This window comes from Ferrovibrio xuzhouensis, from assembly GCF_042648965.1.
In the GTDB taxonomy this organism is placed as follows: Bacteria; Pseudomonadota; Alphaproteobacteria; order Ferrovibrionales; family Ferrovibrionaceae; genus Ferrovibrio; species Ferrovibrio xuzhouensis.
In genome coordinates this window covers 724,266-780,311 of the sequence record NZ_JBHRYJ010000001.1, presented here as the reverse complement: position 1 = coordinate 780,311, position 56,046 = coordinate 724,266, and the positions used below count along the sequence as shown (strand labels likewise).

General features: G+C 67.4%; 52 protein-coding genes (1 of these 52 cut by a window edge). 28 read left to right on the top strand and 24 right to left on the bottom strand.

The genetic code is table 11. The annotated features are described in order from the left end of the window. Positions 1–90 precede the first annotated feature (90 nt). Together ACFOOQ_RS03710 and ACFOOQ_RS03705 are read left to right on the top strand one after the other, a co-directional pair. Positions 91–1,311: an aminotransferase class I/II-fold pyridoxal phosphate-dependent enzyme gene (locus ACFOOQ_RS03710; protein ID WP_379721943.1), complete on the top strand. Its 1,221-nt coding sequence runs from the start codon at positions 91–93 to the stop codon at positions 1,309–1,311. A gap of 98 nt (positions 1,312–1,409) precedes the next feature. Continuing rightward, positions 1,410–3,926, top strand: coding sequence for a DNA translocase FtsK (locus tag ACFOOQ_RS03705; protein WP_379721941.1), 2,517 nt, complete (start codon positions 1,410–1,412; stop codon positions 3,924–3,926). A 385-nt stretch (positions 3,927–4,311) separates the two neighbouring features. Here ACFOOQ_RS03705 and ACFOOQ_RS03700 read toward each other — a convergent pair whose 3' ends face one another. Continuing rightward, positions 4,312–4,911, bottom strand: coding sequence for a TetR/AcrR family transcriptional regulator (locus tag ACFOOQ_RS03700; RefSeq protein WP_379721939.1), 600 nt, complete (start codon positions 4,909–4,911; stop codon positions 4,312–4,314). Between the two features lie 103 nt (positions 4,912–5,014). Between ACFOOQ_RS03700 and ACFOOQ_RS03695 the strand changes: the two genes are divergently transcribed. The 3 genes from ACFOOQ_RS03695 (at position 5,015) to fghA (ending at position 8,281) form a co-directional block, all read left to right on the top strand. Continuing rightward, complete coding sequence (locus ACFOOQ_RS03695) at positions 5,015–6,217, top strand: acetyl-CoA C-acyltransferase (RefSeq protein WP_379721937.1); 1,203 nt, start codon at positions 5,015–5,017, stop codon at positions 6,215–6,217. Positions 6,218–6,323: 106 nt separating this feature from the next. After that, positions 6,324–7,436, top strand: coding sequence for an S-(hydroxymethyl)glutathione dehydrogenase/class III alcohol dehydrogenase (locus ACFOOQ_RS03690; protein WP_379721935.1), 1,113 nt, complete (start codon positions 6,324–6,326; stop codon positions 7,434–7,436). Further along, complete coding sequence (gene fghA, locus ACFOOQ_RS03685) at positions 7,436–8,281, top strand: S-formylglutathione hydrolase (RefSeq protein WP_379721933.1); 846 nt, start codon at positions 7,436–7,438, stop codon at positions 8,279–8,281. The genes ACFOOQ_RS03690 and fghA overlap by 1 nt, the downstream gene beginning before the upstream one ends. A 9-nt stretch (positions 8,282–8,290) precedes the next feature. Here the strand turns inward: fghA and ACFOOQ_RS03680 are convergent, their stop codons facing one another. Beyond that, positions 8,291–9,034 (bottom strand): alpha/beta fold hydrolase, encoded by a 744-nt coding sequence (locus ACFOOQ_RS03680; RefSeq protein ID WP_379721931.1) that lies wholly within the window; start codon positions 9,032–9,034, stop codon positions 8,291–8,293. A gap of 358 nt (positions 9,035–9,392) precedes the next feature. Continuing rightward, positions 9,393–9,716 carry a YbjQ family protein gene (locus tag ACFOOQ_RS03675; protein WP_379721929.1) on the bottom strand — a complete coding sequence of 108 codons (324 nt, stop codon included), beginning with the start codon at positions 9,714–9,716 and terminating at the stop codon, positions 9,393–9,395. Between the two features lie 92 nt (positions 9,717–9,808). On the opposite strand from ACFOOQ_RS03675, the gene ACFOOQ_RS03670 reads away from it, so the two are divergent. From ACFOOQ_RS03670 to ACFOOQ_RS03635, 8 genes are all read left to right on the top strand, one after another. Beyond that, positions 9,809–10,528 (top strand): LolA family protein, encoded by a 720-nt coding sequence (locus tag ACFOOQ_RS03670; protein ID WP_379721927.1) that lies wholly within the window; start codon positions 9,809–9,811, stop codon positions 10,526–10,528. A gap of 365 nt (positions 10,529–10,893) precedes the next feature. Beyond that, positions 10,894–12,063 carry an ADP-forming succinate--CoA ligase subunit beta gene (sucC, locus tag ACFOOQ_RS03665; protein ID WP_379721925.1) on the top strand — a complete coding sequence of 390 codons (1,170 nt, stop codon included), beginning with the start codon at positions 10,894–10,896 and terminating at the stop codon, positions 12,061–12,063. After that, positions 12,064–12,942, top strand: coding sequence for a succinate--CoA ligase subunit alpha (sucD, locus tag ACFOOQ_RS03660; RefSeq protein ID WP_379721923.1), 879 nt, complete (start codon positions 12,064–12,066; stop codon positions 12,940–12,942). Positions 12,943–12,992: 50 nt separating this feature from the next. Continuing rightward, the gene (locus tag ACFOOQ_RS03655; protein ID WP_379721921.1) at positions 12,993–15,872 is read left to right on the top strand and encodes a 2-oxoglutarate dehydrogenase E1 component; all 2,880 of its coding nucleotides are present in this window, start codon (positions 12,993–12,995) and stop codon (positions 15,870–15,872) included. Between the two features lie 111 nt (positions 15,873–15,983). After that, entirely contained in the window at positions 15,984–17,210 is a 1,227-nt protein-coding gene (gene odhB / locus ACFOOQ_RS03650; RefSeq protein ID WP_379721919.1) for a 2-oxoglutarate dehydrogenase complex dihydrolipoyllysine-residue succinyltransferase, read from the top strand. Between the two features lie 15 nt (positions 17,211–17,225). Beyond that, positions 17,226–17,540, top strand: coding sequence for a putative quinol monooxygenase (locus ACFOOQ_RS03645; RefSeq protein WP_379721917.1), 315 nt, complete (start codon positions 17,226–17,228; stop codon positions 17,538–17,540). 19 nt (positions 17,541–17,559) lie between these two features. After that, positions 17,560–18,963: a dihydrolipoyl dehydrogenase gene (lpdA, locus tag ACFOOQ_RS03640; protein WP_379721915.1), complete on the top strand. Its 1,404-nt coding sequence runs from the start codon at positions 17,560–17,562 to the stop codon at positions 18,961–18,963. A gap of 66 nt (positions 18,964–19,029) precedes the next feature. After that, positions 19,030–19,914 (top strand): DMT family transporter, encoded by an 885-nt coding sequence (locus ACFOOQ_RS03635; RefSeq protein WP_379721913.1) that lies wholly within the window; start codon positions 19,030–19,032, stop codon positions 19,912–19,914. On the opposite strand, the gene ACFOOQ_RS03630 is transcribed toward ACFOOQ_RS03635, so the two are convergent. Beyond that, positions 19,911–20,378, bottom strand: a complete 468-nt coding sequence (locus ACFOOQ_RS03630; RefSeq protein WP_379721911.1) for a GNAT family N-acetyltransferase — start codon at positions 20,376–20,378, stop codon at positions 19,911–19,913. The genes ACFOOQ_RS03635 and ACFOOQ_RS03630 overlap by 4 nt on opposite strands. Positions 20,379–20,391: 13 nt before the next feature. Then, positions 20,392–21,765, bottom strand: a complete 1,374-nt coding sequence (locus tag ACFOOQ_RS03625) for an alpha/beta fold hydrolase (protein WP_379721909.1) — start codon at positions 21,763–21,765, stop codon at positions 20,392–20,394. Positions 21,766–21,928: 163 nt separating this feature from the next. Here ACFOOQ_RS03625 and ACFOOQ_RS03620 point away from each other — a divergent pair, with 163 nt between their 5' ends. The 3 genes from ACFOOQ_RS03620 (at position 21,929) to ACFOOQ_RS03610 (ending at position 24,774) form a co-directional block, all read left to right on the top strand. After that, positions 21,929–23,152, top strand: coding sequence for an MFS transporter (locus tag ACFOOQ_RS03620; RefSeq protein WP_379721908.1), 1,224 nt, complete (start codon positions 21,929–21,931; stop codon positions 23,150–23,152). 66 nt (positions 23,153–23,218) lie between these two features. Beyond that, positions 23,219–23,479: a hypothetical protein gene (locus ACFOOQ_RS03615; RefSeq protein ID WP_379721906.1), complete on the top strand. Its 261-nt coding sequence runs from the start codon at positions 23,219–23,221 to the stop codon at positions 23,477–23,479. Between the two features lie 26 nt (positions 23,480–23,505). Next, a complete protein-coding gene (locus tag ACFOOQ_RS03610; RefSeq protein WP_379721904.1) occupies positions 23,506–24,774 on the top strand; it encodes an amidohydrolase in 1,269 nt (422 codons plus the stop codon). A 22-nt stretch (positions 24,775–24,796) separates the two neighbouring features. Here the strand turns inward: ACFOOQ_RS03610 and ACFOOQ_RS03605 are convergent, their stop codons facing one another. The 6 genes from ACFOOQ_RS03605 to ACFOOQ_RS03580 form a co-directional block, all read right to left on the bottom strand. Further along, entirely contained in the window at positions 24,797–25,162 is a 366-nt protein-coding gene (locus tag ACFOOQ_RS03605; protein WP_379721902.1) for a hypothetical protein, read from the bottom strand. Between the two features lie 32 nt (positions 25,163–25,194). Continuing rightward, complete coding sequence (locus ACFOOQ_RS03600; RefSeq protein ID WP_379721900.1) at positions 25,195–25,677, bottom strand: DoxX family protein; 483 nt, start codon at positions 25,675–25,677, stop codon at positions 25,195–25,197. Positions 25,678–25,699: 22 nt separating this feature from the next. Further along, positions 25,700–26,476 carry an HvfC/BufC N-terminal domain-containing protein gene (locus tag ACFOOQ_RS03595; RefSeq protein WP_379721898.1) on the bottom strand — a complete coding sequence of 259 codons (777 nt, stop codon included), beginning with the start codon at positions 26,474–26,476 and terminating at the stop codon, positions 25,700–25,702. Beyond that, positions 26,460–27,416, bottom strand: coding sequence for an MNIO family bufferin maturase (bufB, locus tag ACFOOQ_RS03590; protein ID WP_379721896.1), 957 nt, complete (start codon positions 27,414–27,416; stop codon positions 26,460–26,462). Before bufB ends, ACFOOQ_RS03595 begins: the two co-directional genes overlap by 17 nt. Before the next feature lie 22 nt (positions 27,417–27,438). Further along, positions 27,439–27,702, bottom strand: a complete 264-nt coding sequence (locus ACFOOQ_RS03585; RefSeq protein WP_379721894.1) for a BufA1 family periplasmic bufferin-type metallophore — start codon at positions 27,700–27,702, stop codon at positions 27,439–27,441. 146 nt (positions 27,703–27,848) lie between these two features. Beyond that, complete coding sequence (locus tag ACFOOQ_RS03580; protein WP_379721892.1) at positions 27,849–28,616, bottom strand: DUF3750 domain-containing protein; 768 nt, start codon at positions 28,614–28,616, stop codon at positions 27,849–27,851. Between the two features lie 162 nt (positions 28,617–28,778). Here ACFOOQ_RS03580 and ACFOOQ_RS03575 point away from each other — a divergent pair, with 162 nt between their 5' ends. Beyond that, positions 28,779–30,764, top strand: coding sequence for a PhoX family protein (locus tag ACFOOQ_RS03575; RefSeq protein ID WP_379721891.1), 1,986 nt, complete (start codon positions 28,779–28,781; stop codon positions 30,762–30,764). A gap of 10 nt (positions 30,765–30,774) precedes the next feature. On the opposite strand, the gene ACFOOQ_RS03570 is transcribed toward ACFOOQ_RS03575, so the two are convergent. Genes ACFOOQ_RS03570 through fsa form a run of 3 tightly spaced genes read right to left on the bottom strand, consistent with a single transcriptional unit; the run spans position 30,775 to position 33,130 of the window. Then, positions 30,775–31,767: a tyrosine recombinase XerC gene (locus tag ACFOOQ_RS03570; protein WP_379721889.1), complete on the bottom strand. Its 993-nt coding sequence runs from the start codon at positions 31,765–31,767 to the stop codon at positions 30,775–30,777. After that, the gene (locus tag ACFOOQ_RS03565) at positions 31,743–32,465 is read right to left on the bottom strand and encodes a DUF484 family protein (RefSeq protein WP_379721888.1); all 723 of its coding nucleotides are present in this window, start codon (positions 32,463–32,465) and stop codon (positions 31,743–31,745) included. The genes ACFOOQ_RS03570 and ACFOOQ_RS03565 overlap by 25 nt, the downstream gene beginning before the upstream one ends. Beyond that, entirely contained in the window at positions 32,465–33,130 is a 666-nt protein-coding gene (gene fsa / locus ACFOOQ_RS03560) for a fructose-6-phosphate aldolase (RefSeq protein ID WP_379721886.1), read from the bottom strand. The genes ACFOOQ_RS03565 and fsa overlap by 1 nt, the downstream gene beginning before the upstream one ends. A gap of 25 nt (positions 33,131–33,155) precedes the next feature. On the opposite strand from fsa, the gene ACFOOQ_RS03555 reads away from it, so the two are divergent. Both ACFOOQ_RS03555 and ACFOOQ_RS03550 read left to right on the top strand, forming a co-directional pair. Beyond that, positions 33,156–35,468: a primosomal protein N' gene (locus ACFOOQ_RS03555; protein WP_379721884.1), complete on the top strand. Its 2,313-nt coding sequence runs from the start codon at positions 33,156–33,158 to the stop codon at positions 35,466–35,468. A 72-nt stretch (positions 35,469–35,540) separates the two neighbouring features. Then, on the top strand, positions 35,541–35,942 hold the full coding sequence (locus ACFOOQ_RS03550) for a hypothetical protein (RefSeq protein ID WP_379721881.1): 402 nt from the start codon (positions 35,541–35,543) through the stop codon (positions 35,940–35,942). 22 nt (positions 35,943–35,964) lie between these two features. Here ACFOOQ_RS03550 and ACFOOQ_RS03545 read toward each other — a convergent pair whose 3' ends face one another. From ACFOOQ_RS03545 to ACFOOQ_RS03505, 9 genes are all read right to left on the bottom strand, one after another. Continuing rightward, positions 35,965–36,894, bottom strand: coding sequence for a 2-hydroxyacid dehydrogenase (locus ACFOOQ_RS03545; protein ID WP_379721878.1), 930 nt, complete (start codon positions 36,892–36,894; stop codon positions 35,965–35,967). A gap of 21 nt (positions 36,895–36,915) precedes the next feature. Then, complete coding sequence (locus tag ACFOOQ_RS03540; RefSeq protein ID WP_379721875.1) at positions 36,916–38,550, bottom strand: ABC transporter ATP-binding protein; 1,635 nt, start codon at positions 38,548–38,550, stop codon at positions 36,916–36,918. Positions 38,551–38,555: 5 nt separating this feature from the next. After that, positions 38,556–39,584 (bottom strand): ABC transporter permease, encoded by a 1,029-nt coding sequence (locus tag ACFOOQ_RS03535; RefSeq protein ID WP_379721872.1) that lies wholly within the window; start codon positions 39,582–39,584, stop codon positions 38,556–38,558. A gap of 144 nt (positions 39,585–39,728) precedes the next feature. Then, the gene (locus tag ACFOOQ_RS03530) at positions 39,729–40,838 is read right to left on the bottom strand and encodes a microcin C ABC transporter permease YejB (RefSeq protein WP_379721869.1); all 1,110 of its coding nucleotides are present in this window, start codon (positions 40,836–40,838) and stop codon (positions 39,729–39,731) included. Positions 40,839–40,849: 11 nt separating this feature from the next. Then, on the bottom strand, positions 40,850–42,694 hold the full coding sequence (locus ACFOOQ_RS03525) for an extracellular solute-binding protein (protein WP_379721867.1): 1,845 nt from the start codon (positions 42,692–42,694) through the stop codon (positions 40,850–40,852). Beyond that, positions 42,691–43,296 carry a GNAT family N-acetyltransferase gene (locus tag ACFOOQ_RS03520; protein ID WP_379721864.1) on the bottom strand — a complete coding sequence of 202 codons (606 nt, stop codon included), beginning with the start codon at positions 43,294–43,296 and terminating at the stop codon, positions 42,691–42,693. The genes ACFOOQ_RS03525 and ACFOOQ_RS03520 overlap by 4 nt, the downstream gene beginning before the upstream one ends. A gap of 19 nt (positions 43,297–43,315) precedes the next feature. Then, positions 43,316–45,127 carry an extracellular solute-binding protein gene (locus tag ACFOOQ_RS03515; protein ID WP_379721861.1) on the bottom strand — a complete coding sequence of 604 codons (1,812 nt, stop codon included), beginning with the start codon at positions 45,125–45,127 and terminating at the stop codon, positions 43,316–43,318. 33 nt (positions 45,128–45,160) lie between these two features. Next, the gene (gene hisN / locus ACFOOQ_RS03510; RefSeq protein ID WP_379721858.1) at positions 45,161–45,973 is read right to left on the bottom strand and encodes a histidinol-phosphatase; all 813 of its coding nucleotides are present in this window, start codon (positions 45,971–45,973) and stop codon (positions 45,161–45,163) included. Between the two features lie 35 nt (positions 45,974–46,008). Beyond that, complete coding sequence (locus ACFOOQ_RS03505; RefSeq protein WP_379721855.1) at positions 46,009–46,557, bottom strand: c-type cytochrome; 549 nt, start codon at positions 46,555–46,557, stop codon at positions 46,009–46,011. A gap of 278 nt (positions 46,558–46,835) precedes the next feature. On the opposite strand from ACFOOQ_RS03505, the gene ACFOOQ_RS03500 reads away from it, so the two are divergent. From ACFOOQ_RS03500 to ACFOOQ_RS03490, 3 genes are all read left to right on the top strand, one after another. Further along, positions 46,836–47,588 (top strand): 3-deoxy-manno-octulosonate cytidylyltransferase, encoded by a 753-nt coding sequence (locus ACFOOQ_RS03500; RefSeq protein WP_379721852.1) that lies wholly within the window; start codon positions 46,836–46,838, stop codon positions 47,586–47,588. Between the two features lie 18 nt (positions 47,589–47,606). Next, positions 47,607–48,485, top strand: a complete 879-nt coding sequence (locus ACFOOQ_RS03495; RefSeq protein WP_379721849.1) for a prephenate dehydratase — start codon at positions 47,607–47,609, stop codon at positions 48,483–48,485. An 86-nt stretch (positions 48,486–48,571) separates the two neighbouring features. Continuing rightward, a complete protein-coding gene (locus tag ACFOOQ_RS03490) occupies positions 48,572–49,183 on the top strand; it encodes a LysE family translocator (protein ID WP_379721846.1) in 612 nt (203 codons plus the stop codon). Here ACFOOQ_RS03490 and ACFOOQ_RS03485 read toward each other — a convergent pair. After that, on the bottom strand, positions 49,180–49,659 hold the full coding sequence (locus ACFOOQ_RS03485; protein ID WP_379721843.1) for a MarR family winged helix-turn-helix transcriptional regulator: 480 nt from the start codon (positions 49,657–49,659) through the stop codon (positions 49,180–49,182). The genes ACFOOQ_RS03490 and ACFOOQ_RS03485 overlap by 4 nt on opposite strands. 140 nt (positions 49,660–49,799) lie before the next feature. On the opposite strand from ACFOOQ_RS03485, the gene ACFOOQ_RS03480 reads away from it, so the two are divergent. The 6 genes from ACFOOQ_RS03480 to ACFOOQ_RS03455 form a co-directional block, all read left to right on the top strand. Continuing rightward, positions 49,800–51,248: a flavin monoamine oxidase family protein gene (locus ACFOOQ_RS03480; RefSeq protein WP_379721839.1), complete on the top strand. Its 1,449-nt coding sequence runs from the start codon at positions 49,800–49,802 to the stop codon at positions 51,246–51,248. A 43-nt stretch (positions 51,249–51,291) separates the two neighbouring features. Continuing rightward, positions 51,292–52,230 (top strand): aldo/keto reductase, encoded by a 939-nt coding sequence (locus ACFOOQ_RS03475; RefSeq protein WP_379721836.1) that lies wholly within the window; start codon positions 51,292–51,294, stop codon positions 52,228–52,230. Positions 52,231–52,405: 175 nt separating this feature from the next. Next, positions 52,406–53,809 (top strand): bifunctional enoyl-CoA hydratase/phosphate acetyltransferase, encoded by a 1,404-nt coding sequence (locus ACFOOQ_RS03470; RefSeq protein ID WP_379721833.1) that lies wholly within the window; start codon positions 52,406–52,408, stop codon positions 53,807–53,809. Continuing rightward, positions 53,806–54,999, top strand: coding sequence for an acetate/propionate family kinase (locus tag ACFOOQ_RS03465; protein WP_379721830.1), 1,194 nt, complete (start codon positions 53,806–53,808; stop codon positions 54,997–54,999). Before ACFOOQ_RS03470 ends, ACFOOQ_RS03465 begins: the two co-directional genes overlap by 4 nt. A gap of 124 nt (positions 55,000–55,123) precedes the next feature. Continuing rightward, entirely contained in the window at positions 55,124–55,642 is a 519-nt protein-coding gene (locus ACFOOQ_RS03460) for a winged helix-turn-helix transcriptional regulator (protein WP_379721827.1), read from the top strand. A gap of 1 nt (position 55,643) precedes the next feature. Next, a protein-coding gene (locus ACFOOQ_RS03455; RefSeq protein ID WP_379721824.1) for an HlyD family secretion protein crosses the window boundary here: on the top strand, positions 55,644–56,046 show its 5' portion. The gene runs 719 nt beyond the window's last position; 403 of the gene's 1,122 nt are visible here — the first part of the coding sequence; its start codon is at positions 55,644–55,646; its stop codon lies beyond the right edge, outside the window.

Below are 56,046 nucleotides of genomic sequence, written 5' to 3'. Positions count from 1 at the left end.
GGCCGGGTTCCGGCCCGATTCGCCGCCCCGCTTGTCATGCCCGCCGGCGAACCTTCGTCAAACCCCTGACCCTGCAGACAGATTATCGCCATGCTGAACCCCCGGCTCGACCTGCTGTCCGATTATCCTTTCGCCCGCCTGCGCGCGCTGCTCGACCACGAGCCGACGCCGGCCGGCCTCGATGTCGTCAACCTGTCGATCGGCGAGCCGCAGCATGCCATGCCGGCCTTCGTCGGCGAGCACCTCAGCCGCGACCTCGGCAGCCTCAGCCGCTACCCGACGCCGAACGGCAGCCCGGATTACCGCATCGCCTGTGCCGCCTGGCTGACCCGGCGCTACAATCTGCCTGAAGGCCTGATCGAGCCGGACAGGCAGATCGTCGCGCTGAGCGGCACCCGTGAAGGCCTCTACATGATCGCGCAGGTCGTGGTGCCGGAGAAAAAAGGTCCGAAGGGGGAGCGGCCGCTGGTGCTGATGCCGAACCCCTTCTACCAGACCTATGTCGGTGCCGCCGTCACCGCCGGCGCCGATCCCTATTTCGTTGCCGCGACGCCGGACAACGGTTTCCTGCCCGATTTCGCCGGCCTGCCGCGCGACGTGCTGGCGCGCACCGCGCTGGTCTATCTGTGCTCGCCGGCCAACCCGCAGGGCACGGTGGCCAGCATCGACTACATGGCGAAGCTGATCGAGCTGGCGCGCGAGCATGACTTCGTCATCGCCTTCGACGAATGCTATGCCGAGATCTATGGCGACGTGCCGCCGACCGGCGGCATGGAAGCCGCGATGCACCTCAGCGGCGGCCGCATCACGCCGGACTGCCTGAAGAACGTGATCGTCTTCCACTCGCTGTCGAAACGCTCCAGCGTGCCGGGCCTGCGCTCGGGCTTCTGCTCGGGCGATCCGGCGATCACCCAGGCCTTCATCAAGCTGCGCAACTACGGCTGCGCCGGCGTGCCGATGCCGGTGATCGCCGCCTCGGCCGCCCTGTGGCGCGAGGAAAGCCATGTTGAGCAGAACCGGGCGCTGTATCGCGAGAAATTCGACATCGCCCAGAGTATCATCGGCAACCGCTTCGGCTTTTTCCGGCCGGCCGGCGGTTTCTACCTCTGGCTCGATGTCGGCGACCCCGAGGCCGCGGCGCTGAAGCTGTGGCGCGAGGCCGGCCTGCGCACCCTGCCGGGCAATTACCTGACCCGGCCGGAAAACGGCGGCGAAAAGGCCGGAAAATCCTTCCTGCGGCTGGCTTTGGTCGCCGATGTGCCCACCACCCGGGCGGCGCTTCAACGATTCAGTAATACTCTCGGGTCTTAACTGGCGAGGCTGGGGTGGATTCGTCCGCTCCGGCCACGATTTCTGTCCGGTTTTTTATGGTTAATGGGGCTATGGCAAAGACGGCGAGGAAGAAGGGCATGGCTTCCAGGTCGAGGAAAAAGGCGCGGTTCTTCCCGGAAGGCTTCGATGACTTCCTGCGCCAGCGCGCGGCCGAAGGCGGCGGCATCCTGCTGCTCGGCCTCGGTTTCCTGCTGGCGCTCGCGCTGGCGACCTTCGATCCGGCCGACCCCAACTTCAACCATGCCACGCCGCTGAAGCCGCAGAACTGGCTCGGCATGCCGGGCGCCTATCTCTCCGACGTGCTGCTGCAGACACTCGGCCTGTCGGCCTGGCTGCTGGTGCTGGTGCTGGCAAGCTGGGGGTTCCGCATCGTCTCGCATCGCGGCCTGCCGCGCTGGTGGCTGAATGTCGCCGTGGTGCCGGTCGCCCTGCTGCTGTTCGCCAGTTTCGCCGCCGCCCTGCCGGTGCCGCAGCTGTGGAGCCTGCGGACCGGCCTCGGCGGCATCCTCGGTGATTTCTTCCTCTACCAGGAACTGCTGCCGCTCGGCGTAAGCCTCGGCCTGCCGGTATCTGCCGTGCTGCCCGGCGCGCTCTGCCTGATCCTGTCGCTCGGCGCCTTCTATTTCGCTTCCGGTCTGTCGGTGCAGGAAGTCCGCCGCATGGGCGCCGGCCTCGGCTTCGGCGCTGCCGCGGCCACCGGCCTGGCCGCCCAGGGTCTCTATCACGGCAGCCGCGCCATGGCCCGCACCGGCGCCGAGGCGCCCGATGCCGCGGTCGGATTTTTCGGCCGCATCCGCGCCTTTTTTACCCGCGACAGCGACGACGCGGACGGTCCGACCCTGCATGACCGCGAACCGAGCCTGCGTCGTGGCAAGGCCAGCGCGGTCGGCGAGGATGCTTACGTCGACCCCGAGGATCTCGACGACGAGATCGATGAGGATGACGAAGACGACCTGCCGCGCCTGCCAGCCGCGATCCGCGCCGACGAGAGCCGCGTGGCGCGCCGCATCGAAAAGCCGAAGGCCGGCGGCCGCGCCGCCCGCGAGGCGCAGACGACGTTGCGGCTCGGCGACGGCGGCGATTTCGAGCTGCCGGAACTGTCGCTCTTGAAGCCGCCGCCGGCGGACAGCGCGCGCGAGAAGATCAACGAGGATGCGCTGGAGCAGAACGCCCGCATGCTCGAATCGGTGCTCAACGAATTCGGCGTGCAGGGCGAGATCACCAAGGTGCGTCCCGGTCCGGTGGTCACGCTGTATGAACTGGAACCGGCGCCCGGCACCAAGTCGAGCCGCGTCATCGGCCTGTCGGATGACATCGCCCGCTCGATGAGCGCGCTGTCGGCCCGCGTCGCCGTGATCCCCGGCCGCAATGCCATCGGCATCGAACTGCCGAACGCCAGGCGCGAGACGGTTTACCTGCGCGAGCTGCTGGCCTCGGCCGAATTCGAGGCCGCCGGCAACAAGCTCGGTCTCGCGCTCGGCAAGGATATCGGCGGCGGCGCCATCATCGCCGACCTCGCCCGCATGCCGCATCTGCTCGTGGCCGGCACCACCGGCTCGGGCAAGTCGGTGGCGATCAACACCATGATCCTGTCGCTGCTTTACCGGCTGACCCCGGACCAGTGCCGCTTCATCATGGTCGACCCCAAGATGCTGGAACTGTCTGTCTATGACGGCATCCCGCACCTGCTCGCGCCCGTCGTCACCGAACCGGGCAAGGCGGTGGTCGCGATGAAATGGACCGTGCGCGAGATGGAGGACCGCTATCGCAAGATGTCGGAACTCGGCGTGCGCAACATCGCCAGCTACAACGAGCGGCTGGCGCAGGCCAAGGCCAAGGGCGAGAAGCTCGGCCGCACCGTGCAGACCGGCTTCGACCCCGAGAGCGGCGAGCCGATGTACGAGGAACGGCCGATCGACCTCAATCCGCTGCCCTTCATCGTCGTCATCGTCGACGAGCTGGCCGACCTGATGCTGGTTGCCGGCAAGGACATCGAGGCGGCGATCCAGCGGCTGGCGCAGATGGCACGTGCCGCCGGCATCCATCTGATCATGGCGACCCAGCGCCCCTCGGTCGACGTCATCACCGGCACCATCAAGGCGAATTTCCCGACCCGCATTTCCTTCCAGGTCACGTCGAAGATCGACAGCCGCACGATCCTGGGCGAGCAGGGCGCCGAACAGCTGCTCGGCATGGGCGACATGCTGTTCATGCCCGGCGCCGGCCGCATCAGCCGCGTGCACGGCCCCTTCGTCTCGGACGAGGAAGTCGAGCGCGTGGTGGCCGAACTCAAGGCCCAGGCCGAGCCGGTCTATGTGGAAGCCGTCACGGCCGATGCCGAGGGCAAATACGGCGCGCCGGGCACGGGCGGCGGCGAGGGCGGCAGCGAGGAAGACACTCTCTACGACCAGGCCGTGGCCCTGGTGTGCCGCGAGCGCAAGGCCAGCACGTCCTTCATCCAGCGTCACCTGCAGATCGGCTACAACCGCGCCGCCCGCATCATGGAACGCATGGAAAAGGAAGGCGTCGTCGGCGGCGCCAACCATGTCGGCAAGCGCGAAGTCCTCGCCCGCAACATCGACGCGGCGGAATAAGCCAGCTTCGTCATCAATTTCATTGTCATGCCCGGGCTTGACCCGGGCATCTCATTTAATGGGGCCCGCGGATCAAGTCCGCGGGTGACGTCAGTAATTGGTGAGGATAAAATGTGCCAATGACGCCAGTTCAATACATTTTGATGGTTGTGTTCCTTGCTGCGCTTATTCTCTGCGTAATCATGAGCTCTTATCACTCGGTTAAGATGGCGAGTGAAACCAAACATGGTGTCGCTCTAACCGATTGGCGAATCTTCTTCGGAGACCCACAGGTGCTTACGGATGCTGGGCGGCGACATCTACGTTTAGCAAGGCGGTTCATGTTTATGTTTCTTCTTGCCGGGTTGGCAGCCGCCGTTTTCGTAATCGTTTCGCTACCTTCCAGCTAAAGTGATCTATCTTTCTCAGTTCCGGCCGCCGCCAGCGCTGCCCTGCGCGCCGTCTGCAGGGCGCGTTTCGACTCCGCCGGGTCCGTGAGCGCGCGGGCGACCAGCAGGCCGCCGACCAGTTGCGCCAGCAGGGCCTGGGCGCGGTCTTCCGCCTGCCGCTTCGTCGGCGCCTCGATCAGGCCGGTATAGATCGTCAGCAGGTCGGCGATGCCCCTGCGATAGGCTTCCTGCATAGCGCCGCCGGCGCGCGGCGCTTCCATGCCGAGCGCCGCCATCACGCAGCCCCGATCGGGCCGGTCGCGATGCGCCTCGGTCAGATACAGGTCGATCACCGTCTCCAGCACCCGGCCGGGCGGTGCAGCGGCAGCGGCGCTCTGCAACTGCCCGCGCATCTCGGCGAAGGCGGCTTCGATGGCGGCGGCGGCGAGGTCTTCCTTGGAGGCGAAATGCCGGTAGAAGCCGCCATGGGTCAGGCCGGCCTCGGCCATCACCTCGGCGACGCCGGTCTCGGCCAGTCCGTGGCCGCGGAACATGCGGCCGGCGGTGCGGACGATCCGCTGGCGGGTTTCCGCCTTGTCCTCGGCCGTGCGGCGCATGCCGGATTTTTCTCCTGAAAATAGCGCTTGACGCTTAGATGATAACGATCATCTTTATCCTCCGGCAAGAGAAAACACCCAGAGCCACGAGGAGAGAGCCGCCATGTCCGCCATCGCCACCCGCAGCAACCCTGATCCCATCGTCATCGCTTCCGCCATCCGCACGCCGCTCGGTCGCTTTACCGGCGCGCTGGCCGGCATGCCCGCCAACGAGCTTGGCGCCGCCGCGATCCGCGCCGCGCTGACGCAGGCCGGGGTCGAGGGCGGGGACGTCTCGGAAGTGCTGATGGGCTGCGTGCTGCCGGCCGGCCAGGGCCAGGCACCGGCGCGCCAGGCGGCGCGCAAGGCCGGCCTGCCCGACCATGTCGGCGCGGTCACCATCAACAAGGTCTGCGGCTCGGGCATGCGGGCGGCGATGCTGGCGCATGACATGCTGCTGGCCGGTTCGGCCGACATCATGGTCGCCGGCGGCATGGAAAGCATGTCGGGCGCGCCCTTCCTGCTGCCGCAGATGCGGGCGGGCCGCAAGGCCGGCCATGGCGTGGTCTACGACCACATGATGCTGGACGGCCTGGAGGATGCCTACGAGCGCGACCGCGCCATGGGCACCTTCGGCGAGCAATGCGCCGAGAAATACGGCTTCACCCGCGCCGAGCAGGATGCCTATGCCATCGAGACCTTGACCCGCGCGCAGAAGGCCGTCTCGAACGGCTGGTTCGATGCCGAGATCGTCGCCGTCACGCCGGATGCCAGGACCGGCGAAGTGGCGCGCGACGAGAATCCGCTGAAGGTGAACCCCGAGAAGATCCCGCTGCTGAAGGCCGCCTTCAAGGCCAACGGCACGGTCACCCCGGCCTCGTCGAGCGCCAATGCCGATGGCGCCGCCGCCCTGGTGCTGACCCGCCGCTCGGAAGCCGAGACGCGCGGCCTGCCGGTGATCGCCACCATCCTCGGCCATGCCGTGCATGCGCAAGCGCCCGAATGGTTCACCACCGCGCCGATCCCGGCGATCCGCAAGCTGCTCGACAGGGTCGGCTGGAGCATCGGCGATGTCGACCTGTTCGAGATCAACGAGGCCTTTGCCGTCGTGCCGATGGCGGCGATGCGCGAGCTCAACATCGGCCATGACCGGGTCAACGTGCTGGGCGGTGCCTGCGCGCTCGGCCACCCGATCGGTGCCACCGGGGCCCGGATCATCGTTACGCTGCTGAACGCGCTCGATCGTGCCGGGGCCAAGCGCGGCGTGGCGTCCTTGTGCATCGGCGGCGGCGAGGCGACCGCCATCGCGCTGGAGCGCGCCGCCTGACCGCAGCTCCCGGCGCACGGCCCCGGTTTCACTTCGGTGTCCGGGGGTTCCATGCCGGGGGATCGGCCTCTATTCTGCCCGCCAGCAGAAACAGAGGAGTTGCCCCATGGATGTGCGCGCCGCCGTTGCCTTCGAGGCCGGGAAGCCGCTGAGCATCGAGACCGTCCAGCTCGACGGGCCGCGCGGCGGCGAGGTGCTGGTCGAGATCAAGGCCACCGGCGTCTGCCACACCGATGCCTATACCCTGTCGGGCATGGACAGCGAGGGCAAGTTCCCCTGCATCCTCGGCCATGAGGGCGCCGGCGTGGTGGTCGATGTCGGCCCCGGCGTCACCACGCTGAAGAAGGGCGACCACGTCATTCCGCTCTACACGCCGGAATGCCGCAATTGCGACTACTGCCTCAGCCGCAAGACCAACCTGTGCCAGGCGATCCGCGTCACCCAGGGGCAGGGCGTGATGCCCGATGGCACCAGCCGCTTCCGCTGCGACGGTGCGCCGGTCTGGCATTACATGGGCACGTCCACCTTCGCCAATTACACCGTGCTGCCCGAGATCGCGGTCGCCAAGATCCGCGAGGACGCGCCGTTCGACAAGGTTTGCTACATCGGCTGCGGCGTCACCACCGGGCTCGGCGCGGTGATCTACACGGCCAAGGTTACGCCCGGTGCCAATGTGGTGGTGTTCGGGCTCGGCGGCATCGGGCTGAACGTGATCCAGGGCGCCCGCATGGTTGGCGCCAACATGATCATCGGCGTCGACCTCAACCCCGAGCGCAAGGCGATGGCCGAGAAGTTCGGCATGACCCATTTCGTCAACCCGAAGGACATGAAGGAAGACGAGCTGGTGCCGTATCTGGTCAACCTGACCAAAGGCGGCGCCGATTACAGCTTCGAATGCATCGGCAATGTGAAGACGATGCGGCAGGCGCTGGAATGCTGTCACAAGGGCTGGGGTGAATCGATCATCATCGGCGTCGCGCCGTCGGGCGCCGAGATCGCCACGCGGCCGTTCCAGCTGGTCACCGGCCGGGTCTGGAAGGGTTCGGCCTTCGGCGGCGCGCGCGGCCGCAGCGACGTGCCGCAGATCGTCGACTGGTACATGGACGGCAAGATCAACATCGACGACCTGATCACCCATGTGATGCCGCTGGACAAGATCAACGACGCCTTCGACCTGATGCACGCGGGCAAGTCGATCCGGTCCGTGGTGACGTTTTAATGGAGCGGATCAGGAGCTGGGCCTGCTTCGGCGGCCGGCAGGAGGTCTGGCGGCATAACTCGCCGACGCTCGGCTGCGCCATGGAGTTCGCCGTCTACCTGCCGCCGCAGGTCGCCGCCGACAACGCGGCGCGGCTGCCGGTGCTGTATTACCTGTCGGGCCTGACCTGCACCTGGGAGAATGTCACCGCCAAGGCCGGCGCCCAGCGTTATGCCGCCGAGCATGGCCTGATCCTTGTCACCCCCGACACCAGCCCGCGCGGCCTCGGCCTGCCCGGCGAGGACGAGGCTTACGATTTCGGCACCGGCGCCGGCTTCTATGTCGATGCGACCGAGCCGCCGTGGGCGAAGCATTACCGGATGTACTCTTACGTGACCGCCGAACTGCCGGCGCTGGTCAACGGGCATTTCCCGGCCGATCCGGCGCGCAGCGGTATCTTCGGCCATTCCATGGGCGGCCATGGCGCGCTGGTCTGCGCCTTCCGCAACCCGCAGCAGTACCGCTCGGTCTCGGCCTTTGCGCCGATCGTGGCGCCGTCACAGGTGCCCTGGGGCGAAAAGGCGCTGGGCGGCTATCTCGGGCCGGATCGTGCCGCGTGGGCCGCGTATGACGCGACGCAGCTGGCGGCGACCACCGCCTGGCGCCGGCCGGTGCTGGTCGACCAGGGCGCCGCCGACGAGTTCCTCGACAAACAGCTGCGGCCGCAACTGCTGCAGGCCGCCTGTGTATCAGCCGGCATCCCGCTGACCCTGCGCCTGCAGCCGGGCTATGACCACAGCTATTACTTCATCGCCAGCTTCATCGGCGACCATATCGCCCATCACGCCGCCGCCCTGAAGGCGTAAGACGCCGCCTCACGCTGCATCTGGCCGGCCAGACTCCGATGGCGGCCCGAAAGCATCGGCTGGCGCATCGCTACGGATGAAATGTAGCAGGCCGGTCTGCACATCGGCATCGCTGACCAGCTTGCGGTGGCCGAGCCCGTCGAGCACGCGCAAACGCGCGCCCGGCCAGGCGGCGGCATTTTCGCGGCTGTGCTGCAGCGGCACGACGCGGTCGTCACGGCTGTGCAGGATCAGGCCGGGCATGCCGAGACTGCGCAGCTTCGGCGGCAGGTAGAGCGACTCCATGCTGCGGCCGACCAGCCGCTCGATCGCGGTGAAGACCTGCGCGGTCTGCGCCGGCGTCAGGCCGAGTATCGCCATCATCGCACCGGCGAACAGGCGCGGCTGGTTCGGCGCGGCGAGGATCGCCAGCCGCCGGGCGGGCAGTTCGTGTTCGGCGGCCGCCAGCAAAGTGCCGGTGCCGCCGAGCGAATGGGCTATCACGGCATGGAACGGCCTGTCGTCCGAAACGAGGCCAAGCGTGGTGGCCTCGCGGGCGGTGGCGGCGACGCCGGCGGCGAAGACCGGGATCGAGGCCAGGCGCGCCGGCGAGCGGCCATGGCCGGGCAGGTCGGGCGCCAGCACGCGATAGCCGGCGGCGACCAGCCGGTCGATCAGCGGCGCCCAGCTCAGGTGGTCATCCTCCCAGCCATGCACCAGCAGCACGACGGGGCCATCGGGATTCTCCTGCCGGCCATAGAGAAAGGCCGCCATCGGCCCGGCGGGGCCATCGACCGCCAGGGGTGTTTCACGTGAAACACTTCGCGAACGGCCCGGCGGCGGCCGGCGCTGCGGCCGCAGGAACAGCCGGGCGGCCCGGCCGGCGGCCCAGCCCGGCGCCAGCGCGAAACCGGCGCGGATCAGGCCGCGGATAGTGATTCGGACAATTAAAGGACGAATATTCGTGCTTTTTACGCGGTGAGACGGGGTGGAGTTGGGTCCGGAAGGGGATGTCATGGGAGGCCTTTACGGAATGGGCGGTCCTGTAGGCGACCGCGCAGCCGAGAATATAGCACGATCGTTCTTTTTCAAGAGGCGAGATTAATTAAGGGGCCGTTTCCGGCCGGCCGCCTCACCCCAGCTTCACCGCCGTGCCGCTGGCCACCACCATCAGCATCTGGCGGTCGCCGCCGCCGATCTGCTGGTAGTCGAGATCCATGCCGACCACGGCGTCGGCACCGAGTTCGGCGGCCTCCTCGACCATGCTTTCCAGCGCCAGCGCCTTGGCCTTGCGCAGTTCCTTTTCGTAGCCGCCGGAACGGCCGCCGAGGATATCGGTGATACCGGCGAAGAAATCGCGGAACACATTGGTGCCCATCACCGCCTCGCCCGAGACGATGCCGAGATAGCCGGCCACCTTGCGGCCATCGATGCTGTCGGTGGTGGTGGTGATCATCCGTCCGTCTCCCTGCCGGTATTGATGCGCCGTCACCGCAGGTTAACCGCGCCGCCTTGATTTCGCCATCACCCGGGGCTACCCCTGTCGCCATGGACAAGGTCTCGCCGATTATCCCAGCCGATCCCGAAGCCACTGCATCTGCCGGCACCAGCCGGCGGCGCTTCCTGCTCGCCATGGCGGTGACCGCGGCGGCGGCCAAGCTGACCCTGCCGGTGGCCTATGCGGCCGCGCCGGTCGGCGTCAAGCTGACCCAGCATGATCGCGACGACCTCAAGCGGATCGCGGATTATTTCAACCAGGTGCGCAGCATGAAGGGCCGCTTCCTGCAGGTCGGCCCCGATGGCAGCGCCGCCGAGGGCGACATCTACCTGCAGCGGCCGGGCCGTTTCCGCTTCGAATTCGACCCGCCGGTCCCGATGCTGATCGTCTCGGACGGCGCCTACATCATCATGGACGACCGCGAGCTGAAATCGGTCGAGCGCATCCCGCTTGCCGCCACGCCGCTCGACCTGCTGGTGCGCGATGTCGTCACGTTCGACGACAGCATCGGCATCTCGAAGCTGGAGCGCGGCGCCGCCATCCTGCGCGTCACCCTGTTCGAGCCGTCGCGGCCCAAGGATGGCTCGCTGACGCTGGTGTTCGGCGACAAGCCGCTCGAATTCGCCGGCTGGACCGTCACTGATGCCGTGGGCAAGGTGACCGCGATCACGCTCAGCAAGATCGACTTCAATCCCGAGCTGTCGACCCGCCTGTTCACCTATGGCGACGGTCGGACCCAGGCCGAGCGCGAGCTGATGCGCCGCCGCTGACCGGCCCCGGCTTTTCCGATCCCGCGCTTTGACACCGGTCGGACAGCCGGACCCGCTTTTGCGACCCGGCCCGCCGGCCGGTTCCGCCCGGGTGGTCCGTGGCCGGCCGGATCGCGCTTTCCGACCGGCTTTCCGGCCACTTCCCGCCAGCCCGATAAGAGCCGCTTATCACACCCGATTGCGGGATTACCCGGCCGTAACCCGGGAAGTGTGAACTTTCGTCGAAAAGCCGCGTAAATCCCTGTCGGCAAAGGTTGCAGGGCTTCCGGGGGCTGCTATAACCTCGCCCCGAAACAACGATCCATGTCTGCAGCCGGGACCCCACGCTTGTCCAAGCCGTCGGGTCCCTCATCCGTTAGGTCAGCATGAACATCCATGAATATCAGGCGAAGAGCCTGCTCGCGAAATATGGCGTCGCGGTTCCGCGCGGCGGCGTCGCGTTCTCTCCCGATGAAGCCGTCACCGTGGCGCGCCAGCTCGGCGGTCCGGTCTGGGTGGTCAAGGCCCAGATCCATGCCGGCGGCCGCGGCAAGGCCGGCGGCGTCAAGGTGGTGAAGTCGCTCGACGACGTCGCCGACAAGGCGAAGGGCATGCTCGGCATGACCCTGATCACCCACCAGACCGGTCCCGAGGGCAAGCTGGTCAAGCGCCTCTACGTCGAGGAAGGCTGCGACATCAAGCGCGAGCTCTACTTGAGCTTCCTGGTCGACCGCGCTACCTCGAAGATCACCGTGATGGCCTCGACCGAGGGCGGCATGGAAATCGAGGAAGTTGCCGCCACGCATCCTGAAAAGATTCTGAAGGCCGCCATCGACCCGGCGACCGGCATGCAGCCGCACCATGCCCGCCAGATCGCCTTCGGCCTCGGCCTCGAGGGCAAGCAGGTACAGTCGGCCACCAAGTTCATGCTGGCCATGTACGACGCCTTCACTGGCCTGGATGCCAGCATCGTCGAGATCAACCCGCTGGTCGTCACCGGCAGCGGCGAGATGATCGCGCTGGACGCCAAGATGAACTTCGACGACAACGCGCTGTACCGGCACAAGGATGTCGAGGACATGCGCGATCCGGACGAGGAGGATGCCTCCGAGCTGGAAGCCGCCAAGTGGTCGCTGAACTACGTCAAGCTCGACGGTGAGATCGGCTGCATGGTCAACGGCGCCGGCCTGGCCATGGCCACCATGGACATCATCAAGCTGTACGGCTCCGAGCCGGCCAACTTCCTCGATGTCGGCGGCGGCGCCACCAAGGAGCGTGTCACCGCCGCGTTCAAGATCATCCTCGGCGACAAGAACGTCAAAGGCATCCTGGTCAACATCTTCGGCGGCATCATGCGCTGCGACATCATCGCCGAAGGCGTGGTGGCGGCGGCCCGCGAGGTGAAGCTGGCGGTGCCGCTGGTGGTCCGCCTCGAGGGCACCAATGTCGATCTGGGCAAGAAGATCATGGCCGAGTCGGGCCTGCCGATCATCTCCGCCGACAATCTCGCCGATGCCGCCGAAAAGGTGGTGAAGGCCGTGAAGGGAGCCAAGTAAATGGCTGTTCTCGTCAACAAGGACACCAAGGTCATCTGCCAGGGCATCACCGGCAGCCAGGGTACCTTCCACAGCGAACAGGCGATCGCCTACGGCACCAAGATGGTCGGCGGCGTCACCCCGGGCAAGGGCGGCACCGAGCATATCGGCCTGCCGGTGTTCAACACCGTCGGCGAAGCCATCTCGAAGACCGGCGCCAATGCCTCGGTGATCTATGTGCCGCCGCCGTTCGCGGCCGACTCGATCATGGAAGCGATCGACGCCGAGGTCCCGCTGGTGGTCTGCATCACCGAGGGCATCCCGGTGCTCGACATGGTCAAGGTCAAGCGCGCGCTCTCGGGCTCGAAGACCCGCCTGATCGGCCCGAACTGCCCCGGCGTGATCACGCCAGGCGAATGCAAGATCGGCATCATGCCTGGCCACATCCATCGCCGCGGCAAGGTCGGTATCGTGTCGCGCTCGGGCACCCTGACCTATGAGGCGGTGGCGCAGACCACTGCGGCCGGCCTCGGCCAGACCACCTGCATCGGCATCGGTGGCGATCCGGTCAACGGCACCAACTTCATCGACGCGCTCGACCTGTTCCTCGGCGATGCCGAGACCGAGTGCATCATCATGATCGGCGAGATCGGCGGCAGCGCCGAGGAAGATGCCGCCGAGTTCCTCAAGAAGTCCAAGGTGAAGAAGCCGACCGTCGGTTTCATCGCCGGGCGCACCGCGCCTCCGGGCCGCCGCATGGGTCATGCCGGCGCGATCATCTCGGGCGGCAAGGGCGATGCCAATACCAAACTCGATGCCATGCGATCGGCCGGCATCCGAGTCTCCGAGAGTCCCGCGGCTCTCGGCACCACCCTGGTCGATCTGTTGAACGGGAAGTAACCGAAAACAGAAGAGGGCGGCGCCGGCCAACAAGCGGCGCCACGACATAGATGACGGCGCAGCTTGAACGCACGCAGTTCCTCTACGGTGGCAACAGCACCTTCGTCGAGGAGCTGTATGCCAAGTACGTTGCCAATCCTGACAGCGTGGATTCCTCCTGGCGCCAGTTTTTCGAGGCGCTGGGCGACGATTTCAGCCAGCCCAAACAGGCGCTGAGCCGCCCGTCCTGGGCCCCGGCCACGGCCCTGGTGCCGATGGACGAGGAAGGCCTGCTCGGCCCCGGCGGCAAGGCCGCCAAGGCGGCCGACCGGGCCGCCAAGGGCGGGGCTTCGGCCGCCGATGCCCGCGCCGCCGCGCTGGATACCATCCGCGCGGCGATGCTGATCCGCAACTACCGGATCCGCGGCCACCTGCGCGCCAATCTCGATCCGCTCGGCATCCAGGCCGCCGGCGAGCATCCCGAGCTCGAGCCGGCGACTTACGGCTTCGCCGAGGCCGACATGGACCGGCCGATCTTCATCGACAACATGCTGGGCCTCGAGACCGCGACGCTCCGCGAGATCCTGCAGATCCTGCGGCGCACCTACTGCTCGACCATCGGCGTCGAGTTCATGCACATCTACCATCCGGAGCAGAAGGCCTGGATCCAGGAGCGCATCGAGGGCCGCGACAAGGAAGTCTCGTTCACCAACGAGGGCAAGAAGGCGATCCTCAACAAGCTGGTGGAAGGCGAGATTTTCGAGCGCTTCTGCCACATGAAATTCACCGGCACCAAGCGCTTCGGCCTCGAGGGCGGCGAAGCCCTGATCCCGGCGATGGAAGCCATCATCAAGCGCGGCGGCCAGCTCGGCCTGCTCGACATCGAGCTCGGCATGCCGCACCGCGGCCGCCTCAACCTGCTCGCCAACGTGATGGCCAAGCCATACCGGGCGATCTTCACCGAGTTCAAGGGCATGGCCTATCACCCGGATGATTTCCAGGGGTCGGGCGACGTGAAGTACCACCTCGGCGTTTCGTCGGACCGCGAGTTCGATGGCAACAAGGTGCATCTGTCGCTGGCCGCCAATCCGTCGCATCTGGAAATCGTCAATCCGGTCTGCCTCGGCAAGTCGCGCGCCAAGCAGACCCAGTTCGGCGATACCGAGCGCGGCCAGGTGATGACCGTGCTGCTGCATGGCGATGCGGCCTTCGCCGGCCAGGGCGTGGTGGCGGAATGCTTCGCGCTCAGCGAGCTGCGCGGTTACCGCACCGGCGGCACCATCCACATCATCGTCAACAACCAGATCGGTTTCACGACGAACCCGTCCTACTCGCGCTCGTCGCCGTATCCGTCGGATCCGGCCAAGGTGGTGCAGGCGCCGATCTTCCACGTCAACGGCGACGATCCGGAAGCGGTGACCCATGTGGCGAAGATCGCCACCGAGTTCCGCCAGAAGTTCAAGAAGGACGTGGTCATCGACCTGTTCTGCTATCGCCGGCACGGCCATAACGAGACCGACGATCCCTCGTTCACCCAGCCGATCATGTATCGCACCATCGCGACGCATCCGACCACGCGGCAGATCTATGCCAAGCGCCTGGTCGACGAAAAGGTGCTGACCGACGACGAAGCCGAGGGCATGGTCACCGAATTCCAGAATCTTCTGGAAGGCGAGCTGGAGGCGTCTAAGTCGTTCAAGCCGAACAAGGCCGACTGGCTGGAAGGCAAGTGGTCAGGCCTCGAGATCGCCTCGGGCGACGACCGCCGCGGCACCACCGCGGTGGAGATCGAGACCCTGAAGAAGGTCGGCACTGCGCTGACCACCGTCCCCGACGGCTTCAACATCCACAAGACGCTGACCCGCAACGTCGGCAATCGCCGTCAGATGATCGAGTCCGGCGAGGGTATCGACTGGGCGACGGCGGAGGCGCTGGCCTTCGGCTCGCTGCAGCTCGAGGGCTTCGGCGTCCGCCTGTCGGGCCAGGATTCGGGTCGCGGCACCTTCAGCCAGCGTCACTCGGTCTGGCACGACCAGCAGACCGAAGAGCGCTACATCCCGCTCAACCACATCGACGAAAAGGCCGCCAATTACGAGGTGATCGACAGCCTGCTGTCGGAAGCTGCCGTGCTCGGCTACGAATACGGCTACAGCCTGGCCGAGCCGAACACGCTCGTCATGTGGGAAGGCCAGTTCGGCGACTTCGCCAACGGCGCCCAGGTGGTGTTCGACCAGTTCATCTCGTCGGGCGAAGCCAAGTGGATGCGCATGTCGGGCCTGACCGTGCTGCTGCCGCATGGCTACGAGGGCCAGGGTCCCGAGCACAGCTCGGCCCGCCTCGAGCGCTATCTGCAGCTCTGCGCCGAAGACAACATGCAGGTGGCGAACTGCAGCACCCCGGCCAACTACTTCCACATCCTGCGCCGGCAGATGCACCGCAAGTTCCGCAAGCCGCTGATCCTGATGACGCCGAAGTCGCTGCTGCGTCACAAGCTGGCGGTGTCCAAGCTGCTGGAGATGGGCCCCGGCTCGTCGTTCCACCGCGTGCTGTGGGACGATGCGCCGCCGGCCGAGGACAAGGTCAAGCGCGTCATCCTGTGCACCGGCAAGGTCTATTACGACCTGTTCGAGGAACGCAACAAGCGGGAGATGAAGGACACCGTCATCCTGCGCGTCGAGCAGCTCTATCCGTTCCCGCACAAGGCGCTGCTGGCCGAAGTCGGCCGCTACAAGAACGCCAAGACCGTCGTGTGGTGCCAGGAAGAGCCGCGTAACATGGGTGCCTGGACCTTTGTCGAGCCGTTCGTCGAGCGCGTCATGGGCGAGGCCGGCCTGAAGGCGAAGCGTCCGGTCTATGCCGGCCGCGTCGAGGCGGCGTCGCCCGCTACCGGCCTGATGAGCAAGCATAACCAGCAGCAGGCCAAGCTGGTCGACGATGCCCTGACGGCGTAAGCCGTCGCGAGTTTGCCTGACGGCGTAAGCCGTCAGACCGTGATGACCCTGCCCCGGCGGCCAGCGCTGCCGGGGCAGCGGACAAGCCTAGGAAGATAAGGACGTAGAACTATGGCAGTCGAAATTCGTGTCCCGCAGCTGGCGGAATCGATCTCCGAAGCGACCGTCGGTGCCTGGGCCGTCAAGGCCGGCGAGGCGGTGGCCCGCGACCAGCTTCTGGTCGAGCTCGAAACCGACAAGGTGACCGTCGAGGTCAACGCGCCGGAAGCCGGCACGCTGTCCGAAATCCTTGCCGCCACCGGCGCCACCGTGCAGGTCGGCGACCTGCTCGGCTCGCTGACCGCCGGTGCCGGCGCCCCGGCCGCCAAGCCGGCGGCTGCCGCGACTCCGGCCGCTGCCCCGGCTGCCGCTCCGGCGCCCGCTGCTGCGCCGAAGGCGCCGGCCGCGGCGCCCGCCGCCGGCCAGGCCCTGCCGGCCGCCGCCAAGCTGACCGCCGAGAAGGGCGTGAATGTGTCCGGCGTCGCCGGTTCGGGCAAGGACGGTCGCGTCACCAAGGGCGACGTGATGGACCTGCTGGCCTCCGGTGGTCCGGCGCCGGCCGCGCGCCCGTCGGTTCCGGCCGGCCCGCGCAGCAATGCCGAGCGCGAAGAGCGCCAGCGCATGTCCAAGCTGCGCCAGGTGATCGCCCGCCGCCTCAAGGAGGCGCAGAACACCGCCGCCCTGCTGACCACCTTCAACGAGGTGGACATGTCGGCGCTGATGGCCGCCCGCAAGCAGTATGTCGACGGCTTCGAGAAGAAGCACGGCGTGCGCCTCGGCTTCATGTCGTTCTTCGTCAAGGCCTGCGTGCAGGCGCTGAAGGAATTCCCGGCGGTCAACGCCGAGATCGAGGGCGACGAACTCGTCTTCAAGAACTACTTCAACATCGGCTGCGCCGTCTCGACGCCGACCGGTCTGGTCGTGCCGGTGATCCGCGATGCCGACCAGCTGTCGTTCGCTGGCATCGAGAAGACGATCAGCGATCTCGGCAAGCGCGCCCGAGACGGCAAGCTCGGCATCGACGAGCTGCAGGGCGGCAGCTTCAGCATCACCAACGGCGGCGTGTTCGGCTCGCTGATGTCGACGCCGATCATCAATCCGCCGCAGTCGGCCATCCTCGGCATGCACAAGATCCAGGACCGCCCGATGGCCGTGAACGGCCAGGTGGTGATCCGCCCGATGATGTATGTCGCGCTGACCTACGACCATCGCATCGTCGACGGCCGCGAGGCGGTCAGCTTCCTGGTGCGCGTCAAGGAATGTCTCGAGGATCCGCAGCGCCTGCTGTTCGAGATGTAAGACGGAGCGGCGGCGATGATCGTCCGGGACTGGAGTACGGGTTACGCGCCCGGCCGGCTCGATGACCTCGCCGCCTTCTGCAACGACCGGCTGAAGCCGTTCTTTCGCGACCACGACGGCTGTCTCGCCTGCGTTTTCACCCATGACGACAGCGAGTGGCGCACCATCACCGTCTGGCGCGACCAGGCGGCGGTGGACGGGGTCAAGGATTCCGCGGTCTATCGCGGCCTGCTCGACGAACTGCTGGCCAGCGGCACCCTTGCTGGCGAGCAGCGCGTGCAGAAGCTGAGCGTTGCCGGCGGTGGCCTGTTCGGCCCGCTGCCATTCTGATCTTCTGGAGGTAAGTGTAATGAGCGAACAGGCTTTCGACGTCGTCATCATCGGTGCCGGTCCCGGCGGCTACACCATGGCGATCCGCTGCGCCCAGCTGGGCATGAACACCGCCATCGTGGAGAGCCGCGCGACGCTCGGCGGCACCTGCCTGAACATCGGCTGCATTCCCTCCAAGGCGCTGCTGCAGTCCTCTGAGTTCTACAGCGAGGCCGCGCACGGCTTCGCCACCCATGGCATCAAGGTCGGCAAGCTCGAGATTGATCTGCCGGCGATGATGAAGCAGAAGCAGTCGGTCGTCGACGCCACCACCAAGGGCGTCGAATTCCTGATGAAGAAGAACAAGATCACCTGGCTGAAGGGCACCGGCAAGCTGCTTGGCGGCGGCAAGGTCGAAGTCACCGGCACGGATGCCGGCACCGTCTCGGCCAGGCATATCGTGATCGCCACCGGCTCCGAGGTGATGCCGCTCAAGGGCATCGAGATCGACGAGAAGCAGGTCGTCTCGTCGACCGGGGCGCTGGAACTGGCCAAGGTGCCGAAGACCCTGGTGGTGATCGGCGGTGGCGTGATCGGCCTCGAGCTCGGCTCGGTGTGGTCGCGGCTCGGCGCCGAGGTCACCGTGGTGGAATTCCTCGACCGCATCCTGCCGACCAATGACGGCGAAGTGTCCAAGCAGATGCAGCGCATCCTCACCAAGCAGGGGATGAAGTTCAAGCTTGGCACCAAGGTCACCGCCGCCAAGTCCGGCAAGGCTGGCGTCAGCCTGACCATGGAACCGGCCGCCGGCGGCGCCGCCGAGGAGATGACCGCCGATATCGTGCTGGTCTCGATCGGCCGCCGTCCCTATACCGCGGGTCTCGGTCTCGAGGCGGCCGGCGTGCAGCTCGACGAGCGTGGCCGGGTCAAGACCGATGGCCATTTCCAGACCACGGCGGCGGGCATCTACGCCATCGGCGATGCCATCCAGGGCGCCATGCTGGCGCACAAGGCCGAGGAAGAGGGCGTCGTGCTGGCCGAGCTGCTGGCCGGCCAGAAGCCGCATATCAACTACGACGCCATTCCGGGCGTGGTCTACACCTGGCCGGAAGTCGCTTCCGTCGGCAAGACCGAGGAAGAGCTGAAGGCCGCGGGCATCGCCTACAAGACCGGCAAGTTCCCGTTTACCGCCAATGCCCGCGCGCGGGCGATGACCATGACCGACGGCTTCGTGAAGATCCTCGAGGACGACAAGACCAAGAAGGTGGTCGGCGCCCATATCATCGGCGCCGATGCCGGCCATCTGATCCAGGAACTGGTGCAGGCGATCGAGTTCGGCGCCTCGGCGGAAGACGTCTACCGTGTCTGCCACCCGCATCCGGCGCTCAGCGAGGCGGTCAAGGAAGCCGCCATGGCGCTCGATGGCCGCGCCATCAATATCTGACCGGCCGTCTGTCCGGTTGGCGAAGGGCGGCTTCAGGGCCGCCCTTTTTGCTGCGCGGAGGACGCCATGACGGATGCGGCGGCCGGATCGAAACTGCAGGCGGCGCTCTGGGTGCTGGCCGCGGCGCTCGCCTTCTCGGTGGTCTATGCCTCGGGCAAGCTGGCCGGCGGCGCGGTGCCGGCCCTGGTGATCGTCTGGGTCCGCTATCTCAGCGGCTTTGTCACCGTCTCGGCCGTCTCGCTCGTCCGCCATGGCAGCCTGCGGCCGGGCCTGGCCAGCCACAAGTTCGCCTTCCACGCCCTGCGCGCGCTCTGCGGCATCGGCGGATTGGGCTGCGCTGTCTATGCCTCGACCGCGATGCCGCTGGCCGATGCGGCGGCACTCAAGCTGCTGCAGGGCGTCTTCGTCATGGTGCTGGCGGTGCTGCTGTTGCGTGAACGGGTCTCGGCCGGGCAGGCGCTGGCCGCCGGGCTCTGTCTCGGCGGCGCCTTTGTGATTGTCACGGGCACGGCGGGGGAGATCGGGGCAGCTTCGCTGCTCGCCTCGGGCGCGGCACCGCTGGTGGCCTTGCTGGCGGCGTTTCTCGTGGCCTGCGAGACGATCCTGATCAAGTTCCTCGCCCGCACCGAAACCGCGCTCAGCATGCTGTTCCTGGTCAACGGCTTCGCGGCGCTGCTGATGACGCTGGCGCTGCCGTGGATCTGGGTGCCGCTGTCGCCGCTGCAGCTCGCACCCCTGTTCCTGCTCGGGCCGCTGGCGATCGCCGGGCAGATGTGCAACATCCGCGGCTTCCGGCTCGCCGATGCCGCCTGGCTAGCCCCCTTCGGCTACAGCTCGGTGGTCTTCGCGGCGCTGCTCGGCTGGATGTTCTTCGACCACCTGCCGGGGCTGGCGACGCTGGCCGGTACCGCACTGATCGTCGGTGGCGGCCTGCTGCTGATCCGGCGCTAGGCGGACTGGCTGCCGGGCGGCCGCAGCATGAAGAAGCGGTCGTCGCTCTGCCAGGTGGGGGCGAAACCGAAGCGGCGGTAGAGCTGCTGTGCCGGGTTGTTCTTCAGCACGGCGAGGCTGACCGGCCGGTCCATCTCGTCCCATTCGGCGCAGAACCGATTGAGCAGATGGCCGCCAAGCCCCTGGCCGCGAAACGCTGCGTCCAGGAAGAACTGTTGCAGCAGGATGGTGCTGTCATGGCCGACGATGGTGACAAAGCCGGCGGCCACCCCCTCGCACAGCACGATGGCGCTGTGCGCAGCATCATAGAGACGCGGAAAGCGCTGGCGCTGGCCGGCCTCGTCCCACGGCCGGTAAGCGGACAGATACGGCCGCAGGCCATCGGCATAGACCGACCAGACGAAATCGAGGTCGTCCGGCTGCGCCGGCCTGAGCGTGACGGAGGTCTCCAGCAGGCGCAGCACGGACGATGGCTCCTCAGTAATGCAGCTCGGCGACCGAGACGTGGTTGTCCTTCGCCGGCCAGGTCTGCACCGCGATCTGCTCGGCATTGAACGATGTGGTCACCGCACGCGGCGGCGCATCGGCCAGGCGGAGCGTCGCGGTCGAGACCGACGGCACGCCTTCGGCGATGCCCGGTGCCGGCTGGCCGTCCATCAGCACCTTGTCGCGGCCCTGCCCGAAATAGCCGCGCGGGCGGTCCAGGATCACCACGCTGCCGGCCTTGTGGTCATCCGCACTCATCTTGGCGGCGCGCAGGTGCACGATGGCCGAGGAGCGCAGGAAGGGCGAGCGGTAGATATGGGTGGTCGGCGCATCCGGCGTGGTGACGACGAATTCGTAGGTCGCCTTGGTACTGCCCGTGAATGGGCCCCAGTAGCCATCGGCGCCGGTCTCCTTGCGATGCACCATCTGGCGGCGCACGCCGGTAGCCGGATCGGTCTCCCAGATTTCCACCACGGCGCCGGCGACCGGCAGGTTGGTCGGCACGCCGCCGGGCATGTCGTTGACCTTGCCGTTCAGCACCAGGCCGGACTCGACGGTGATGCCGGTGGTGGCCGGGGCGGCGCCGGTGATGAATTCCCATACCGCGCCGAAGGCGGCCGGCGCGAAGGCGGTCTCGCGGTGGTCGAGGCCCGGCAGGATCACATTCTTGGCGCCCTTGAGTGCCGGACCGTCATAGCCCACACCGGTCGGCGTGCCGGGCATGCCGAGATACTTGCCGTCAGGCTGGGCGTATTTGTCGTTGTGGTCGCTCATCGTCGTCATCCAGGCCGGACCGGGCACGGTCTCGGTCGGCTCGTTGAGCTGGCGCAGGAACATGTAGGCGCCGTTGAACTCGTTGCCGACCAGAACCTTGTCGGAGACGATGACGCCGTGGTTCGGCGTGCCGCACAGCACCGCATGGCTGACCTTGGCGGCGCCGCCGCCGTTCTTGATGTAGTTGCGGATGGCATTGCCGCCGCGCGACGAGCCGACCAGTGCCACCTTCGGCGCGCCGGTGCGCCGCATCACTTCGGCGACGATCTGTTCCAGTTGCTCGCGCTGTTCCTCGGTCGAGGAACGCAGGCGCTGCGGCGTCGCATCGACGCTGCGCGACAGCGGGTAGGGGAAATCGACGGCGAACAGCCGGTTGCGGGCAAAGCCGTTGCTCTCCCAGCGCCAGAAGGTGGTGTGCCACAGCGCGGCGGTGTCGCCGTTGCCGTGCACGAAGACCACCGGCGGCACGGCGGCGAGATCGGCGGGGGAGGCCGGGCCGGAGGCGCAGCCGGCCAGCGGGCCGAGCGCCAGGACGCCGAGGCCGGCAGAGGCGGAACCGAGCAGGAAGGAACGGCGGTTGGGTCGCAGCATGGGATCTGTGGTCCTTGATTTTTTCTGTCCAGGGCGGCCGGGCTGGCCCGGTCCTCTGGCGGTTTAGGCGAGAAGGATGAATACTGCATGACAAGGATAGCATGTCCCCCGCCGGCGCCCACCCCCGAATCCGTCTCCCCGCAGACCGCATCCCGAGTCGATCATGTCGTCGCGTCACCTGATCCTGCTGCTATCCGGCCTCGAAGTGCTGGCCATCCTGCCCATCGCCAGCTTTCCGGCCCTGCTGACCGATTTCATCGCCGCCTGGGATCTGACCAAGACCGAGGCCGGCTGGATCGCCGGAGTCTATTATCTGGGCTACATGCTGCTGGTCACGCCGGCGGTGACGCTGACCGACCGTTTCGACGCGCGCACGGTTTTCGTGCTGGGCTGTGCCGTCACCGGCATCAGCACGCTGGCCTTCGCGGTCTTCGCCGATGGCTTCTGGTCGGGCTTCTTGCTGCGCGCCATCGGCGGTGCCGGGCAGGCGGCGGTCTATATGCCCGGCCTGCGTGCGCTGACCGACCGGCTGAAGGGCGGCGAGCAGAGCCGCGCGGTGACCTTCTACACGGCCAGCTATTCCATCGCCATCTCGCTCAGCTTCACGGTGACCGGCCTGCTGGCCGAACGCTATGGCTGGCGCATCAGCTTCGCCGTGGTCGGCATCGCCTGCCTGGTCTCGGCCGTGGCCGCCTGGGTGGCTCTGAAGCCGCAGCCGCCACAGCATGCCAACGGCCGGCCACTGTTCGCGCTGAAGCCGGTGCTGCGCAACCGCGACGCCATGGGCTACATCATCGGCTATGCGGCGCATGGCTTCGAGCTGACCGCCATGCGGGCCTGGCTGACCGCCTTCCTCGTCTTCGTGCTGGCGCGCGATGCTGCCGTGGCCGCCAGCCTGCCGAGCCCCACCGTGCTGGCGGCGATCATCACCCTGATCGGCCTGCCGGCCAGCCTGCTCGGCAACGAACTGGCGCTGAAGATCGGCCGCCGCCGCGCGCTGGTGCTGATCATGGGCATTTCCGGCCTGATGGGCCTGGTGCTCGGCTTCACGGCGGGGCTGCCGGTCTGGGCCGTGCTGGTCTACAGCGCCGTCTATTACGTGTTCATCGGCGGCGATTCCGGGGCACTCACCGCCGGCATGCTGGCAGCCGCCGAACCGGCCCATCGCGGATCGACCATGGCGGTGCATTCGGCCTTCGGTTTCGGCATCTCGGTGCTGGGGCCGCTCTGCGTCGGCCTGGCGCTCGACCAGGTCGAACATGCCGCCGGCGGCCAGAGCATTGTTACCTGGGGCATCGGGCTGGCGGTGATGGGACTGGGCGCGCTGCTCGGTCCGGTGGCCTTGCTGTGGACCGCGCGCAAGGCTGCGGCATCGCCCGGCGTATAATATACAAAACACCGATCCCTGCCCGCCGGGATTGACCGCAGGCAAACGATATACTCAAATCCCTGCATGTGCCGCTGGTGCGATACCGAAACGGACGAGACCGGGCTGTCGCCGGAACAGCGGGCGCAGCAACGCCATGTGCTGCGCCTGCTGGGCCTTGTCGAGCATCCCGATGCCCTGCCGCCGGCCGATGCGCTGCGCATCGGGCAGGAGATTCTCGCCCTGCTCGACGAGATCGACGACGCCTGCGACGACTTCCTGCTGGCCCGGCCGGGCCTGCCGCGGCTGCGCGGCGACCGGCTGTCGGCCCTGCCCATCTTCAACTGAGTCCCGCTGCAAAAAGGATTCTCCCCATGAACGTGCAGAGCAAGTCCAAGGCATCCGACAAGGCGGCCGTTCTTGAGAAGATCGACGCCCTGCTGCCCGAGCTGGAGCGCATCTACGTCGACCTGCACCAGAATCCCGAACTGTCGATGCAGGAGGTGCGCACCGCCGGCATCGCCGCCGACTGGCTGGAAAAATACGGCTTCGAGGTGCATCGCCAGATCGGCAAGACCGGCGTGGTCGGCCTGCTGAAGAACGGCGAGGGCCCCTGCATCCTGCTGCGTGCCGACATGGACGGCCTGCCGGTGAAGGAGAAGACCGGCCTCGAGTATGCCAGCAAGGCGGCCGGCACCGACCGCTTCGGCCAGTCGGTGTCGATCATGCACGCCTGTGCCCATGACATGCATGTCACCTGGCTGATGGCGGCGAGCCGCCTGCTGTCGGAGTCGCGCGAACTGTGGCGCGGCACGGTGATGGCGGTGTTCCAGCCGGCCGAGGAAATCGGCGCCGGCGCGGCCGCCATGCTGGCCGACGGCATGGTGAAGAAATTCCCCAAGCCGACGGTATCGCTGGGCCAGCATCTGATCCCGCAGCCGGCCGGGCAGATCTGCTACCGCCCCGGCATCGCCATGTCGGCGGCCGACAGCTGGGAAGTGAAAATGGTCGGCCGCGGCGCCCATGGCTCGCAGCCGCAGAACAGCATCGATCCGGTGGTGATGGCCTCGGCCACCGTGATGCGCCTGCAGACCGTGGTCTCGCGCGAAGTGGCGATGGCCGACAATGCGGTGGTCACCGTCGGCACCATCCAGTCTGGCTTCAACGAGAATGTGATCCCCGACGAGGCCCTGCTGCGCCTGAACATCCGCACCTTCAAGGAAGCCGTGCGCAGCCGCGTGCTCGAGTCGGTCAAGCGCATCATCGAGGCCGAGGCGACCGCGTCCGGCGCGCCGAAGATGCCGGAGATCCGCGAGATCAGCCGCTTCCCGCTCACGGTCAACGATGAGGCGGCGATGGCGAAAACCGTGGGCGCCATGGGTGCGCATTTCGGCGCGGCGCGCCTGACCGAGATGGATCCCCTGTCGGGCAGCGAGGATTTCGGCCTGTTCGGCACCGCCTGGGGCGTGCCGTCGGTGTTCTGGTGGGTCGGCGGCACCGATCCGGCCAGGCTCGCCGCGGCCCAGAGCGGCGGCGAACCGATCCCGGTCAACCACTCGCCGTTCTTCGCGCCGGTGATCCACCCGACGCTGAAGACCGGCGTCGAGACCCTGCTGCTGGCCGCCTTCGCCTGGCTGGATTAGGCCGGTTCAGGCAGCGCCGGTATTACCAGTCCCATTTACCGTGTTCGACGAGGACGTCCTTGCCGCCCTTGGTCACCCAGAGGGTGCCGTCTTCCAACGCCTGATAGACGTAATCGCCTGACCGGAATTCGTAGCCGAGGAAACGGCTGGGTGTGCCGTCCGCCGAATAAGTATGCAGTGTCTCCCCCTTCAAGGTGATGCGGCTGCCGTTCTTCTTCGAGACGCCCGTGTACGTCACGTCGTCGCAACTGACGACGCCTTCCTCGCAGTTGTTCTTGATGGTCACCGTGAAGGACGGCGTCTCCAGGGTCCCGACGTACCCAGCGTAGGCCGGGGAAAAAACGGCGAGCGTCAGCAGCGCGGCCAGGGGCGGGATGATTCTACGCATGGCGATGCTCCGCTCCTGGAACTTCGGGTCGGCTAGCCGATAAGGCGGCTGCGGACCAGGCCGTCCAGCGAGACCGGCCCGGCGCCGCGCGTCAGCACCAGCGCCAGTGCGCCGGCCCAGAACAGGTGGTCGGGCCAGTTGCCGGGATAGACGAAGACCTGGATCACAAAGGTCATGCCGAGCAGGGCGGCGGCGGCGAAGCGGCTGGCGAAGCCGACCACCAGCAGCGCCGACATCGACAGTTCGGTGATCGCCGCCAGCCAGGCGGCCAGCACATGCGGCAGCAGCGGCACCGTGTATTCGCTTTCGAACAGCGACAGTGCGCCGTCGGTGACCTGCAGCGGCAGCAGCGGCCAGTTGCCGGACTCGGTGGTGACTACCTTGGTCAGGCCGGATTTCCAGAACACCATGGCGATGCCGATCCGCACCATCAGCAGGATCAGCGGCATCGGAAACCGGGCCAGCAGGTCGGTCAGGCGGATCCAGAGGGAGGCAATCCCGGTCTGTCGGGTCATCGGTTCGGTCCAGTCGCGGTTGTCAGGAAGGGTCGGATAACGGGGCGGCCTGCACGAAGATGCTGCTGTCGAGCATCCAGGTGAAACTGCCGGCGAAATCGAAGGCGTCGTCGGCGGCTGCGGCGGCCAGCGCCGCCGTGCCGAGCGGATCGCCGGCGGCGAGATGGGCGAGGAACTGGTCCTCGCCGGGCTCGAGCTTGCGCCAGCAGACATCGATCTCCTGCCGCCAGATCAGCAGCCGTTCGCCGCCATCGGTCAGCACGATGCGGTCGACCGGCTCGGCATCGGGCTGATGCACCTGCCAGATCTGGGTGATTGGAAACGGCGTCGACAGGCGCTGGGCCGAGGGATGCAGCGGAAAGCGCATGCGGCCGACCGCATCGGGATCGGGCAGGTCCTCGGGCCGCAGCAGGGCGGCATCCTCGGCGTGATAGGCGACATTCAGCGCCCATTCGAAGGCGGCGACATCGGGCAGGTAGTTATGGCCGCCGAGGTCGGGCAGTGCGGCCAGGAAGGTGGGGAAGCCGGCGCCATACTGCGCCACCACCGGGCTGCGCGGCGGCTCGAAGATCAGGAAGGCGCGGGCGGTCTGGGCGAAGAAGGCCTCGCCGACCAGCGCGCGGGTCACCGGGAAGGTGCCGGCCAGCGCATCCAGCAGGCTGACGCGGAAATGGTTGGCGTAAATCTGCACGCGACCCTCGGCCGGGATCGCGTCGCCGATCACCTTTTCGGCGATGCTGTGCAACGAGCCGGTCAGCGCGGCGGCGAATTCCCGCTGGCGGTCAAGCAGCGCGTTCATCGGACGGGTCCGGGGCGGAATCGGGTGTTGCCGCACTGAGCGCGGCGGCGCGGCGGCGGTCGGCATGGGCGGCCTCGGCCACCAGATGGTCGAGCGGCGGGATGTTGCTATCCCATTCCAGCAGGGTGACGGCACGCGGAAAGCGGCGCACGGCGGCGGCGTAGAGGTCCCAGACCGGCTCGGCGACCAGCCCGCCATGATCGTCGATCAGGATCAGGCGGCCATCGGCGTCATTCTCGGCATGGCCGGCCAGGTGGATCTCGCCGACGATGCCGTCCGGCAGGCTGTCGAGATAGGCGGCAGCCACTGCCGGGGCGGCTTCCAGCCCGACATGGTTGACGCTGGAGACGTAGATGTTGTTGACGTCGCAGAGCATGGCGCAGCCGCTGCGTTCGACCAGCCGGCTGAGGAATTCCGCCTCGGCGATCTGGCTTTCGCGGAAGCGCAGATAGGTCGCCGGATTCTCGATCAGGATCGACCGCTGCAGGCGGTCCTGCACGATGCCGACATTGCGGCAGACATGGTCGAGGCTGTCGGCGGTATAGGGCAGCGGCAGCAGGTCGTTGTAATAGCGGCCGTCGACGCCGACCCAGGCGAGATGCTCGGAAACCAATGCCGGCTGCAGCCAGTCGACCAGCGTCGCCAGCCGGTCGAGATGGCCGGCATCCGGCGGTTCGCTGCCGCCGAGCCCGAGGCCGACGCCATGCACCGAGATGGGCCAGAGCGCGCGGGCCTGTTCGAGATAATGCCGCGGCGCGCCGCCGCCCATGTAGTTTTCGGCGTGAATCTCCAGCCAGCCAATGGCCGGCCGGGTCTCCAGCAGGGCGTGATGGTGCGGCGCGCGCAGGCCGATTCCGGCCCGCTCCGGCGACGGCCGCGGCGCAATCTGCGCGGTGGCCTCGGCCGGCTGGCGGGATGGCATCGGAGCCTGATCGGTCATGCGCGCGCCGCCCTCACGTGGCTTAGCTCTTCTTCGACTCGAGGCTGCCGCCGACGATCTTGACGCAGGTGCCGGTCGGCACCGCCAGCCAGGCATCGGTCTGGCCGTCCTTCTTTGAGGTGCCGGCGCAGGACGAGGTGGCGGTCTGGCAGTCGTTCTTGCCGGCCTTGGCAACGCCGAAGCATTTCTCGGTCTTGCTCTGGGCCTGGGCGGCGCCGGACAGCGCACCAATGGCCAGCGCGGCGGCAACGGCAGAGGCGGCAAGATAGGCGGTGTTGCGGTTCATGAGAGGCTCCTGATGGATGTGTCGTCGATACTGCCGCCCCGGTGTATGGCCCGGCGCGGCATGCAGTATGGCTAACACGTCCGGCGCGGATGCAGTGTAACACCCCGGTGTATCAGGTCGATGCATGGATAACGCATCTGTGAAGCTCAACCGGTGGTTTCGCCGGGCGCGAGCGGCAGCCCGAGCCGGCCGAGGCCCGGCAATTTCACCGCCGGATGCAGGATATCGATCCCGATGGTCAGGCCGAGCAGGTTCAGCTCCAGTCCCTCGCGCATGGCCACGGTAACGCCGGCGAGACCGAACAGCGAGACCTGCCAGCCGGTGCCGCTCGGCGCCGGGGCGAGCAGGCGGCCGGTGCCGAGCCAGTCCTTGCCGATGGCGGTCGGCGGCAGCTGCAGGCCGAGTTCGGGAAGCTCACGGGCGACATGCGCCGTGAAGCTGTTCGAATTGGGGCCGGGCCAGGTGATGTAATCCTCACGGTCGGCGTAGCCTGCCGCCGCTGCCGCGATCCGCGGGATCAGCGCCGCGGCGGCCGGGCCGCGGATGTCGCGCAGCAGGGCGGGCGGGTTGCCGGCCCAGTAGCCATCGGGAATCCGGTTGCTGACCCGCAGCGCCGGCCGGCCCCAGCCGACCACCTCATAGCGGGTATACTGCCGGGCGCCGGCGGGCTTTGCGACGATCCAGGTGTGCACGGCAAAGACGCCGCGCCAGCCCCACAGCCGGGCGGCATAGACCTGCACCACGGCATCCGGCGTGATGGCGGGATCGGGGGCGAGGCCGGTGCTGTCCCAGCGGCTGGCCGACCAGTGCGGATGCTCCTGGGTGGCGACCGACACGCCGCTGGCCAGCAGCGGCAGGGTCACCAGCAGGGCCAGCAGGATCAGGACACGGCGCAGAATCCGGCGGTGCGTCATGGTCGTCTCGGTCGGCGGCGGGCGGGGCGGCGCCAGTATGACAGGAACGGCCATCGGGGCAAAGCAGAGGGCAGCTGGGGGCAGAGCATAATTGTCATAATCCAAGGCTAGCATGGCGCCGCGCGACTCAGCTGCGCGCGATTGCTTACTCCGGAGCCCCCCATGACGACCCAGACCGCAAAACCGACCACCGCCCCGCGGACCGCCTCGCGCCGTGATGCCCTGAAGATGGTCGCCAGCATCCCGCTGCTGCCCGTCGCCTCCTCGCTGATGGCCGGCTCGGCCGGCCTGCTGGTCGCGACCGGCGCCATGGCCAAGACGGCGGCGAAGGCGGCACATTTCGTCTCGATGCCGGCACCGGGTCTCGACAATCCGGCTGCCATGGCATCGACCACGGTCGGCTCCAGCATGGCGGTCACCTATGCGGACGGCAGCACGAAAGCCTTCCAGCTTGCCTATCAGCCGTTCTTCGTCACCGGCCAGATGGTGCCGGACGGCAAGGGCGGCCTGGTGCTTGCCGGCGGCTATTACGACATCGCCGGCAAGCCGATCCTCGATGCCTCGTCGCCGCAGCCGACCAAGCCGCAGTTCTTCTCCGACTGCCCGGACGGCATGAGCCTGATCAAGCTGGCCAAGCCGGCCGTCAAGGGCGTGCACGGCAATACGGTTTTCGCCGTGGTGCAGTTCGAATACACCAGCGAGAATGCCGCCGGCGCGAACATGTATGCCCAGCTGCCCTCGCCGGTCGCCGTACTCACGCTGGACCAGGACAAGGCCAGCGGCCACCTCAAGCTGGTGAAATATTCGGTCGTCGATACCTCGTCGGTGCATGGCCTGTGGATCACCTGCGGCGCCAGCCTGTCGCCGTGGGGGACCCATCTGTCGAGCGAGGAATACGAACCCGACGCAGCCGCCGTCGCCGGCGACAAGCGCTTCCACGGCTTCAGCCAGAATCTCTACGGCGATCCGCAGAAGGCCAATCCTTATCATTACGGCCACCTGCCGGAAATCACCGTGCATGCCGATGGCACCGGCAGCATCAAGAAGCATTTCTGCATGGGCCGCATCTCGCACGAGCTGGTGCAGATGATGCCGGACGAACGCACCGCGCTGATGGGAGACGATGCCACCAACGGCGGCCTGTTCATGTTCGTGGCCGACAAGGCCCGTGACCTCAGCGCCGGCACGCTCTATGTGGCGAAATGGCATCAGAAGACGGCCGCCAATGGCGGTTCGGCGGACCTGAGCTGGATCAAGCTCGGCCATGCCACCAGCGCCGAGATCCGGGCGCTGGCCGACAGGCTGACCATTGCCGATATCGCCGATGTGAAGACGGCCGATCCGCAGGATGCCGGCTATACGAAGATTCCGTTCGGCGGCAAGCCGAACTGGGTGAAGTTCAAGCCGGGCCAGGAGAAGGCCGCCGCCTTCCTCGAAACCCACCGCTATGCGGCGTTCAAGGGCGGCAGCCTCGGCTTCACCAAGATGGAAGGCACCACCGTCAACGTGAAGGACAAGATCGCCTATTCGGCGATGAGCTATATCCAGAAGGCGATGACCGACGGTTCCGGCGGCATCTCGGTCGAAGGGCCAAATGCCGGTGCCGTCTATGCCCATACGCTGCGTGGTGGCCAGAAGGACGATGCCGGTGCCGCGATCCACAGCGAGTGGGTGCCGGTGCATATGGCCGCCGTGCCCGAACTGGTCGGCGAGGACCTGAAGGCGCCGGATGCGCTCGGCAACCTTGCCCATCCGGACAGGATCGGCAATCCGGACAACATCAAGTTCTCCGAGAAGCTGCGCACTTTGTTCATCGGCGAGGACAGTGGCCTGCACGTCAACAACTTCCTGTGGGCCTTCAACGTCGACACCAGGCAGCTGTCGCGCATCATGTCGGCGCCGTCCGGCGCGGAATCGACCGGCCTGCAGGCGGCCGACGACATCAACGGCTTCACCTACATCATGAGCAACTTCCAGCATGCCGCCGACTGGGAGCTGAAGAAGGCCGCCGATGGCAAGGTCACCGGCGGCCTGCATGTGAAGGTCTACGAGACGCTCGATCCGATCATCCGCGCCAATTACGCCGATGCCCGGGGCAAGCTCGGCGGCGCGGTCGGCTATCTCACCGGCCTGCCGGCGGCGAGCTGATCATCTGGGACTAGACGCCCGCCCGCGCCCGCGGGTGGGCGTTTTTATAGACGTTGAGCAGGGCCTCGGCATCCACCTCGGTATAGCGCTGGGTGGTGGCCAGCGAGGCATGGCCAAGCAGTTCCTGGATAGTGCGCAGGTCGCCGCCGGCGGCCAGCAGATGCGTGGCGAAGCTGTGCCGCAGCGCATGGGGCGTTGCCGTTTCAGGCAGACCCAATGCCCGGCGCGCGTCGCGCATCGCCTTCTGCACGATGGCGGGATCGAGCCGCTTGCCGCGCGCGCCGTAGAACAGCGGCGTGCCGGCGGCGATCGGCCAGGGACAGAGCTTCACGTAAGTCGCGATCGCGTCGCGCACGACAGGCAGGATGGGCACGATGCGCTGTTTGTTGCCCTTGCCGGTGACGGTCAGGCTGTCGCCCTGCGGACTCTGGTCGCCGTTGAGGCCCAGCGCCTCGCCGAGCCGCAGGCCGGCGCCCCACAGCAGGGTCAGGATCGCCGTATCACGCGCCTGCAGCCAGGGCGCGGCATCGGCACTGTCGACCGTCTCGATCATCTGTTCGGCGGCGGCGACGCTGAGCGGCTTGGGCAGGCTGTGCGGCCGTTTCGGCGTGCGGATCAGGTTGGCGGCGGCATTGTCGACCAGCCCGTCGCGCTGCAGGCGGCGGAAAAAACTGCGCACGGCACTGAGGCTGCGCGCCAGCGAGGTGGCGGCGAGGCCGTCGTTGCGCCGGCGGCTCAGGTAGGCGCGGAAATCACTCTGGCGCAGGCCGCGCAGGTCGTCGAGCGTGGCGGCATTGCCGAGGTGCTCGGCCAGGAAGGCGAGGAAGCCGGCGAGGTCCTGGCCGTAGGCGCGCAAGGTATGCAAGGCGAAGCGTTTTTCCTTCTTCAGCCAGCGATACCAGGCTTCGGCGGCCGCCTTCACATCGTCGGCGGCGAGGAAGAACGGCAGGCGTTCTTCTTCTGCTGTCGTGCCGTCGGTCAGGGCTGCGGCAGGTCGAGCCATGCGCGCACCGAACGGCCGAGCACGCCGGCGAGGAACTGCAGCAGCTCGGTGCCCTGGTTGGGTTGGAACTTGTCGGCCTCGCGCGAACCGAGCGCCAGCATGGCCTGCGGCGCGGTCGGGCCGAAATCGAGCCGCGCCAGCGCATCTGAACGCACCAGGCTGGCGGCCGGGCCGTAGAGCCACTCGGCGGCCTCGGTCTGGTCGCGGGCCAGCGCCGGCAGGGCGCCGAGCAGGGTGTCGATGGCGCCGTTCGGCAGTATGACGACGCCGCCGGTGGCGATCTCCTGCATGCGCTCGGGGTCGCCCTCGACGCAGAGGCTGATGACATCGACCTCCAGCAGGTCGGTCCAGTCCTGGGTCGCCATGTGGATCATATGCTCGAAGTTTCCGGCCTCGAGCAGCATGAGCACGGCGGCATGCACGCGCTGGGTCGCCGACAGGTTCTGCCGGCTGGCATCCAGCAGTTCGTTGCCGACATTGGAGGCGCGCGCCAGCGCGCCCTGCAGGCGCTGTACCATGAAGCGCTGCAGGTCGACGACATTGTCGCCGCTGCGGCGTTCCGGCGGCTGCAGGATGTCGCACAGATCGGGATGACGCAGCAGCAGGTCGGGATGCTGTTTCAGCCAGGCCACCACTTCGGCCTCGTGGAGCGAGACGAGATCGGCCGGGGCGGCGGCCGGTGCGCTGTGGTCGGCCATCAGTTGCCTCCGAGGATGCTCTGGCCGGTCTTCTTCCAGTCGGCCAGGAAGGCGTCGAGCCCCTTGTCGGTCAGCGGATGTTTCACCAGGGCCTTGAGCACGGCAGGCGGCACGGTGCAGACATCGGCGCCGAGCTTGGCGGCCTCGATCACATGCATCGGGTGGCGGATGCTGGCGACCAGCACCTCGGTCTGGAAATCGGAGTAGTTGTTGTAGATCTGCACGATGTCGGCGATCAGGGCCATGCCGTCATGGCCGATATCGTCGAGCCGGCCGACGAAGGGCGAGATGAAGCTGGCGCCGGCCTTGGCGGCGAGGATCGCCTGGGCGGGCGAGAAGCACAGCGTGACGTTGACCATGATGCCGTCGTCGCTGAGCACCTTGCAGGTCTTCAGCCCGTCCATGGTCAGCGGCACCTTCACCGCGATATTGGTGGCGATGCCGGCCAGCTTGCGGCCCTCGGCCAGCATGGTCTCGTGGTCGGTGGCGGTCACCTCGGCCGAGACCGGGCCTTTCACCAGCCGGCAGATTTCCTTCACCGTGGCGACGAAATCCTTGCCGGTCTTGGCTACCAGCGACGGATTGGTGGTGACGCCATCCAGCAGGCCGGTGTCGTTCAGCTCGGTAATCTCGGCAATATCGGCCGTATCGACGAAAAATTTCATAGGGTTAAGCTCCGTGGGCGATGACATGGCTGCCCGAATCGGTCGCGATGCTATATGCACATGGTTAACATTATCCGATCCCCTCCGGCCCTGCCACCGTAACGCGCCCTTGACATCCGCTCCTTCCGATACCGGCACCCCCAAAGACAGCGGCCCCCTCAAAGACAGGGGCCTCGTCCGGGTCCTGCTGCCGCTGCCGCTGGCCGAGCCGTTCAGCTACCGGCCGGGTCCTGCTGCGCCGCTGGCGCCCGGCGATATCGTCGAGGTGCCGTTCGGTACCCGGGTGCTGCTCGGCGTGGTCTGGGACGGCGCCGCCGAGCCGCTGCCGCCGGGCAAGGTGGCAAAGGCGGTGCTGCGCCGCTGCGACGCGCCGCCATTGGGCACGGCCCTACGCCGGCTGGTCGACTGGGTGGCGGGCTATACGCTCAATCCGACCGGTGCGGTGCTCAAGATGTGCCTGCCGGAGCCGCGCGCCCTGATCGAGGCGCCGCCGGAACGCCAGGTGCTGTCGCTGGGCGCCGCCGTCGAGATGCGGCCGAGCGAACAGCGCGACCGCGTGCTGCGGGTTGCCGGCGCGCAGCCGGGGCTCAGTGCCACCGAACTGGCCGAGGCCGCCGCCGTGTCGCCGGCGGTGGTGCGCAAGCTGGTCGAACTCGGCGCGCTGGCGGCCACCGCGGTGCCGGCGTTTCGTGCCCCGCCGCCGCCCGACTGGCAGCGGCCGGGCCGCCAGCTCAATACCGCCCAGGCCGAGGCGGCCGCCGCGCTGTGTGCCGCCGTGGACGCGCGCGATTTCTCGGTGACCCTGCTCGAAGGCGTCACCGGGGCCGGCAAGACCGAGGTCTATTACGAGGCCATCGCCGCGGCGCTGAAGCTGGGCCGCCAGGCGCTGGTGCTGCTGCCCGAAATCGCGCTGACCCAGCAGTCGCTCGACCGCTTCGAACAGCGCTTCGGCGCGCCGGCCTGGGCCTGGCATTCGGAAATGACCGAAGCCCGCCGCGCCGCGACCTTGCGGGCGATCAGTCGCGGTGAGGCGAAGGTGGTGATTGGCGCGCGGTCGGCGCTGTTCCTGCCCTATGCCGATCTCGGGCTCGTCGTCGTCGACGAGGAGCATGACGGCTCCTACAAGCAGGAAGAGGGCGTGATCTACAACGCCCGCGACATGGCGGTGGTGCGCGGCAAGCTGGAAGGCATCGCCGTGGTGCTCGCCTCGGCGACGCCGTCGCTGGAAAGCCTGCATAACGTGGCGCGCCGGCGCTATGCCCATGCCGTGCTGCCGCAGCGCCATGGCGATGCCGTGCTGCCGGCGGTATCGGTGATCGACATGCGCAAGGAAAAGCTGCCGGCGCAGCGCTTCCTCTCTCCCGCCCTGGTCACCGCGCTGGCCGGCACCATTGCCAGCGGCGAGCAGGCCATGCTGTTCCTCAATCGTCGCGGCTATGCGCCGCTGACGCTCTGCGGTGCCTGCGGCCATCGCCTCGAATGTCCGAACTGTGCGGCCTGGCTGGTCGAGCATCGCCGCCACGGCCGCCTGCAATGCCACCATTGCGGTCATCAGCAAAGCCTGCCCAGGGCCTGCCCGGCCTGCGGTGCCGAGGGCCATTTCAAGGCCTGCGGCCCCGGCGTCGAGCGGCTGGCGGAAGAAGCCGCCGCGCTGTTCCCCGAGGCGCGGCTGGCAGTGATGGCGTCGGATACCGCGAACACGCCGCGCCAGATCTCCGACATGCTGGAACGGATGGAAAGCGGCGGGATCGACATCCTGATCGGTACCCAGATCGTCGCCAAGGGTCATCACTTCCCATTGCTGACGCTGGTCGGTGTGATCGATGCCGATCTCGGCCTGGCCGGCGGCGATCCGCGCGCCGCCGAACGGACCCACCAGCTGCTGACCCAGGTCTCCGGCCGTGCCGGCCGCGCCGAACATCCCGGTCGCGTGCTGCTGCAGAGCTTCATGCCCGAGCATCCGGTGATCGCCGCGCTCAGCCGCCATGACGGCGCCGGCTTCATCGCCGCCGAGATGGCCGAACGCCAGCGCGCCTTGATGCCGCCGTTCGGCCGGCTGGCGGCGATCATTGTCAGCGGCGCCGACCAGGGCGCCGTGCAGGCCGCCGCCCGCGACCTTGCCCGCACGGCGCCGCGCGGCGAGGGCCGCAGCCTGCAGGTGCTGGGCCCGGCACCGGCGCCGCTGCATTACCTGCGCGGCCGGTTCCGCGAACGGCTGCTGCTGCGGGCGGCGCGGGATGTCGATGTGCCTGCCGTGCTGCGCGAATGGCTGGCAAAAACAAAACTACCGTCAGGTGTAAAACGCGCCGTGGATGTCGATCCCTATAGCTTTCTCTGAAGCCAGCCCCGATAACTTCCGCGCGTACAGGACCCTGCGTGGGGTGTGGGTCCTGGCCGGGTGGAGGGGAAAATGGTGGGACGTGTCGCGCGCCTTGCGGTGCTGGGTTTTGTGCTGCTGGCGCTGCCGCTGGCAGGCTGCAACGAGGAAGAGGCGGCGCCCGACAAGCGCATCACCGGCCTCAGCAATTTCCAGTCCTTCATCCGCAATACCGGCGGCCTGAAAAGCCTTAACACCTACATCAAGCGGCGGCCCGAAATCCTCTCGGAAGAGAGTATCGGCGTGCTCTATGACGGTGCCCGCACCGAGGGCGAGGTGATGCGCTTCAAGGATAAGCAGCTCGCCAAGGAGATGCTGCCGGCCCTGCAGGCGGTGCGCCGCCGGCTTGGTGAGAGCGAAAACTGCTCGCTGCGCGGCTATTTCATCGCCTGCGGCGAGGAAAAATTCGTCGACGTCTTCCGCAAGTGGCAGTAACGGCGCCGTCCGGCGCCCGGCCCTAGTAGCCCCGCGTGTAATCCACCAGCCGCAGGATCGGCTGGCCGGTCTGCAGGCGGCGGATATTGTCGACGATCTGCGGCGCCACATGGGCCGGAATGCTGTCGGCGGCATTATGCGGCGTCACCGTCACCTTCGGGTGGGTCCAGAACGGATGGCCGTCGCGCAGCGGCTCCTCGTTGAACACATCCAGCGTGGCGCCCGACAGCCAGTCGCTGTCCAGCGCATGCAGCAGGTCGTCGTCGACCACATGGCCGCCGCGCGCGGCATTGATCACATAGGCGCCGCGCGGCAGCAGCGACAGGGTGCGGCGGCAGATGATGCCGCGGGTCTGCGGCGTCAGCGGCAGCAGGCAGACCAGCACATTGCAGAGGCGCAGGAAGCCCTCGAGATGTTCGTCGCCATGGAAACTGGTGACGCCGTCGATCGCCTTCAGGCCGCGGCTCCAGCTTGCCACCTGGAAACCGAGCCCGAGCAGCTTCTGCGCCGCATGGCTGCCCAGCGTACCCATGCCCATGATGCCGATGATGCGCTGGCCGGGATCGACCGGCGGCAGCCACTGCCATTTGCCGTTGCGCTGGTTCTGCTGCATTGCCGCCACCTGCCGGTGGAAGTGCAGCACATGCAGCAGCACGTATTCGGTCATGCCGACGGTCAGGTTGCCGTCGACCACGCGGGCGAGCGGCACATGGCGCGGGATATTCGGGTCGGCGAGAATGCCGTCGACACCGGCGCCGAAGCTCTGCATCAGCTTCAGGTTCGGAAACGACTGCAGCAGGCCGGCCGGCGGCTTCCACACCAGCGCCACCTCGATCTCGGCCAGGTCGCCGACCTCCGGCCAGAGACGCACGTCGAGATCGGGTGCCAGCGCGCGGATCGCGGCGGCCCAGTCGGCGACCGGATGCGAGGGCGAATAGATCAGCAGGGCCATGGTGGACTCGGTGACGGCGGATTACGTGCGCACGGCAGCGGCATGAATGACCTCGAGGTCGAAGGCCGCCGCGATCAGAGCGCGGGTATAATCGGTGCGCGGCGCCGAGAAGATCTGCGCCGCCGGGGCTTCTTCGACGATGCGGCCGTCCTTCATCACCATCACCCGGTCGGCCAGCGCGCGCACCACCCGCAGGTCATGGCTGATGAACAGGTATGCAAGGTCGTGCTTTCTTTGAAGATCGCGCAGCAGGTCGACGATCTGCGCCTGCACGCTCATGTCGAGCGCCGAGGTCGGCTCGTCCAGCACCACGAAACGCGGCTTGAGCACCATGGCGCGGGCAATGGCGACGCGCTGGCGCTGGCCGCCGGAGAATTCATGGGGGTAGCGGTCCATGGTGGCCGGGTCGAGGCCGACTTCCTCCAGCGCCGCGGCGACCATCTGCCGCCGCCCGGCGTCGCTGCCGCCCATGTCGTGCAGCTTCAGCCCCTCGGCGACGATGTCGTGGATCGACATGCGCGGACTCAGCGAATCATACGGGTCCTGGAAGACGATCTGCATCGCGCGCCGCAGCGGGCGCATCTCGCCCCAGCTCTTGCCCTGCAGGTCGCTGCCGTTGAAACGGATGCCGCCCTCGCTGCGTTGCAGGCGCAGCAGCGCATAGCCCAGCGTCGACTTGCCCGAGCCGCTTTCCCCGACCACGCCGAGTGTCTCGCCGGCGTGGATGGCGAGGCTGATGCCATCCACCGCCTTGATATGGCCGACGGTGCGGCGCAGCAGGCCGCGGGTGATCGGGAACCAGACCTTCACATTGTCGGCCTGCATCACCAGCGGCGCCTCCGGATGGGAGGTCGGCGGCTGGCCTTTCGGCTCGGCCGCCAGCAGCTTGCGGGTATAGGGGTGCTGGGGCGCGGCAAAGACACCAGCGACCGGGCCGGCCTCGACGATCTCGCCATGGGTCATCACGCAGACCTTGTCGGCCACCTTGCGCACGACATTGAGGTCATGGGTGATCAGCAGCAGGGCCATGCCGAGCCGGCCCTGCAGCTCCTTCAGCAGTTTCAGGATCTGCGCCTGGATGGTGACATCGAGCGCCGTGGTCGGCTCGTCGGCAATCAGGATGTCGGGCTCGTTGGCCAGCGCCATGGCGATCATCACGCGCTGGCGCTGGCCGCCCGACAGCTGGTGCGGATAGGCGCCGAGCCGGCTTTCGGCATCCTGCAGGCCGACCAGCCGCAGCAGTTCCAGGGTGCGGGCGCGAGCCGCCGTGCGGCTCATCTTCTTGTGCAGCAGCAGCACCTCGTTGACCTGCTGCTCGATGCTGTGCAGCGGGTTCAGCGAGGTCATCGGTTCCTGGAACACCATGGCGATGCGGTTGCCGCGGATCGCCTGCAGCACGGTCGGTTTCGCGCCGACCATCTCCTCGCCGCGGAAGCGGATCGAGCCGGACGGATGGCTGGCCAGCGGATAGGGCAGCAGCTGCAGCACGGACAGCGCGGTGACCGACTTGCCCGAGCCGCTTTCGCCGACCAGTGCCAGCGTCTCGCTGCGGGCGAGGTCGAAGCTGACGTGGCGGACCGCATCGACGGCACCGGACCCTTCCCCGAAGCGCACGCTCAGGTCTTCTACCTGCAGGATGGTCTCGCCGCGTGCCATGGCGCTCACCGGAAGGTCTTGCGCGGGTCGAAGGCGTCGCGCACCGCCTCGCCGATGAAGATCAGCAGGCTCAGCATCAGCGCCAGGATGGCAAAGGCGGTAATGCCGAGCCAGGGCGCCTGGATGTTGGTCTTGCCCTGGCTGAGCAGCTCGCCGAGCGAGGGCGAGCCGGGCGGCAGGCCGAAGCCGAGGAAATCGAGCGCGGTCAGCGTGGTAATCGCGCCGTTCAGCACGAAGGGCAGCATGGTCAGGCTGGCCACCATGGCGTTGGGCAGCAGATGGCGAAACATGATGGCCACATCGGAGACGCCGAGCGCGCGGGCGGCGCGGACATAGCCGAAATTGCGCGCGCGCAGGAATTCGGCGCGCACCACGCCGACCAGCGACATCCACGAGAACAGCAGCATGATGCCGAGCAGCCACCAGAAATTCGGCTGCACGATGCTGGCCATGATGATCAGCAGGTAGAGCGTCGGCAGGCCGGACCAGATTTCCATGAAGCGCTGGAACAACAGGTCGGTCAGGCCGCCGAAATAGCCCTGCACGGCGCCGGCGGCGACGCCGATCACCGAGCTGACCGCCGTCAGCACCAGGCCGAACAGGATCGAGATGCGAAAGCCGTAGATCAGCCGGGCCAGCACGTCGCGGCCCTGGTCGTCGGTGCCGAGCCAGTTCTCCGTCGAGGGCGGCGCCGGCGCCGGCCGGCCGAGATCGTAGTTGATGGTGCGATAGCTGTAATGCAGCGGCGGCCAGACCATCCAGCCGCCCTTGTCGTGGATCAGCTCTTGCACAAAGGGGTCGCGGTATTTCGCCTCGGTTTCGAAATCGCCGCCGAAGGTGGTCTCCGGATAGGCCTTGAAGACCGGAAAATAGAACTGGCTGTCGTAGCGCACCAGCAGCGGCGCATCATTGGCGATCAGTTCGGCGAACAGGCTGAGGACGAACAGGATGGCGAAGATCCACAGCGACCAGAAGCCGCGGCGGTTGCTGCGGAAGTTGTGCCAGCGGCGCCGGTTGATCGGGCTGATCTGCATGGTCAGGCCCGATCCTTTTTCTTCGTCATGCCCGGGCTTGACCCGGGCATCCCATTTTGTACGGCTGTCGGGAAGGAAAATGAGACCCTCGGGTCAAGCCCGAGGGTGACAAAAGAGTTGGGGAGGCGGCTTGGCGTCATCGCGTCAGGCCTGCCGGCTTTCGAAATCGATGCGCGGATCGACCATCACATAGGTCAGGTCGGAGACCAGCCCGACGATCAGGCCCAGCAGCGTGAAGATGAACAGCGAGCCGAACATGATCGGGTAGTCGCGTTTCAGCGCCGCCTCGAAACCGAGCAGTCCCAAACCGTCGAGCGAGAAGATCACCTCGATCAGCAGGGAAGATGTGAACAGGATGCTGATGAAGGCGCCGGGAAAGCCGGCGATGACGATCAGCATGGCATTGCGGAAGACATGGCCGTAGAGCACGCGGCGCTCGCTGAGGCCCTTGGCGCGGGCGGTCAGCACATAGAGCTTGTTGATTTCCTCAAGGAAGGAATTCTTGGTCAGCATGGTCAGGCTGGCGAAGCCGCCGATCACCATGGACAGCACCGGCAGGGCGATATGCCAGAAATAGTCGGTGATCTTCGCCGGCCAGGACAGGTCGCCCCAGTTGTCCGAGGTCAGGCCGCGCAACGGAAACCACTGCACGAAGCTGCCGCCGGCGAACAGTACGATCAGCAGCACGGCGAACAGGAAGCTCGGGATGGCATAGCCGATGACGATGGCGGCTGAACTCCAGAGGTCGAAACGGCTGCCGTCGCGCACCGCCTTGGCGACACCGAGCGGGATCGAGATCAGGTAGACCAGCAAGGTGGTCCACAGGCCGAGCGAGATCGACACCGGCAGTTTCTCGATGATCAGGTCGATCACCGGCCGGCCCTTGAAATAGCTCTCGCCGAAATCGAGACGGGCATAATTCTTCAGCATCAGCCAGAAGCGTTCCGGCGCCGGCTTGTCGAAGCCGAACTGCTTTTCGATCTTCCTGATGAATTCCGGATCGAGGCCCTGGGCGCCGCGGTATTTGCCGGCGCCGCTGCCGGCCTGGGCCATCGCCGCGCCGGTGACGCCGCTCTCGCCGCCGCTGCCGCCGGAGACGCGGCCGGCGGCATCGGCCGCGGTGCCGGTGACCTGGGCGATCACCTGTTCGACCGGGCCGCCCGGGGCGAACTGGATGACGGCGAAATTGACCACCATGATGCCGAGCAGGGTGGGCACAATCAGCAGCAAGCGGCGCAGGATATAGGCGAGCATGGCTCAGTCTCTCATCTTTGCCGCGGCAGATTCAACGCCCGGTCCCGGGCTGCATCGACCCACCAGGTCTCCTGCAGGCCGGTGGCATAGGGCGGTTTCCCGGCCGGCTTGCCGAACCGGTCCCACCAGGCGAGTTTCACCGTACCGCTGTACCAGTGCGGGATCACATACCAGCCCCACATCAGCACCCGGTCGAGCGCCCGGCAGGCGGTGCGCAGGGCCTCGCGGTCCGGTGCCTTGACGATATGTTCGACCAGGTCGTCGACGGCCGGATCGCGGATGCCGGAGAGATTGTAGCTGCCGACGGTGGCGGCGCTGGCCGACGACCAGAAATTGCGCTGTTCGACCCCGGGGGTCAGCGGCTGGGCGAAGCGCCGGCTGATGATGTCGAAATCGAAGCTGCGCATGCGGTTTTCGAAGGCGGTGACGTCGACCACGCGGATCGTCGGCCGGATGCCGATCAGCTCGAGATTGCGCATGAAGGGCAGCACGATGCGCTCGAAGCTCGGCTCGAACAGCAGGAATTCCAGTGTGAAGGGTTTGCCGGCGGCATCGGCGAGCTGGCCGTCCTTCACTTGCCAGCCGGCCGCAATCAGCAGGGCCTGGGCCTGCTTGAGGTTGGCGCGGTTGCGGCCCGAGCCGTCGGTCTTGGGTGGCTGGTATTCGGTGGTGAACACCGCCTCGGGGACGCGGCCGCGCCAGGGCTCCAGCAGTTTCAGTTCCGCCGCCGAGGGCAGGCCGCTGGCGGCGAGGTCGGAATTCTCGAACATCGAGCGGGTGCGTTTGTACAGGCTGTAGAACAGCGTCTTGTTCATCCACTCGAAATCGAAGGCGAGGTTGAGCGCCTGGCGCACGCGGGGATCGGCGAGCTGCGGCTTGCGGCTGTTGAGGAACCAGGCCTGCACGCCCGACGGCGTGCCGTCCTTCAGCACCGCGCGCATGATCCTGCCGGCATCGAAGGCCGGCCGGCCCTTGTAGCCGGTGGCCCAGAGCCGCGCGGTGATCTCCTCGCGATAGTCGTATTCGCCGGCGAAGAAGGCTTCGGCGGCGATGTCGCGGTCGCGGTAGTAATCCTCGCGCACGATGTCGAAATTATGCTGGCCGCGATGCGCCGGCAGGTCGCGGCCCCACCAGTCCTTCACCCGCTCGAACACCAGGCTGCGCCCGGCATCGACCCGGGCGATGCGGTAGGCGCCCGACGAGGGCGGCGGCTGCAGCACCGGATCGGCGAAATTGCGCCCGGCGAACCAGGCCTTCGACATGATCGGCAGCGACGCCACGATCAGCGGCAGGTCGCGGCGGCTTTCGGTTTCGGCGAAGCGGAACACCACGCGGTGCGGCCCTTCGGCGACGACTTCGAGCAGGTCGTGCAGGACCAGCTGGTAGAGCGGGTGGCCATCCTTCTTCACGGCTTCGAAAGTGAAGACGACATCCTCGGCGGTGATGGGCGCGCCGGTGTCCCAGCGCGCCCCGGGGCGGATGGTGAAGGCGGCCCAGGCACGGCCGGATCCGAGTTCGGCACTCTCGGCAATCGAGCCGTACAGCGCGTCGGGCTCGTCGAAGGCCCGGGTCATCAGGCTTTCATAGGCCAGTTCGAGATCGATGGCCTGCACGCCCTTGAGGATCAGCGGATTGAGGTTGTCGAAACTGTCGAGCTGCCAGGCGCGCAGCTCGCCGCCCTTCGGCGCCGCCGGATTGACGTAGTCGAAATGGGCGAAACCGGCCGGGTATTTCAGGTCGCCGAAAGCGGACAGGCCATGGCGCGGGCCGACAATATCGGCGGCGGCCCGCGCCGCTCCCGGGCGGACCAGGCCGGCGGCGAACAGCAGGAACAGGGCGTCGCGTCGGCTGGTCACTCCGACTTGTCCGCAGTGCCGTCGATGCGGAAGCGCAGGCTGGCTTTCACGGTGGGCCATTCTACCGGCAGGATGCTGTAAACGCAGGTATCGCGCAATGTACCATTGCGGGCGACCTGGTGGCTGCGCAGCACGCCGTCGAGCTTGGCGCCGAGCCGCTCGATCGCCTGGCGGCTCTGCCGGTTGAAGAAATGCGTGCGGAATTCGACGGCGATGCAGTCAAGCGTCTCGAAGGCGTATTCCAGCAGCAGCAGCTTGGCCCGGGTGTTCAGCGTCGTGCGCTGCACGGATTTGCGATACCAGGTGGCGCCGATCTCGACCCGTTTGTTGGCGGCATCGACATGCATGTAGGTGGTCATGCCGACTGCCTTGCCACTGGTGCGGTCCATCACCGTGAACGGCAGCATGCTGCCCTGGGCCTGCAGGGCGAGCCGGTTGTCGATTTCGGCTGTCATCGTCTCCGGTGCCGGGATCGCCGTGTACCACAGCTTCCACAGCTCGCCGTCCTTGACCGCCTCGGTCAGGTCGGCGGCATGGGCATGGGCCAGCGGGACCAGCGCGACGCGGTCGTCCTGCAGGGTGACGGGGGAAAGCCAGGTCATTGCGCTCTCTCTGTGATGGTCACTGGCGGGCGGCGGCGAGCTTCGCCGCCTTGGCCGGATCGACCCACCAGGACATGAAGTCGACGCCGCTGGCCGGGTTTTTCGCCGGCATGCCGAACTTGTTCCAGTATGCGATACGGTCGGCATTCAGTGCAAAGCTCGGCGAGATATACCAGCCCCAGGTCAGCGCACGGTCGAGCGCGCGAACCGCCGGGATCAGTGCATGCCGGCTCGGCGCGCCGATCACGTCGTCGATCAGGGTGTCGATGGCCGGGTTCTTGATGCCGGCATAATTCTGGCTGCCGGGATTGTCGGCCGCCTTGCTGGAAAAGAAGAACCGCTGTTCGTTGCCCGGCGAGCTCGACTGGCCCCAGCCGGCATAGATCACGTCGTAGTCGAACTCGCGCAGGCGCCGCACATACTGGGCGCTGTCGATGGCCTGCATGGTCAGGGTGATGCCGAGCCGCTGCAGGCTCTGCGCCCAGGGCGCCGCCATGCGTTCGTAGGACGGGTCCTGCATCATGAAGGTGATGGTGAACGGCTCGCCCTTGGCGTTCACCAGCCTGCCGTCCTTGACCTCCCAGCCGGCCTCCTTCAGCAGCTTCGTCGCCTCGCGCAGGTTCTTGCGGTCAAAGCCGCTGCCGTCCGAGACCGGCGGCTTCCAGGCCGGACCGAACACCTCTTTCGGCAATTTGTCGCGCAGCGGCTCCAGCAGCTTCAGTTCGTCGGGCGAGGGCGCGCCCTCGGCGGCAAAGATCGAATTGTCGAAATAGCTGGCGGGCCGGTAATAGGCGCCATAGGCGAGGTTCTTGTTCACCCATTCGAAATCCCAGGCGAGCGTGAGTGCGTGGCGCACCCGCGGGTCGCTGAACTTGTCGCGCCGGGTGTTGTAGATGAAACCGCTGATGCCGCCGGGCCGGTTGTGCTTGACCATTTCCTTCTTCACCAGGCCCTGCTCGATGGCCGGGAAAGTGTAGAAGGTGGCCCATTCGCGGCCGCTGTTCTCGCTGCGGAAATCATACTGGCCCGACTTGAAGGCCTCGCGCATCACCGTCTGGTCGCGATAGACGTCGTAGCGGATGATGCCGAAATTATAGCGGCCGCGGTTGATCGGCAGGTCCTTGCCCCACCAGTCGGCGCGGCGTTCGTAGGTGATGGCGCGGTTGGCTTCGAAGCTCTTGATCCGGTAGGGACCCGAGCCGGCCCAGGGCTCCAGCGTCACCTTGTCGAAGCCGCGCTTCGCCCACACCGCCTTCTGCAGCACCGGCAACTGGCCCATGATCTGCGGCAGCTCGCGGTTCTTCGGGCCCGAGAAGCTGAATTTCACCTTGCGCGGCCCCAGCGCCTCGGCCTTGGCCACATTGGCGTAATAGAGCTGCATGGTCGGCGCGCCGTCCTTCCTGATCTGGTCGAAGCTCCAGACCACGTCGTCGGCGGTAACCGGCTGGCCGTCGGCCCATGTCGCCTGCGGCCGCAGGGTGAAGACGATCCAGCTCAGGTCGTCCGGCACCTCGACGCTCTCGGCCAGCAGGCCGTATTCGCTGAGGTCGTCATCCGGCGGCTGGGTCATCAGGGTTTCGTAGACGAGGCCGAGGCCCGGCGCCGAATCGCCCTTGGGAATGAAGGGATTGAGGCTGTCGAAACCGGACGGCGTCGCCAGCTTCAGCTCGCCGCCCTTGGGCGCATCCACGTTGACGTAATCGAGCTGCTTGAAGTCCGCGCCATATTTCGGGGCATCGCCAAGCGACAGTGCATGGCTGGTTTTCGTCTGCGCGGCAGCCGCTCCCGACAGCAGCAGGAAGACGGCAAGACTGGCAATGGCGAAACGCATGGCGGACTCCCGTAAATGGCGCGGCCGGGAGATTCAGGCTCCGGCGAGAATGTCGAGCGCGGCCCGGTGCAGCGCCGGATTGGCGGCGGCGATCACCCGCGACCGGCCGGCGGTGGTCAGCGGCCGGCCCTCCCAGTCGGATATAAGACCGCCGGCGCCCGCGACCACCGGTACCAGGGCGGCATAATCATAGGGCTGCATATGGCCGTCGAGCGCCAGTTCGGCGAACCCCGAGGCGACCATGGCATAGGCGATGCAGTCGCCGCTCATCCGGTTGATGCGGCAGCTCTGGCGCAGGCGCGTGAAGGCAGCCGCCTCGGTCTCGCTGAAGGCATCGACATAGGTGGTCAGCACGGCGGCACCGGCCAGCGTCTCGACCTTGCTGGTGCGGGCCGGCTGGCCGTTGCAGGTGGTCGGCCGGCCCGGCGCGCCGAGCCAGCGGTCGCGGGTGACCGGCTGGTCGATCACGCCGATCACCGGCTGGTGCTCATGGGTCAGCGCCACCAGCGTGCCGAAGATCGGCAGGCCGGTGACAAAGCTCTTGGTGCCGTCGATGGGGTCGAGGATCCACTGCCATGGCGCTTCGGGGCGCAGGTGGCCGTATTCCTCGCCGAAGATGCCGTGCTCGGGATACTGCGCCTCGATGGCCTTGCGCATCACCGCCTCGGCGGCGCGGTCGGCCGCCGTCACCGGCGAGGCATCGGCCTTGCTTTCGACATCCAGCGGCTGGCGGAAATAGGGCCGGATCGCTTCGCCGGCGAGATCGGCGAGATGGCCGGCAAAGGCAACGGCGTCATCGAGGAAGCCGGCGGGCAGATCATGCAAAAAGGCCGGGATGTCGCGCATGTCGACCGCCCGGCCTTTGGTCTCTGAACGCTGTCTTACTGGGCGGCCGGGTACGGCACCGGGCTGTCGGACAGGGTGTGCAGGTAGGCCAGCAGGTCGGCGCGCTGCTTCGGGTTCGGGATGCCGGTGAACGACATCTTGGTGCCCGGGGCATAGGCCTGCGGCTTCTTCAGGAAGTGATAGAGGTTCTCGTAGGTCCAGTCGCCTTCGGTCTTCTTGATCGCGTCCGAATAGGCGAAGCCGGCCATATGGCCCTTGTGGTTGCCGACGATGCCATAGAGGTTCGGGCCGATCTTGGCCGCGCCGCCCTTGTCGAAGGTGTGGCAGGCGTGGCACTTGGTGGCGACCTTTTCGCCGGCGGCCGGATCGGCGGCGGCCAGCAGGGTGGCGACCGGCGGATCCTGCTCTTCCTTCTTCGGCGCGGCGCCGGCGGCACCGGCTTCCTCGGCGACTTCGACCTTGAAGCCGGCTTCCTTGATCGGCTTCTCGTGGATCAGGATGTTCCCGAACTGATTGACGCCCATGATGATCAGCAGGCAGAACAGCACGGCGCCAATAATCTTGTTCAGCTCGAAACTATCCATCTCTCGTCACTCCAGACTTCCGCCCGGCGCGCCATGCCGGCGGGGCGGGGGTAGCGAAACGGGGGAAAACAGGCCGGAACGGCCCGAAAATCGCGCTGCACATTAGCGGCTTCCCCGGACCCTCCGCAACCCGTATATATCGGCGGCTCAAAGACTTCCCGTGGCGCCTGCTGCGGCGAAGTGCCGCACCTGGGCCGTCTGCCCGAGTCGTCTGCAACCGCCTGTCCCGCCACCGATTCCAGCCTGCCGAGGCCGTCTGTTCAGCCATGCCCGCCGCCATGTCCGCCGTGCCCCAGAATCCGATCGTCCTGATCCCCTCCCGGCTCGCCTCGACCCGCCTGCCGGACAAGCCGCTGGCCGACATCCACGGCCTGCCGATGATCGTGCATTGCCTGCGCCGCGCCGAGGAAGCCGGCTTCGCCCGGGTCGCGGTCGCATGCGGCGATGCCGCGATTGCCGAAGCCGTGCAGGCGGCCGGCGGTGAGGCGGTGCTGACCGACCCGAATCATCCGTCCGGCTCCGACCGCATCTTCGAGGCCCTGCAGCGCCTCGACCCCGAGCGCCGGCATGACGCCGTGGTGAACTTCCAGGGCGACCTGCCGGCCATCGACCCGACAGTGATCGCCGCGGCGCTGACCCCGCTGGCCGACCCGGCCATCGACATTGCCACCCTGGCGACGCCGATCGTGGACAAGCACGAGATCGACGACCCCAATGTGGTGAAGGCGGTGCTCAGCCTGGCGCCCGGCGCCACGACCGGCCGTGCGCTGTATTTCAGCCGCCGCCCGGTGCCGTCGGGCGAGGGGCCGTTGTGGCATCATATCGGCATCTACGCCTATCGCCGTGCCGCGCTGGAGCGTTTCGTCAGCCTGAAGCCCTCGCCGCTGGAACAGCGCGAGAAGCTCGAGCAGCTGCGCGCGCTGGAGAACGGCATGGCGATTGCGGCGGCCGTCGTTGACACCCTGCCGCTCGGTGTCGATACTCCCGCCGACCTTGAGCGCATCCGCCAGGTCATGCAGAAATCCCGCTAAAAATCAGTCAGAAACATCATGCCGCCAGCCGTCGTCATCGCCACCGAATCCTCCGACCCCGCGCAGGTGGTCGCCTTCCAGGGTGCGCCCGGTGCCTATTCGCATCTGGCCTGCCGTGAGGCGCTGCCCGATCTGGCGCCGCTGCCCTGCGCGACGTTTGAGGATGCCTTTGCCGCGGTGCGCGAGGGCAGGGCAGCCTGTGCGCTGATCCCGATCGAGAATTCGACCGCCGGCCGCGTCGCCGACATCCACCAGCTGCTGCCCGAGGGCGGGCTGTTCATCACCGCCGAGCATTTCCTGCGCGTGCGGCACCAGCTGCTGGCGCCCAAGGGCACGACGCTGAAGACCCTGAAGCGGGTCTACAGCCATGTGCAGGCGCTGTCGCAATGCCGTCGCGCCACCAGGGACCTTGGCCTCGAGCCCGTCGTTGCCAGCGACACCGCGGGTTCGGCCAGGGAAGTGGCCGAGCGCAACAATCCGGAAGAGGCGGCCATCGCCTCGTCGATTGCCGGCGAGCTCTACGGCCTGCAGACCCTGCGCGCCGATATCGAGGATACCCATACCAACACCACGCGCTTCATCCGGCTGGAACGCCAGCGCCGCGACCCCGATCCGAACGGCGCCGCTACCTGCGTCACCGCGATCATGTTCCGGGTGCGCAGCGTGCCGGCCGCGCTCTACAAGGCGCTCGGCGGCTTCGCCACCAACAGCGTCAACGTGATCAAGCTGGAAAGCTACCTGTCGGACGGCTTCAAGGTCGCCGAATTCTACGCCGAGATCGAGGGCCATCCGGCCCATCACAATGTCGACCTGGCGTTGCAGGAGCTGGAGTATTTCAGCCGCTCGCTGAAGGTGATCGGCGTATTCACCGCGCACGCTTACCGTTCGGAAGCCTGACCGCACCATCCGCACAGGATAATCTACGCGGGATATTCTGCACGGGCGTTCCAGACATCGCCGGCGCGGCGCTGTCTGCTGGCGGCATGTCGCTCGACCAGATCATCGCCTTTTACCTGTTTGCTGTGGTTGCCGCTGTCACGCCGGGGCCAGGCAATGTGCTGCTCACCGCCACCGGCGCCCAGGCCGGGCTGTGGCGCGGCCTGCCCTGCCTGCTCGGCGTGTCCAGCGGTGCCGCGGCGCTGATGTTCGCCGCGGCCGCCAGCCTCGGCGGCCTGATGCAGTTGCATCCCCTGCTGCTGCAGGGGATGCGCATCGTCGGCGCCGCCTTTCTGCTCTGGCTGGCGTGGAAAATCGCGACGGCCCCGGTGGCAACGGACCCTGCACCGGCAGTGCCGCCGCGACCGGTCGGTTTCATCGGCGCCGCCCTGCTGCAATGGGTCAATCCGAAGGTATGGATGGTCGCCGCCGGCGCGGTCGCCACCTATCTGCCGGCTGGCAGTGGCGATGAAGGGTTGCTGGTGCGTGCGGGCGTGTTCGCGCTGGTTTTCCTCGCCGCGGCGCTGCCGAGCGGCTTCGTCTGGCTCGCCTTCGGTGCGGCCGCGCAGCGCCTGCTGACCGATCCGCGGCGGCAGCGCATCTTCAATGTCGCGATGGGCGTGATTCTGGCCGGCTCGGTCGCGCTGATCCTGCTCTAGCGTGCAGCGATGAAAGCATTGAACGCATCGCGCAGGCCGCTGGCGGCGTCTTTCAGCCGCATCAGTTCCTCAAGGCTGCGGCCCGAGGCCTCCAGCACGGTCGACGGGCAGATGGCGGCGCGCTGCTTCAGCGCCGCGCCGGCCTTGGTCAGCGCAATGCGCACCTGGCGCTCGTCGTCGGGATTGCGCCGGCGCGTCACATAGCCCGCCGTCTCCAGCCGCTTCAGCAGCGGGGTCAGCGTGCTCGATTCGAGGAACAGCCGCTCGCCCAGCTCGCCGACAGTCTGGCCGTCCTGCTCCCACAGCGCCAGCATCACCAGATACTGCGGATAGGTCAGGCCCATGGCGTCCAGCAGCGGCTTGTACAGCCGGTTGAAGGCGAGGCCGGCCGAATAGATGGCAAAGCAGAGCTGGTTATCCAGCTGCAGCATCGAATCGGCTGATGAATGCTTGGCGGGCGGCGTGGTGCGGGTCATGGCGGCGGCTCCTGATCTCCCTCTTACATAAATAAGACAGCACCAGCCACGACTTCGTGAGGCCAGAGGCCTTGGCGCGGCACCGGCCCGCTGGCGTTAATTTTTTGCGCTTTGCCGCCATCGCACGGCATAATGGCAGCATGAAGACTCCCACACGACGCGACGCCATCGCCACCGGCATGGCGGCCGGCCTGCTGCCGCCGCTGCTGCTGCCCAAGACGGTGGCTGCGGCGCCGGCGACCGCGGCATTGCCCGCCGATGTCGATGTCGCCATCGTCGGCGCCGGCATGGCCGGGCTGGCGGCCGCCATGATGCTGACCGAACGCGGCCGCAGCGTCGCCGTGCTCGAGGCGCGCGACCGCATCGGTGGCCGTGTCTGGACCGATACCGCCCGGCTCGGCGTGCCGGTCGATCTCGGTGCCGCCGCGCTCAAATCCTCGGACGTCAATCCGCTGGTCGCTGAACTGCGCCGCCGCGAGGTGCGCATGCAGCCCGACGACGGCGACTTCTGGCTGTTCGACCGCGACAGCCGCGGCGGCAGCCGCGATGCCGAACCGCTCGACTACGACGCGCTTGGCGCCGCCTATGACCGCATCGACGACGCGCTGGCCGATGCGAAAGTGTTGCGCGCCGACGTAGCCCTGGCCAGCCGGGTGAAACTCGACGGAGACGTGCCGGCCAGCGGCAATACCGCCGGCAGTATTGCCGGGCGCTGGAGCGAACTGGCCCGCGCCATGGCCGGGCCGTTGCATCTCGGCGTCGAGTTCAACCAGGTCGCCGCGCTGGATGCGCCGCGGCTGTCCGGCACCGGCAACGAGATCTGGCTGCCCGGCGGCCTCGGCGGCTGGCTCGCCGGTTACGCCCAGGGCCTGCCGGTCTATCTGTCGCGTCCGGTCAGCCGCATCGACTGGTCGGGCCGTGGCGTCACGCTGGCCACCGCCGAAGGCCAGGTGCGCGCCGAGGCCTGCATCGTCACCCAGCCGCCGGCTCTGCTGGCGGCGTCCGGCACGAAGGACGGCATCCTGTTCCAGCCCGGCCTGCCCGATGTGCAGCGCGAGGCGCTCGGGCGGCTCGGCAGCGGCCTGCTCGACCGCATTGCCCTGCTGTACGAGCCCGGCAGTTTCGAGGCGCCGGTGAATACCCAGGCGCTGTCGCGCGGCGGCAGTGACGGCAAGGGCGGCGGCATCCTCGCGTTCCGCCTCAATGTGCAGGCCCAGCCGGTGGCGATCGCGCTGGCCGGCGGCGACTATGCCCGCGATCTCGAAGCGCGCGGCGAGGCCGCCGCCATTGCCGCGGCCCGTGCGCAGCTCAAGGCCATGCTCGGCGACGAGGTTGACCGCCGCTTCGTGCGCGGCATCGCCTCGGCCTGGGGCCGCGATCCGTGGAGCCGCGGCGCCATCTGCGTCGCCCGGCCGGGTTTTTCGGCGGCGCGCCGCATCGCCGGGCGGGCGCTGTCGGGGCCGGCCGGCCGCGTCCGCGTGCTGTTCTGCGGCGAGGCCTTCGCGCCGCAGGACTGGATCGGGTCGGTCGCCGGCGCCTGGCTGTCCGGCCGCCAGGCGGCGGCCGAAGCCTTGCGCATGCTCGGCTGAAGGTCTTTGCTGCGTATACGTTCCCCAGCAAGGAGAGTCTCCCGTGAAGTTCCGTAATCTCGGCAAGTCCGGCCTTTTGGTTTCCGAAGTCGGTCTCGGCTGCAACAATTTCGAGATGCGCCTCGATCTCGAAGCCTCGCGCAAGGTGATCCACAAGGCGCTCGATCTTGGCATCACCCTGTTCGACACCGCCGATGTCTACGGCAACAAGGGCGGCTCCGAGACGCAGATGGGCAAGATCCTCGGTGCGCGGCGCAAGGACATCGTGCTGGCAACCAAATTCGCCATGCCGATGGATGACGCCGGTAGGAAGGTCGGCGCCTCGCGCCGCTACATCATGACTGCGGTGGAAGACAGCCTGAAGCGGCTGCAGACCGATTACATCGACCTCTACCAGCAGCACCAGCCCGATCCGAACACGCCGATCGACGAGACCCTGCGGGCGCTCGACGACCTGATCCGCCAGGGCAAGGTGCGCTATATCGGCAATTCCAACTTCACCGGCTGGCAGATCGCCGATGCCGACTGGACGGCGCGCCAGCTCGGGCTCAACCGCTTCGTCTCGGCGCAGGACGAACTCAGCCTCGTCTTCCGCAAGACCGAGGAGGAACGCCTGCCGGCCTGCGCGCATCTCGGTCTCGGCTTCCTGCCGTTCTTCCCGCTGGCCAGCGGCCTGCTGACCGGCAAGCACAAGGCCGGCACGGCAGCCGAAGGCTCGCGGCTCGCCAATACCCAGCGGCTGGCCGACCGCTACATGACGCCGGCCAATCTGGCCGTGGTCGAACGCCTGCGCGGCTGGTGCGACACACGCGGCATCGGCATGACCGATCTGGCGTTTGCCTGGCTGCTGGCCAAACCGGTGGTCTCCAGCGTGATCGCCGGGGCGACCAAGCCCGAACAGCTCGAGCAGAACGTCAAGGCCGGCGAGACGAAGCTGACCGCCGAGGATCTCGCCGAGGTGGCGAAGCTGCTCGAAGGCTGAGGCATTCTCCTGCATGATGCGCGGCTGCGTCTGGACACCTTTGTCGCAGCTTGACGTGGATCAACGCGCCGGCCTGCCGCACCCGCAAGGATGACGGCAGGCCGGATGCGCGGCGTGTCGCGGCTCACTTCCCAGCCACCGGCCGTTCTCCCCGCGGCCGCCACGGAGAGCCGCGATGGATACCATCGAAAACCGCACCTATGACGAGTTGCAGCCGGGCGACAGCGCCAGCCTGGTGCGCACGCTGACCCAGCGCGACATCTCCCTGTTCGCGGTGATGTCGGGCGACGTCAATCCCGCCCATGTCGACGAGGCCTTCGCCCGCAGCGACATGTTCCACAAGATCATCGCGCATGGCATGTGGGGCGGTGCGCTGATCTCCACCGTGCTGGGTACCGAACTGCCGGGCCCCGGCACCATCTACCTCGACCAGTCGCTGCGCTTCCGCGGCCCGGTCGGCCTGGGCGATACCGTGACGGTCACCGTGACGGTGACGGAGAAGCAGGACAAGGGCCATCGCGTCACGCTGGACTGCCAGGTGATCAATCAGGATGGCGCGCCGGTGATTTCCGGCACCGCGCTGGTGCTGGCGCCGACCGAAAAGATCCGCCGGCCGCGCATCGTGCTGCCCGAGGTGGCGCTGTACGAGACGGGCCGCAATTACCGCCGGCTGATCGCGATGACGAAAGGCCTGGCGCCGATCCGCACCGCCGTGGTGCATCCGGTCGATGCGCCGTCGCTGCTCGGTGCCGTCGAGGCGGCAAAAGCCGGGCTGATCCTGCCGGTGCTGGTCGGCCCCGAAGCGAAGATCCGCGCCGCCGCCGCCCGGGCCGCGCTCGATCTGGCGCCTTACGAGATCGTTGCCGTCGAGCACAGCGATGCCGCCGCGGCTGCCGCCGTCGCCATGGTGCGGGCGGGCAGGGCGGAGGCGCTGATGAAAGGCGCACTGCATACCGACGAACTGATGCATGCCGTGGTCGACGGCGCCCTCGGCCTGCGCACCAAGCGACGCATCAGCCATGTCTTCGTCATCGATGCGCCGGGCTACCCGCGGCCCCTGTTCGTCACCGATGCGGCGATCAATGTGGTGCCGGGCCTGGAAGACAAGCGCGACATCGTGCAGAACGCCATCGAGCTGGCCCATGCCCTCGGCGTGCCCGAACCGCGGGTGGCGATCCTGTCGGCGGTCGAGACGGTGACGGCCAAGCTGCAATCCACGCTGGATGCCGCGGCCTTGTGCAAGATGGCCGAACGCGGCCAGATCACCGGCGGGATTCTCGACGGGCCGCTGGCCTTCGACAATGCGGTATCCGCCGAAGCGGCGAAGACCAAGGGCATCGTCTCGGCCGTTGCCGGCCGCGCCGACATCTTCGTAGTGCCCGATCTCGAGGCCGGCAACATGCTGGCCAAGCAGCTTGAATATCTCGCCGGTGCCGAAGTGGCCGGCATCGTACTCGGCGCCCGGGTGCCGATCATCCTGACCAGCCGCGCCGACAAGACGCTGGCCCGGCTCGGCTCCTGCGCCATCGCGCTGCTGCTGGCGCGGCACCGGGCGGGCGGCCCGCAGGTGGCGGCATGACGGCGGCGATCCTCGTCCTCAATGCCGGCTCGTCCAGCATCAAGTTCGCCCTGTTCCCGGCCGCCGACGAACCGGCGCGGGCGACACTGCTCTGCGCGGGACAATGCGCCGGGCTGGGCCATCACGTTCGCTTCACTGCGCGGGACGGGGCAGGCAAGGCATTGCTCGACCGCGATCTCGGCGTCACCGGCGACCACGAGGCGGTGCTGGGCGAGTTGCTGGCCTGGATCGGCACCGCATTCGCCGGCCACCGGCTGGTCGCCGCCGCGCACCGGGTGGTGCATGGCGGGCCGCGTTACAGCCAGGCGGTGCTGATCGATGCGGAGGTGACGGCGGAGCTTGAGAAGCTGGTGCCGCTGGCGCCGCTGCACCAGCCGCATCACCTGGCCGCCATCGCGGCCATCGCCAGGCTGCATCCGGATTTGCCGCAGGTCGCCTGCTTCGACACGGCGTTCCATCATACGCAGCCGGCGGTGGCCACGGCCTTTGCCCTGCCGCGCGCACTGACGGAAGGCGACGGCATCCGCCGCTACGGCTTTCACGGCCTGTCCTATGCCTATATCGCCGGCCGGCTGGCCGAGGTGGCCGGGCCGCTGGTTGCCGCCGGCCGCGTCGTGGTGGCGCATCTGGGCAGCGGCGCCAGCATGTGCGCCCTGCAGGACGGCCGCAGCATCGCCACCACCATGGGCTTCACCGCGCTCGACGGCCTGCCGATGAGCCGGCGCTGCGGCGCCATCGATCCCGGCGTGCTGCTCTATCTGATGCAGCAGAAGGGCATGAGCGCGGCGGCCGTCAGCGACCTGCTCTATCACGACAGCGGCCTCTATGGCGTCTCGGGCGTCAGCGACGACATGCAGGAGCTGCTGGCAAGCGACGATCCCCGTGCCGCCCGGGCCATCGACCTGTTCGTCTACCGCATCGGCCGCGAGCTCGGTTCGCTGGTCGCCGCGCTCGGCGGGCTCGATGCCCTCGTCTTCACCGCCGGCATCGGCGAGCATGCCGCCGAGATCCGTCGCCGCGTCTGCCTGGGCGCCGGCTGGCTCGGGCTCGACCTGCTGCCGGCCGCCAATGCCGTCGGCGCCACCCGCATCAGCGCCCCGGGCAGCCGGGTCTCGGCCTGGGTGATCCCGACCGACGAGGACCTGATGATCGCCCGCGAGGCCCGGGCCCTGCTGCAGCGCCGGTCCTGATATTTAAGCATTTGATTATAAATGATTTAATTTTATAAACCGGGACTGTGACAATAGTCACTTTCAAGATGCAAGCTTCCGGGCTAGGTTCCTATCATCCTGATAGTCACCAGACGGTGTTTCCATGCAGCGCACGAATCTCGGCAACATGCAGTGCCCCATCGCCCGCAGCCTCGACCGGGTCGGCGAATGGTGGAGCATCCTGATCCTGCGCGACGCCTTTGCCGGCCTGACGCGCTTCGACCAGTTCCAGAAAAGCCTCGGCATCGCGCCGAACATGCTGAGCCGCCGGCTGAACGGTCTGGTCGAATCCGGCCTGCTGGAGCGCCGCCGCTATAACGAGCGCCCGCCGCGCGACGAATACGTGCTGACCGAGGTCGGCCGCGACTTCCGCCCGGTGCTGTGGTCGCTGCTGGCCTGGGGCAACAAGCATTTTGCCCCCGAAGGCCATGCCGTCGTGGTGGCCGACAGCGTCACCGGCATCGCGGCCGATCCCGTGCTGGTCGACCGCAACAGCGGCCGCCCGCTCACCATCCCCGAATTCCGCTCGGCCGCCGGTCCGGCCGCCGACGAACGCACCCGCCGCCGGCATGCCTTTGCCGCACGGCAGGCTGCCGCCCAGACCCAGAAGGCAGGAGGCTGACATGACCAGCATGGTTGTCGACCGCGACAGCATTGCCGCGACGGCCGATGCCCCGGTGAAGGCCCGCCGCTTCAGCCGCAAGACCCTGCTGCTCGGTGCCGTCATCCTGCTCGCCGGCCTTGGCGGTGCGAAATACGGCTATGATTACTGGACGGTGGGCCGTTTCATCGAGGAGACCGACGACGCCTATGTCGGCGGCAACATCACGGTGATCGCGCCGAAGGTCTCGGGCCTGATCACCGCCGTCGCCGTGACCGACAACCAGGCAGTGCATGCCGGCGACCTGCTGGTGAAGCTCGACGACCGCGACTACCGCGCGGCGCTGGCCCGCGCCGAGGCTGCTGTTGCCGCGCAGCAGGCGGCGCTGGCCAACCTCGATGCCACCCGGCATCTGCGCGAGGCGC

Coding starts and splice junctions, on each gene's coding strand:
- ACFOOQ_RS03710 (WP_379721943.1), top strand. CDS start 91: ATGCTGAACCCCCGGCTCGACCTGCTGTCCGATTATCCTTTCGCCCGC.
- ACFOOQ_RS03705 (WP_379721941.1), top strand. CDS start 1,410: ATGGCTTCCAGGTCGAGGAAAAAGGCGCGGTTCTTCCCGGAAGGCTTC.
- ACFOOQ_RS03700 (WP_379721939.1), bottom strand. CDS start 4,911: ATGCGCCGCACGGCCGAGGACAAGGCGGAAACCCGCCAGCGGATCGTC.
- ACFOOQ_RS03695 (WP_379721937.1), top strand. CDS start 5,015: ATGTCCGCCATCGCCACCCGCAGCAACCCTGATCCCATCGTCATCGCT.
- ACFOOQ_RS03690 (WP_379721935.1), top strand. CDS start 6,324: ATGGATGTGCGCGCCGCCGTTGCCTTCGAGGCCGGGAAGCCGCTGAGC.
- fghA (WP_379721933.1), top strand. CDS start 7,436: ATGGAGCGGATCAGGAGCTGGGCCTGCTTCGGCGGCCGGCAGGAGGTC.
- ACFOOQ_RS03680 (WP_379721931.1), bottom strand. CDS start 9,034: ATGGCGGCCTTTCTCTATGGCCGGCAGGAGAATCCCGATGGCCCCGTC.
- ACFOOQ_RS03675 (WP_379721929.1), bottom strand. CDS start 9,716: ATGATCACCACCACCACCGACAGCATCGATGGCCGCAAGGTGGCCGGC.
- ACFOOQ_RS03670 (WP_379721927.1), top strand. CDS start 9,809: ATGGACAAGGTCTCGCCGATTATCCCAGCCGATCCCGAAGCCACTGCA.
- sucC (WP_379721925.1), top strand. CDS start 10,894: ATGAACATCCATGAATATCAGGCGAAGAGCCTGCTCGCGAAATATGGC.
- sucD (WP_379721923.1), top strand. CDS start 12,064: ATGGCTGTTCTCGTCAACAAGGACACCAAGGTCATCTGCCAGGGCATC.
- ACFOOQ_RS03655 (WP_379721921.1), top strand. CDS start 12,993: ATGACGGCGCAGCTTGAACGCACGCAGTTCCTCTACGGTGGCAACAGC.
- odhB (WP_379721919.1), top strand. CDS start 15,984: ATGGCAGTCGAAATTCGTGTCCCGCAGCTGGCGGAATCGATCTCCGAA.
- ACFOOQ_RS03645 (WP_379721917.1), top strand. CDS start 17,226: ATGATCGTCCGGGACTGGAGTACGGGTTACGCGCCCGGCCGGCTCGAT.
- lpdA (WP_379721915.1), top strand. CDS start 17,560: ATGAGCGAACAGGCTTTCGACGTCGTCATCATCGGTGCCGGTCCCGGC.
- ACFOOQ_RS03635 (WP_379721913.1), top strand. CDS start 19,030: ATGACGGATGCGGCGGCCGGATCGAAACTGCAGGCGGCGCTCTGGGTG.
- ACFOOQ_RS03625 (WP_379721909.1), bottom strand. CDS start 21,765: ATGCTGCGACCCAACCGCCGTTCCTTCCTGCTCGGTTCCGCCTCTGCC.
- ACFOOQ_RS03620 (WP_379721908.1), top strand. CDS start 21,929: ATGTCGTCGCGTCACCTGATCCTGCTGCTATCCGGCCTCGAAGTGCTG.
- ACFOOQ_RS03615 (WP_379721906.1), top strand. CDS start 23,219: ATGTGCCGCTGGTGCGATACCGAAACGGACGAGACCGGGCTGTCGCCG.
- ACFOOQ_RS03610 (WP_379721904.1), top strand. CDS start 23,506: ATGAACGTGCAGAGCAAGTCCAAGGCATCCGACAAGGCGGCCGTTCTT.
- ACFOOQ_RS03605 (WP_379721902.1), bottom strand. CDS start 25,162: ATGCGTAGAATCATCCCGCCCCTGGCCGCGCTGCTGACGCTCGCCGTT.
- ACFOOQ_RS03600 (WP_379721900.1), bottom strand. CDS start 25,677: ATGACCCGACAGACCGGGATTGCCTCCCTCTGGATCCGCCTGACCGAC.
- ACFOOQ_RS03595 (WP_379721898.1), bottom strand. CDS start 26,476: ATGAACGCGCTGCTTGACCGCCAGCGGGAATTCGCCGCCGCGCTGACC.
- bufB (WP_379721896.1), bottom strand. CDS start 27,416: ATGACCGATCAGGCTCCGATGCCATCCCGCCAGCCGGCCGAGGCCACC.
- ACFOOQ_RS03585 (WP_379721894.1), bottom strand. CDS start 27,702: ATGAACCGCAACACCGCCTATCTTGCCGCCTCTGCCGTTGCCGCCGCG.
- ACFOOQ_RS03580 (WP_379721892.1), bottom strand. CDS start 28,616: ATGACGCACCGCCGGATTCTGCGCCGTGTCCTGATCCTGCTGGCCCTG.
- ACFOOQ_RS03575 (WP_379721891.1), top strand. CDS start 28,779: ATGACGACCCAGACCGCAAAACCGACCACCGCCCCGCGGACCGCCTCG.
- ACFOOQ_RS03570 (WP_379721889.1), bottom strand. CDS start 31,767: ATGGCTCGACCTGCCGCAGCCCTGACCGACGGCACGACAGCAGAAGAA.
- ACFOOQ_RS03565 (WP_379721888.1), bottom strand. CDS start 32,465: ATGGCCGACCACAGCGCACCGGCCGCCGCCCCGGCCGATCTCGTCTCG.
- fsa (WP_379721886.1), bottom strand. CDS start 33,130: ATGAAATTTTTCGTCGATACGGCCGATATTGCCGAGATTACCGAGCTG.
- ACFOOQ_RS03555 (WP_379721884.1), top strand. CDS start 33,156: ATGGCTGCCCGAATCGGTCGCGATGCTATATGCACATGGTTAACATTA.
- ACFOOQ_RS03550 (WP_379721881.1), top strand. CDS start 35,541: ATGGTGGGACGTGTCGCGCGCCTTGCGGTGCTGGGTTTTGTGCTGCTG.
- ACFOOQ_RS03545 (WP_379721878.1), bottom strand. CDS start 36,894: ATGGCCCTGCTGATCTATTCGCCCTCGCATCCGGTCGCCGACTGGGCC.
- ACFOOQ_RS03540 (WP_379721875.1), bottom strand. CDS start 38,550: ATGGCACGCGGCGAGACCATCCTGCAGGTAGAAGACCTGAGCGTGCGC.
- ACFOOQ_RS03535 (WP_379721872.1), bottom strand. CDS start 39,584: ATGCAGATCAGCCCGATCAACCGGCGCCGCTGGCACAACTTCCGCAGC.
- ACFOOQ_RS03530 (WP_379721869.1), bottom strand. CDS start 40,838: ATGCTCGCCTATATCCTGCGCCGCTTGCTGCTGATTGTGCCCACCCTG.
- ACFOOQ_RS03520 (WP_379721864.1), bottom strand. CDS start 43,296: ATGACCTGGCTTTCCCCCGTCACCCTGCAGGACGACCGCGTCGCGCTG.
- ACFOOQ_RS03515 (WP_379721861.1), bottom strand. CDS start 45,127: ATGCGTTTCGCCATTGCCAGTCTTGCCGTCTTCCTGCTGCTGTCGGGA.
- hisN (WP_379721858.1), bottom strand. CDS start 45,973: ATGCGCGACATCCCGGCCTTTTTGCATGATCTGCCCGCCGGCTTCCTC.
- ACFOOQ_RS03505 (WP_379721855.1), bottom strand. CDS start 46,557: ATGGATAGTTTCGAGCTGAACAAGATTATTGGCGCCGTGCTGTTCTGC.
- ACFOOQ_RS03500 (WP_379721852.1), top strand. CDS start 46,836: ATGTCCGCCGTGCCCCAGAATCCGATCGTCCTGATCCCCTCCCGGCTC.
- ACFOOQ_RS03495 (WP_379721849.1), top strand. CDS start 47,607: ATGCCGCCAGCCGTCGTCATCGCCACCGAATCCTCCGACCCCGCGCAG.
- ACFOOQ_RS03490 (WP_379721846.1), top strand. CDS start 48,572: ATGTCGCTCGACCAGATCATCGCCTTTTACCTGTTTGCTGTGGTTGCC.
- ACFOOQ_RS03485 (WP_379721843.1), bottom strand. CDS start 49,659: ATGACCCGCACCACGCCGCCCGCCAAGCATTCATCAGCCGATTCGATG.
- ACFOOQ_RS03480 (WP_379721839.1), top strand. CDS start 49,800: ATGAAGACTCCCACACGACGCGACGCCATCGCCACCGGCATGGCGGCC.
- ACFOOQ_RS03470 (WP_379721833.1), top strand. CDS start 52,406: ATGGATACCATCGAAAACCGCACCTATGACGAGTTGCAGCCGGGCGAC.
- ACFOOQ_RS03465 (WP_379721830.1), top strand. CDS start 53,806: ATGACGGCGGCGATCCTCGTCCTCAATGCCGGCTCGTCCAGCATCAAG.
- ACFOOQ_RS03460 (WP_379721827.1), top strand. CDS start 55,124: ATGCAGCGCACGAATCTCGGCAACATGCAGTGCCCCATCGCCCGCAGC.